Here is a 57671-nt window from a genome sequence, read left to right on the forward strand (position 1 = left end):
GAGGACCGGCAACGTGGCCGCGAGCTCATGGAGAAGCTGATCACCGACCTCAGCGCCGGCGTCCCCAAGGTGCTCACCGAGCTCACCACCCTGGGCCGGACCCTGAAGAAGCGAGCCGCTGACATGCTCGCCTACTTCGAACGACCCGGCACCAGCAACGGGCCGACCGAGGCGCTCAACGGACGGCTCGAACACCTGCGCGGCTCCGCACTCGGGTTCCGCAACCTGACCAACTACATCGCCCGAAGCCTGCTCGAGACCGGCGGCTTCAGACCCCAACTCCTACACCCCCGATTGGGATGAGCCCCTTTGATGTGCGGCGGCTCGGCGACGGTGGTCACTTCAGTGACTTTCGTGGTTGGCACGACCACTCACCTCGTGCCGCGGTCGAGTCGCTCCGAGACTGGGTCTACTCGTCGGACTCGAACCACGAGTTCGCGCTAGCAACATCTGCGAGGGTGCTCTGCGCTCGAAGTATTCGATTCTCGACATGCTCCACCGCCCGATGCACGAGGTCGGACGGCCAGTCGGCGGGAGCACTCAGGACTTCTTCCGGCAGTTTGCCCGTCATCGCCCCGATCTTGACGTCGCTCGCCCAACCGCCCGGCGGAAACCCAGACCGATGTCCCTTGAAGGTGGCAAATGGAATTTTCTTATCCCGTCCTAGCACGCGGGCCAGCTCACGTAGATCGCCGAATCCGGAGCCGACCAGCTCTCCGAACGTTCCGCTCAGGCGCCTGTCGATTTGCTCGACGCCGCCTTCGTTGGCCATCACTCGCAGTAACCAGAGGCTCCGTGCCGAGAACGTCACCTGTTTCAGGCGCAGTGCCTCGTTCAGCACAAGTGGCCGGCTCTGGGCGAGCTTGCGGAAGTGCCGCAGTGACTCCCTAATTGCCGTGAAATGCTTTGGCGGCAACGTGTTCACAACGCTGTCGACTTCAGACGCAAGGTCGATGACTAGCTGCGAGTAGGCGCACGTGGTCACGCTGAACAGCCACTCTGCCTTGGCGACATCGGTAGTCGCCACGGCGAGTCGCGTACGCCACCAGTCGGCGTTCCTCCGGTTCGCGCGAGCCTCGGTTTCGATGGTAAGCCTTGCGGATAGCGAGGGTTGTTGTCCCCGAACCGTGGTGCTCAACGTGCCGATATCCAAGTCGGTGGGAAGGCACGCGACTGCTTGGAACAGCACCCAACCGTCGCCCCATGCCTTAGCAATCTCGATCAACCGCTCCTGCCAGACCGAGGGGGCTGCATCTGCCCCCGGGCGAGTCGCGAGGTTGGCCGTCGCGACCACGACCGCAGGAAGCACCTTGGCCGGGGAATTGCCCCGCCGGCGATTGCGAGGGGTGCTGGTCTGATTGCGTGCTGGCACGCGCATCAACGCCACGGAGGCGCCGAGGAGAAGCTGACCAGCGGGAGTTGATCGGGTAGCTCCGTGTATCACTTCCACGACACCCGCGTTGATCTCGTCGTGAACCAACCTCAAGATGGTGCTGCTTGATCCGTCGTAACCACTGGCGAGGAGTCGACCAGTTATCCAGTGTGTCGTCGACGTCGACGCGATGGTGACGAGAAGGTCGGCTAAGTCAGACTCTCGCTTCCGGGTGAGGTCGGCGAGGATGCCCAAGTCTGTCGCAACGGTGAACCACTCCCACGTCTGGTCGAACTCGCCCCACCACCAGTCCGCCAAGTCGTGGTCTGAGTCGGCATGCCGCTTCAAGGTGGTAAGCAGCGCCGTCCGCACGTTCTCGTCCGCCTCCTCGGCCAGCCTCCGCTTGACGTGGTCAACCACCTGCCCACGGCCAGCGCCTGTCGACAGCAACAGTGCCGATCCGGCCGAAACGTCCAACAGGCCGTCTTCGGCGAGTACTACACCCGGACCGTCCAGGACGAAGTCCACGACCGCCTGAAGCACAACGTCCTTCTGGCGCTCATAGGCGCGATCGTTCAGGAACTGAGTTGCAGTTGAGCGCAACATCGGGTGCATGCCCAGATCTGATTCCTTGCTCAGATCTTGGAGCAGATGGCGAATGTCTCGCACTTCGGCTGGCGAGTATTTGCCGACGTAGAACCTGCATACATTGGACCAGTACGGACGTCGGAGCATGGCTGTGAAGTATTCGTCGCGACGGTCCCGTTTGCCCTCGTCGAAGATGTAGGCGGCAGCGAAGTACTCGCGTAACGACTGAACATCGAACTGGAACAGGTCCTTCTCTCGCTCGACCAAGCAGAGTACCCGCGAGGTGAAAGCGGTGAAGATCTGGTCAGCTAGCTTCTGATCGTTCTGGTTGCCGGCCAAGTGCCGCCGTAGAACCTTCTGCAGTTCCGAGCGGTGGATCGACCCAGAGCTCTTCCCTTGCTCTGTCTGAGTCTGGATATACCAGCCCAGGTAGGCGAGGCACGCCTCGATCACTTCCCGCTCGGTGGCGAGTAGTGGCTCCTTGTCCTCGTTTTGTTCTCGATCCAAGAAGGTCTTCAGATATTCGCTATACAGTTCCGTTCGCCGCTGAGGGAGCAACCCGCGACGGTGCAGCAGATGGAGCAGGATTGCGAGCTGCATTGGATACGAGGCGAGTTCGCGGACGTGGGGCACATTCTCGTTTTCAATGAATGTACGCTCCAGTTTTCCTGCTGCTTCGTCGGTCAACGAAGCCACCGATGCCCAACGGCGCAGGTACAAAAGACGGAGGCCGTGGGTGAGACGTCGCAAGTTGAAACGCGGGAAGGCAGTAGACGACCAAAGGGCAGAGGTCGTGGCCCCGGGGCGGGTTGCTACCAAGATCACCAGGTCCGCTGAGTCGGTCGAGACTCGCCCCTCGAAGTCCACAATTTCGTTGCTGACCTGCTCGCGGTGCTTCAGGTTGGCAACCTCGTCTAGCCCGTCGAGCGCAACGATTACTGGCTGCGTCGCGATCAGTACAGCGACGTCTGTGGCCTTGAACTCCTGACCGGTGACGCGCACAACCTCGGAGGCGACGTACTGCTCCAGCAGGGGCCACTGCGGCGCCTCCTTGGGGGTCTTGCGACCCTTGCGCGACCCAGTGTGGGCCTTGGCCTTTTTCTTGTCATGGCCGATGTGGCGGGTCGCCCAACGGGCGTAGTCTCGGAGATCAAGTCGGATCGGCCAGCGCACTACTTCGGACAGGCTCGCGAGCGACTGCGCCTCGCCCGTGTACTCGGCCTTGCCCAGTTGCCGGGCTCGATGGAACTGGCAGATGTACTGAAGCAGGGTGGACTTGCCCTGCCCCGGCCCGCCTATTAGAAGCGCGTTGCCCTCCCAATCAGGGTGCAAGAGCGCCTGCGCAGAACCGGTCACAACCTGACCCTCGGAAGACTCCAACGCCTCTGGTTCCGGTGGATGCCCTTCGGCGATCTCTTGCATGACCTCAGCGATGGCAACGTCCGTCCGGCAAGCGAAGGGAACGTCAACGAACATCGAGTCGACGCTGGGGCCCCTCAGGTCGACCTGCTCGAAGAGCACGTGGTCGTCCTTGTTGTACTGCTGCCCGACGTAGGCACGGAAAGTTTTTTCAATATCCTCCCGACGTGCCTGTTGCTTCTCGTGCTTGGCTCGCATCTGCAAGAGCCCCTCAACCGTGTGACCCGCACCGTCGTTGGCGTCGATCATGGTGTGATGGGTTGGGCAGAGCAATATCAAGTTCTCGTAGCTGTTCAGCTTGGACTCGTCGTACGCAGGATCGTGCCGAGGGCCGTCGGCCTTGGGCGACCGAATGTGAGCTTGTTCCCCAACGATCGTCACGTAGCCGGCGCCCGTGGTGGCATCCACGGAGTCCTCAGTGAGCAACTGAGTACACGAAGGGAAGGCACAGCAGTTGTGTGCACGAGTCCATAACGCCTTGACGTTCGGCATCGTGATCGACATGTGGCACCTTCGACTCAGTGGACTGCGGACTTCAGATTCTTCCAGAGCGCGCGGACAGTCTCGACGCCTGACAAGCCAGACGGGAACGATGCATGCGGCTGTCACACCTGAGTCGCACCACCGAGGTGTGCCATGCGGGCCTCCGGCCCACAATCGGAACCTCAGTAGACGGAGGATCGACGATGACTCAGCTCAGGCAGCCCAGCACCGGCAGCAGCAGGTGGGTCTCCAAGCAAAAGGCCAACGGATCGCGGCAGCCAAGTTCTACGTCGCTGCCAGCAAGAAGACCGGCTTAAGGGTTCCCGACTCGGTCAAGCAGCTTGCTGACCGAGCCTGCTAGGACTCCCTGGTGACCGCCGGACCAGTTGCGCGGACGGGCTACAGGTCCTGACCGTCCCGCTGTTCGCCTTCGGCGCTGTTGGCTTTCTCCCGATGCGCACACCACGAATAGCTCCGACCTACGGTTACGTCCATGACCGGAATGTCCACGAGGGCCGAAGGGATCGCAGCACACTTGGTCGGCTCCGCGACGGGAGCCATGATCGTTCCATACGACACGGACGGTAGGCAATCCGCTGTGGACTTCCTCCTCGAATGGCCCGACGGCCGCACCGAGGCACTCGAGATAACACGGGTCACAGAGCCGGAGTCGATCGTCTGGCAGGGGATGGCCATGCGCGAAAGCTGGCGTTGGCCGGCAGCGACGTCGTGGGACTTCCGCCCGGCCGAGGTCAGCTTCCCCTACAAGCACACCCGCCGTGCCGTGCTGAAGGCGGTTGAGCTCTGCGACGAGTGGTCAGTGGATGACCCTGCGGACCTGCCGTCCGCGGTCGTGCAGGCCGAGCCGGATATCGCCGTGTATCTCGCCGAGGGCGTGGGGAGTCTTTGCCGTGCGGCCTCCGGGACCGGAGTGAATCTCTACCCCAAGTACCCACGCCGAGTTCGTCGAGGCCGCACCGCACGACTTCTCCCGGTTGGTGGAAACCGGGCTCAAGCAGCCCCCTTGGACGCCCATTTTGACAAGCTCATCCAAGTCCCGCCTGGTCGCGAGAAGCACCTGTTTCTCGTGCCGACTGACGACGTCCTACCTGCGCGCTTCTTCACCGATGACTTTGAGGCTCCCGTTACGTCGCCTCAGGGATTCGAGGCGCTTGATGGCCTGTGGGTGTGGTCGAATTTCTGGCACCGATATCTCGTCTTCCGCGACCAGACCTGGTCGTGGGTGACTTTTCCAGCCCGACAATGAGCACCGTCTTTTCGCCCGGCCGACTCGGGGAGCCCACTTGACGCGAGGCGCCCCGTGAGATCAGGGCCAGCGACCACACCGCGGATCGCGATGCTACGGACGCGCCTTCATGGTCTGTGAACTCCAGAGGACCCGGTCGTCGACCGGTCGCTGTCATACGTCGCTCTTACCCTTGGGCCATGGACGTCCCGTACATCGAGACCGTGATCGTGCAGAAGGAAGAAGACATGAAGCCGTGGTGCTCTTCCAGTGGTGAGAACGTCGGTCGGATGATCCCCATGACCGGAGACGACTGGTGGATTGAGTGCCCGACGTGTGGCAGACGGTGGGCCGGCGGCAGCACTGTCCTCAGCGACCACGACCGGTTCCGGCCGCCGGTCGGGGTCGGTCGATAACGCACCACCTGAAGATCACAATCGCCCTAGTTCTCTGCCCATGACGGTCTTACTCCGCGATTGTTGCGGCTCCTCGCCACGGAGCTGACCAACACCCCGTTGCGGCAGATCGACGCACCGTTCGACGATCGCGGCGTGCGGTTCGGTCCGCCGCAGCCGAGCGAAACCAACGAAAGCCAGCGACGCGAGCGGCTGCGTCGCTATCGAGTGACTCTCAACTTGGACGACCCGGCGGACGCGATGAAGTTGACCGCATCGCTCGGTAACGTTCTGCAGCAGATCATGCGTGACGCTGGATCGGGGTGGGCCGCCACTGACGAGAGCCTGCAGGACAAGTGGGTCCAGATTCTGTTCGAGGACGGCTTCGACGTCGACAAGACCACCGGTTCCGTGCGGATCCGGTTCGCCACCGGAGCCGGAATAACCGAGCACGCGCTCAATGCCCTCCCCGATCCGCAGGCAATCCATGATCATCTACGGCGGCTGAGCGACAGTGTCGATACCGACCCCCGGCTTGCGGTGAGCACGGCAAAAGCCTTGATCGAGTCGACTGCCAAGTGTGTCCTCACCGCGCGCGGGCAGACCTATACCCGCGCCGCGAAGGTGCCGGCGCTTGTCAGCGCCGCGCAGGAGTCGCTCGGGCTGTGCCGCCGGCGCCGTGGCCCGATCTGCATGACCCGCAGCGATCCCTTGGCCGGCGGACGAGACAGCGAGTATCAACTTCGCCGATCGGCGACCGCAGACCACTCGTTCTTGTTCGGCGAGCCGCGGTGAGGCCGCGCGCCGCCGTTATCTGCGGGGGGGCGCGAGGGTGGGTACATCGCCCGGGGTCGCCGGCCGGCGCCGACTTGCGCACCGGCTGCCGGTGGCCTCTCGTGCCGCGGCGGCTGCACCAGTACCGTGCTGCCGGCCGGCGAGCTCCCGCACGGCGTGCTGGATGCTGGCGACGTCCGGGGCGCACTGCAGCGCTGCGGCTACTGCGACGACCACCTCGGATCCCTGGCTGGGCAGTCGGCTCAGCCGTCGCAGCGTCGGCCGAAGTTGCGTGGCGTCGGCGGCCGCGGCCGTCACAGCCTGGCCGATCGAGGCGAGAGTGGACCTGACCTTCTCCTCGGTGGTCGGCGCCGGTGGCCCAGGTTCGGGAAGGTGGGTCCGGATGAAGAACTGCGGCCGCAGCTGATCGAGGCGCACCTTCATGAATCGCTCGCCAGAGAGGTAGACCGCGTCCTCGTGAGCGAGCTCTACCGGGACGCGCACCTCCACCGCGGTCGTCCCGTACCCGTTGTCGCCGGCGGCGATCCCGTGCCGGCGTGTGGAGAAGAACGCGTAGGGCATGTCGACTGGCGCGGACGACTCCATCCGCCACGAGGTCAGGATCGCGCGGGCCGCCTCCTCACTGGTGTGGTGGTAGAGGGTGAGCCAGTGTTCACCGGCGCCGTCCGGGTTCATCGGGTGGCGACCGGCGCGGCCAGCACGACCAGGTTGTCCAGGTGCGCGTAGCCCCCTTGCTTCGGGACCAGGCCGATGTTGCCGGTGCAGGTGACCAGCGCGAGTCGCCGCGGGCCGGTGGAACTCCAGACCGAGGCGGGCAACTTTCCCTTGGGGTAGATGTTGGCCGATTGCACCCTCCATGCCTGCACGGTGCCGGCACCGTTGGCGGTGTAGACGACGGCGCCGGGTTTGATGTTCGGCAGCCGATAGAAGGACCCGGGCACGTTGTTGAAGGTGACGTGGCCGGCGATGACGACCGTCCCGGCTGGCGCGCCCAGCGGCGGTGTCCAGTCCATCCAGCCGACACGGCCCGGGGTGGAGGGTATGGCGGCCAGGCCGCCCGACTGGCCTTCGGCAACGATGGCGACCCTTGTGCTCACTGACGGGATCCACACCTGGTTCGGGGCCATTGCCGCCGCCGGCGGCGACCCCTTGCTCGGCGAGCTCCGTTGCTGCGGCGCTGTCGACGAGGTTGCCGCGCTGGCGGCGGCCTGCGTGGTGGACGGTTTCCCGGCGGCCGGTGTCTGCCCGGACGAATGCCGCCGGGGTGCGTTCGCACTGCTCGTGCTGGTTGCCGTGCCCTGGGGGCTCAAGGAGCGGCTGGCGGCCGAACTCGACCGCCCGATGGTTGGCGCGGGCTGGCTGTCGGCGGTTTGGAATGACGACGCCACCGGTGCCGCGAGAGCAGGTGGTCCCGCCCGGCTGGTCAACATCAGCCCGGCTGCGGCCACGGCCATGGTCATCATGCCGGCGGCTACCAGTGCCAACGGTGAGCGTAGGGGCTTGCTCTCTTTCATCGCTCGACGACCCTTTCGACTTCGGCCCAGATCAGGCGGAGCCCGTGTGTTTCGTGTGCCTCGGCAGAGATTCCCAGCTGAGCGAGTGGCCTCAGGATTCCCGCTCGTTGAAGCGATGCTGTTCGATGAGGTCATCGAGGGCGTCGCGCTGTTCGGGAGTCAACTTCATCCGGTACCGCGAATAGCGATCGGCGTCTCGCCCGGTGACAGGTGAGCCGTGGCGGTCGAGAGTGCAGCCGTCGACGATGAGTAAGTGACCGATCAGCCCCAGGCCGGCCAGCGCGGGGCTCCACAGGACGAGCCACCATGACCATGCGGTCACCGCTGTCGCCACCACGAGCGCGCCGAGCACAATCTCCAGGGCGACGAATGCGCGTCGCATCCTTCTGTCCGCCGATGGCTCGACGCAGGGCACCTGGTTGCTCACGGTGGTCGTCCTCACCGGTTGCGGCGACGGAGCGTGCGAGCCAGTGCGCCGCCCGTCAGCAACGCGAACACGCCGAAGCTGGCGCCCGCGGCCATGCCGACGCCGTTCACGCCGCGCGTCGCCTGGTCGGTCGGAATGACCGGCTGGGTGCTGCTGGTCGTGGGTGCCGGGGTCGAGCTGGAGCTCGGAGTCGGGGTCGCTGTGGGGGTCGGCTTAGCGGAGACCGCCATCGAGCCCCACTCGTGCGGGTCGCCGAGCTCGGTGGCGATAAGGGGCGTCTCGGCCGACGGCGCTTGTCCGTTGCTCATCGGCATGACGTGAACGCCGTTCGCGAACACCTTCTCGTCGATCGACCCACACCATGCGCCGGCCGGTATGTCCTTGCTGAGGGAGAGGGACACCTTGATGTCGGCGTTGGCAGGCTGCCCTGTCACCTTCGCCGTCGCGACCACCTTGGACGTGCCGTCCTTGACCGCGGCCGCCCACTGGCTCGCCCCGAACTGCGCGCAGGATCCCAGGTCGGCCGGTTTCGGTGCAATGAGAGCCCGGGCGGTGACGTCGACGGTGGACGCGTTGAGGCCTTCGGTGGTGAGGACGTCGACGATCTTCGCTCCGGCGGTCCATTCCTGGGTGGACACCACGGTGGAGGCCTTCGGCGTGGTGACCTTGAGCTTCACGGTGGGGGATGTCCCGGCCGCCGTCCCGGTAGGTGCTGCTCCGATCACGCGCTGCTCGCCGGCGTGCGGTGAGTCGTATTCGTAGTAGGCGGACGCCGGCACTCCGGTGAAGGCCCCGCTGATGGTGACGGGATCTCCGTTCTTTGCCTGCGGGGTGCCAACCCACGGCAGCACGTTGGCGGCCGACTTGGTCTGGCCGAAGACGGTCTGGTTGACCCCGGTGCGCGCGGCTGCTGAACCCACGTGCTTCAGGCCGAGGGTGAACTGTGCGTTGCCGGTGATGCGTGCCTTGAACGTCACCCCGGGAACGAGTGCGCCGCCGGCGGCGGCCAGGCCCAGCGAGGCTGTTCCGGAGCGGACGGCCCCGGATGCGTCCGGGGTGCCCAACGTGTTGGTGACGACCGGCTTGTAGGAACCGGAGAATGCCGTGGCCTCGGCGTTGAGTTGCCGCACGCGGGCCTTGATCGCCGCCTGGTCGCCGGGCCTGAGCGTCGCAAATGCCTTCTGGTCGAACGACCATCCAGGATCGAGCAATTGGCGGGAGATGTAGGACAGTGCCCCGATGGTGACCCGGTCGGTGCTGTTCAGGTAGCGCGACAGCAGCCCCGCCAGCCGCACTTGGGAGGCGCGGCTGATCGGTTTGGAGGGGGACGACGACGGCGCTAGCAGCTCCCCGTCGATGCACAGCACGAGCATGCCTCCGTAGTTCATCCGCCCGAACCAGATGCTGTGGGATCCGCCCTTGGGCGAGCGAACGGTCTGGGTCTTGTAACCGAAGTAGGCGGGTGTCGCCGGCGCGAGCATGCGGGCCTGTGCAGCACTCGGACCGCGCAACGCGCCAACGTGCTGGCTGCCAGACCCTCCGGTGTCGGCACGAGCTGCGGCCGTCGGGCCGGCGCACACGACGGTGGCGAGGCCGGCCGCGGTCAGTAGTCGAGCCCAAGTAGATGTCTTCAACGCGCCCTCCTGGATATCCGGGTCCGTGGGTCGGTCCCTGACTGCCCGAAGGGAGCTCCGGCGGCCACACGCTCACTGGCGGCCGCCGTATTTGCGGAGACGTGCGGGCAGGACCGGGCGGGGGCGTCGCGTCCGTCCAGGGGAAGACGAGTCGCGCACCACCAGGGGTGTGGTGTCGCTCGACCGCCCGGTCCTGCCCTTTGAGCTTGGTGGCCTTGCCGGCGCCGGCGCAAGCCGAACCGCCTGGCTCGAGCACTCAGTCGCGCCGCTTGCGGCGCGGGTTGTTCAGCAGCCGCCCCGGCGCCGGCGGAAGGTCACGTCCCAAACGTTGCTCGGCCGCGTCAGCAGCGGCTCTGGCTGCTTCACGGCAGAACTGGGACACGCTCACCATCTGCCCCAAGTCGCGGCGATCACGCACGATCGCACCGTCGATCCGGTCAAGCAGATCCGTGCGCAGTGTGTGCATCCGGCTGAAGCCCTGCCCCGTCCCCCGAGCGGGGTCCGGGTGCCGCCGACGAATCTGGTCTCTCGATGCGGGCGAAAGGTCGGAGTACACCCCCAGGCAGCGGTGCAGCCACCACAAGAACGCCGTCGGCGACGACTCCAGCGTGTCCAGGTCGGCCATGTACGCCGCCCGGGCCCGATCCCAGGTGGGGCGATCCCAGTACACGGTCGTGGGCACGAGCTCTAGGTCCTCGGCCAAACCCCTCCCTTTCGCCTAACACCCTCCTGGTGCATCGCCGGGTGGGCGTGTGCTGCCTTGACGGTACGTCGTCGCCGCCAGCGACATCGACCGGGCGCGCCGACGATCCCGTGCACAGGCTGCTCACCCGGGCGCGGATATCCACAGTGCCCAAACCGACGACCCGCAGCAGCGCCGATCCGACGAGGATACAGGTATCCACTTTTTCTACTTTACGGAGGTTCGCATGAGCACCAAAACCACCACCGAAGAAGCTGCTGCTGCCGCTCGCCCGGCGGGGGCGTCGGCAACCACTCCCACGACCGTCGACATCGACCCGCACATGGTGAAGATCGGCGCGAATGTGCGCGCGGACGTCAAACTCACCAAGGACTTCGTTGCCAGCATCCGAGAGCGTGGCGTCATCGTTCCAGTGGTCGGCTACTTCGACGAAGACGGCGAGTACGTCGTGGTCGACGGACAACTGCGAACCCTGGCCGCGATCGAGGCCAAGACGCCGACGATCCCCGCTTACGCGGCCCACCGACGCGAGGACGCAGACCGGATCATCGACCAGATGTCGGCCAACTATCACCGCACGGACATGACTGCCGCTGATCGCGCCAAGGGGTTCGAGCAGCTCGCCGGGTTCGGCCTGTCCCCGGCGCAGATCGCCAAGAAGACCGGCTACAAGCGCCCCGAGATTGACGCCGGTCTCAAGGTCGCCGACTCCGAGCTGGCCACCAAGGCGGCGGCACGCTGGGACTTCCTCACCTTGGAGCAGGCCGCAGGGTTGGCGGAGTTCGAGCAGGACAAGGACGCGCTCAAAGCCCTGACCGTTGCCGCCGAAGAAGGCACCGGTTTCGAGCACGAATTGCAGCGCCAACGTGACAAGCGCACCGAACGGGCGGCCATCGCCGCCCTGGCCGAGCAGCTAAGGGCCGAAGGCGTGACTGTGATCGAGCCCCCAGCGTGGGACGACAAGACGATCCAGCGACTCACCCGGCTCGCTGACGGCAAAGGCAAGCAGCTCACCGCTGAGGCGCACCGTGACTGCCCTGGGCACGCCGCCTACGTCGAGTACGGCTGGCAGTGGGGCGCGTCCAGCGGGGACACCGACGACGGTGACGAGCGCGGCGCGTACGTGACGAGCGCAACCTATGTCTGCACCGCCGCGAAGGCCAACGGTCATGCCGACCGCTTCGGCAGCAGCAGCAGCGCGAGCGACAAGAAGAAGCTCGCGGACATGACCGACAAGGAGCGTGAAGCGGCCCGCGCGCAACGCCGGGATGTCATCGAGTCGAACAAAGCGTGGAAGTCGGCGCAGACCGTCCGCGCCGCGTGGGTGAGCAAGTTCCTCGCGCGCAAGACGGCACCGAAGGGCAGTGCAGTGTTCGTCGCCGCCACCCTCGCCGATCACGCCAGTGCGCTGACCGACTACCGCACACCCGGCAAGGTGGACGAACTCATGCACGGGGGCAAGACGCGCATGCGCAGCGACCGCGCCAAGTTGGAGGAGAACATCACCGACGGCCGCGCGCTGATGATCGCAGTCGGACATTGCTGCGCGGCATACGAGGCGCAGATGAGCGAGCACACCTGGCGCAGCGTCCAATCCGGGCCTGCCCGATACCTGGCGTTCTTGGCGGCGAACGGCTACGAGTTGGCCGCCGTCGAGAAGCGCGCCGCCGGCCTCGACAAGCCCACCGCCAAGAAGCGGGCCAGGCCCGCACGTAAGACCGCCGCCCCGACAGCATCCGGCACCCCCGCCGCCTGACAACGACCAAGGATCACGCCGAGGTGGCGCGGAGCGCAACGCCGCGCCGCCTCGGCACTTCCGAAGGAGGTACCTGAGGTACCCACCCATGGACCAACCGTTCACCTTGCCGCCCAGGCCGCCCCGATCACTGACCCCGGTCGAAACGGCCAAGCTGATCAGGCGCGCCCTGCGCGCTGCACACCCGCACACCAGGTTCCACCTGGTCTGTGATCGTGGCACCGGCTACGGCTACATGAGCCTGCAATGGGTCGCCGGGCCGTCCACCACCGCCGTCAGAGCAACCGTTGAGCCCTTCCTCAGCGAGATAGCCAGCGATGAGCCCGACGACACCATGCGACGCCTACCCGTGCCCTACACGTGCAAGGGAATCGCCCTGATCCGACTTGAGAAGGAGCTCAACTCATGACCGCACCCGACCTCACCGCGCACCCCGACGGCATCCTCGTCCTCGGCGAATCCGTGATGTTTCACGACGGCGCCGGCACGCTCATCACCGCAGCAGTGGACCGCCACACCCCACCGGCTCACGTCGTGCTCCGGATCGAGGGAGACCAGCTGACCGTCACCCCGCGCACCGCCCGCGCCCTCAGCGCAGCCCTCACCGGAATCGCTAACACCGCCGAGATCGTCGCCTGCCTGCGCACCTGAGCCTCCAGCGCGCACACCTACGCGGCAGGGAGCGGGCAACTCGCCGGACCCTGCCGCGTAGTGCGTCCTCAGCCCAGCGGCAACTGCATCTGCTCGCCATACAACCGTCGCAGCCGATCAAGCTCTGCCGCGACCTCGCGCGGATCCCGCCGCGCCATGTCACGCAACGCCCGCGCCCGTCGCCGCGCGCCACGCGGATCGCCCAACGGCGACCCGGCCAATTCCTTGCGTTGTGCCCACTCGCGCCGGTTCTCCTGAGCCGAGGAGACCACCACATGCCCCGGTGCGACCCACTGGCACAACGGGTTGTCACACCGATGCCCCAGCACCCTGGCGTCCTCGAGCTCCTGGACGCCGTGCTGTAGGCCGAACGCGAATCGGTGCGCGACGATGCACCGACCGGGCGCGTACCAGAACCGCCCGTGACCCCGGCCACTGATCGCACCCGTCCATTACAGGCAGTCACTCCCGGGCACCCGCACGACCTTCGTCGCATACCGCCGCACCACCTCCACGTCACCCAGCGCCGCTGCCAGGCCCGCCAGTCCTGCCGGGTCAATCCGTCGCCCGGCCATCGCGCCACCTCACGTCATGACCCATCCTCGTCACGTGCCGGTGCAACCCCGGCATCACCGTCCGCATCGTCACCGGACGCACTGACACTGGCCGCGTCGGTCGCCAACGCCTTCAGCCGCGACCCCTGGCTGACGGTCAGCTCCCCACCGCACCACTGGATCGCCTCCTTCATCGTCAGCTTCTCGTCCTCGACCAACCTGCGCAGCGCACGCGCCGCGTCCAACTCGCAGGCGTCACGCTCCTTCAGCCCGATCATCACCTTGACCGCCAGGTCACGGCGACGACGATCCCGCGCCTCGACCTCCTTCTTGCGTTTCGTCTGCGCCGCCATCGCCGCGCGACGCGCCTGCTGACGCACCGACTGACCGCCACTCATCACCGACCACCTTCATCTCTCGATTCCGATCACCTTTCAACCGCACACAAGCCCCACCACCGCCCCCCACGCTCACCTCGACCTTGTCAATCCCGCCCCACACCCGCCTCGTCCACCGTCACCCGATCACGCCGACCACGCCCGTTCCCCCTCCTTCTCCCCCGATCTCAAGTCCCACACACCTCTTGCATTCCCGGTTCTTGATTTTTCAACGACTGAGCGCCAAGCCGTCGCCCCCGACTTGCGGCGGACATGGCAAACGTGATTCTTCGATCCCAACAGGACCCGCGAGGGGTCAATGTCACCTTTTTCGCCGATCCGATCGTCAGCGTCCTGTGGTCGCAGGTCGACCAGTCCGTGCGGTCCCAGGTCCTCGATGCCCACCGCATGGCGGCCAACGACGCCCTCGACGCAGTCGGCATACCCGCCTACGACCGGATACCTTGCGGATGCTCGCCCGATCGCCCATCCCGCCAGCCGCTGCACGTCCACGTTCTGATCGCCATTCACCCTGCCCGCGTGCACGGCCGGTGTGACGCGGGACGCCGGGCATTCGTCAGCGCGGCCGCCGTTCGCGAGGTCTACGCAGCTGCGGTCGGCCAGCGACTGCGGGAGCTCGTCACGGCATGACCGCCAGTGTCCACAAGCTGACTGCCGGGTCCGGGTATGACTACCTGACCCGGCAAGTCGCTGCGATGGACAGCACCGAGAAGGGCTACACGGGTCTGGCGAGCTACTACACCGAGCGGGGCGAGACGCCGGGTAAGTGGGTCGGCTCCGGCATGAGCGGGATCGATGGGCTGTCCGCCGGCGACACGGTGACGGCCGAACAGATGCAGGCGCTCTTCGGCTCCGGGCATCACCCGCTGGCCGCGCAACGGAAGGCGACCCTCGCCGGCCCCGACTTGAAGAAGCAGGACTATGAGGCGATCACCCGGCTGGGGTCGCCATTCAAGGTCTACGACAACGACATCAGCGACTTCCGCAAAGAAGTCGCCGAGCGGATGGGCGACCTCAACGAGCGGGAGGGGCTCAAGCGGGATGCGCCGCTGACCCCGCAGCAGCGCGCGACCATCCGCACCGAAGTTGCCCGCGAGTTCTTCCAGCGCGAGCATGGCCGCCAGCCCCAAGATGCCCGCGAACTGGCTGCTACTGTCGCCAAGCATTCCCGCCCGCAGACCCGCGCCGTCGCCGGGTATGACGTCACCTTCTCCCCCGTGAAGTCCGTGTCGACGCTGTGGGCCGTGGCCGATACCCCCGTCGCCGCAGCCATCGAACAAGCCCACCACGACGCGGTCACCGACGCACTGCGTTTCCTGGAGACGCACGCCTTGTACAGCCGCACCGGCACCAACGGCGTCCGCCAGGTCGACGTGCAAGGGATGGTGGCCACAGCGTTCACGCACCGCGACAGCCGCGCCGGCGACCCAGACCTGCACAGCCACATCGCCATCGCCAACAAGGTCCAGACCGACGACGGCCGCTGGCTCAGCATCGATGGCCGGGTGCTGTTCAAGGCAATGGTCAGCATCTCCGAGACGTACAACACCGCACTGGAGAAGTACCTACGGCAACGCCTCGGCGTCCAATTCGAGGAGCGAGCGGGCACCGACACCCGCAAGCGACCCATCCGCGAGATCGTCGGCGTCGACGCACAGCTCAACAATGCGTGGTCCACCCGCCGAGCCCGCATCGACGTACGCCGCAACGAGTTGGCCTCCCAGTTCCAACGCACCCACAACCGGCCCCCGTCGCCGGTCGAAGCCTTGCAGCTGGCGCAGCAGGCAACCCTTGAAACACGTGAAGCCAAACATGAGCCGCGCAGCATCGGCGAGCAGCGACGAGCCTGGCGGGCGGACGCCATCGCGGTCCTCGGCGGCGAGAAGAAGCTGACCCAGATGATCCGGACCACGCTTTCGCCTTCAGCCAAGGAGGCCGAACAGATCACCCCGGCATGGGTGGCGACCACCGCCGATCGGATCATCGACAACCTTCAGAATCGCCGTGCCCACTGGCAGACATGGCATGTACGCGCCGAGGCGCAGCGCCAGGTGCGCGCCGCCAACCTGCCCGGTGAACTGATCGAGCCGACCGTCGACGCCCTGGTCGCGACGGTCCTCACGGAGCGGTCGATCGGCCTTGCCCGCCCGGTCGACGACCTCACCGAACCCGCCAAGTTGTGTCGGCGAGACGGCTCCAGCGTGTACGACGTGGCGGGTTCGACGATGTTCACCTCGCGCGATGTCCTCAACGCCGAAGAGCGCCTCGTCAGTGCAGCCGGCCGCGTCGACGGCATGCGGGTCGCGGCCAACGACGTCGGCCTTGCCCTGCTCGAGCAGTCCGCCAACGGCCCGGACCTGAACGCTGGGCAAGTGACGCTCGTGCGCGAAATGGCAATGTCCGGCCGTCGAGTTCAGTTGGCGATCGCCCCCGCCGGCAGCGGCAAGACCACCGCGATGAAGGCCCTCACCACCGCCTGGACCAACGGTGGAGGCACCGTCGTCGGACTGGCCCCGCGGGCCGGTGCCGCGAAGATCCTGCACGGCGAGATCGGTGTGCAGACCGACACGCTGGCGAAACTGACCGACTCCCTGCAGAAGGGGATCCTGCCCGACTGGGTCAAGCACATCGACAACACCACGCTCGTGGTCATCGACGAAGCAGGCACCGCCGACACCCTCTCCCTCGACCGCGCCGTCAGCTACATCCTCGGCAAAGGCGGCAGCGTCCGGCTCATCGGCGACGACCAGCAGCTGTCTGCGATCGGCGCCGGTGGCGTGCTGCGCGACATCCAAGCCAGCCACGGCGCCCTCCAGCTCAGCGAACTGCACCGTTTTGTCAACGCCGACGGCACGGTCAACGTCGACGAGGGCGCAGCCAGCCTCGCCCTGCGTGCCGGCAAACCCGAGGGCCTGGGGTATTACCTGGACCACGGACGGGTCCACGTCGGCGACATGGCCACCATGACCGAAGCTGTCTTCCAGGCCTGGGCCACCGACCGCGCGGCCGGCCTAGACGCGATCATGCTCGCCCCCACCCGCGACCTGGTCAGCCAACTCAACCAGCGAGCCCGCGCCCACCGGCTGGCCGACGAGAACGGCACGAATCCACGAGCCCGGGCACGCACCGTCCACCTGGCCGACGGCAACGACGCCAGCATCGGCGACGTGCTGATCACACGGTCCAATCGTCGCGACCTGCGGGTCAGCGCCAGCGACTGGGTCAAGAACGGCGACCGGTGGACGCTGGAGAAGATCACCCGCACCGGCAGCCTGAAGCTGCGCCGGCTCGACGCCAACCTGCACGTGACAGTGCCGGCTGACTACGTGGCCGCATCCGTCGAGCTGGGCTACGCCACCACCACCAACGCCGCCCAGGGTGCCACCTCGGACACCTGCCACGGGCTGTTCTCTGGAGAGGAGACCCGCCAGGAGCTGTACACCGCACTATCGCGCGCCCGCCGCGCCAACCACCTGTACCTGCAGGTCGCATCCGACGGCGACCCGCACTCGGTGGTGCACCCAGACCTGGTGTTGCCGCCCACGGCCACCGACGAACTCGAGGCGATGGTCGCCAACGACGGCTCCGCACGCTCGGCGACCACGATGCTGCGCGACGCCGCGGACCCGGCCGAGCTACTGGGTGCCGCCGCCTCCCGATACCAGGACGCGCTCTACTTCGCGGCCGAGGACCTGCTCGGTGAGCCCGCCGTCTCCGCGCTGGAGGCAGGCGCCGAACGAGCCGTTCCCGGAGTGACCAACGAGCCGGCCTGGCCGGCGCTGCGCGCACACCTGATCCTGATCGGCGCATCGGGCAAGGACCCGATCGACACCCTTCAGGCTGCCGCCGCCCGCCGCGAGCTCACGACCGCCGACGATGTGGCCGCCGTGCTGGACTGGCGCCTGGACCCGTCCGGGCTGCGTGACGCCGGGCAAGGCCCGCTGCCCTGGATTCCGGCGGTCCCGAACGCCCTGGTCACGCACAAAGAGTGGGGTCCCTATCTGACTGCCCGTGACCAGCTGGTCCGCGATCGCGCAGCCGTCGTCGGCGAGGCGGCCGCGCACGATCCCACGGCACCCAGCTGGGTACCCGCCGGCGCCGCCCGCCCGAACGACGCGGTCGTGGCAGAGGTTGCGGTATGGCGCGCCGCCATGCACGTCGACCCGGACGCCTGTCGTCCCACCGGTCCGCAGCAACTCCAAAAGGCTGTCGCCCGATGGCAATCCGGATTGCACCAACGTGCGCTCGGTGGCCGCTCCCCCGCCACCGATGAGTGGGCGCCATTGCTGCGCCAGATCGCACCGCAGGTGATGCGCGACAGCTACGCACCCGTACTGGCCGAACACCTGGCCTCCATGTCCCGCGCGGGCGTCCCCGCCCGGGCGGTGCTACACCGCGCCGCCGAGGAAGGCGTGCTGCCCGACGACCACGCGGCCGCGGCCCTGTGGTGGCGCATCTCGGCACATCTCGGGGCTGCCGCCACCACTGGTGTCGACGAGTCGCTGACAACGGACTGGTCGGACAAATTGCCCGATCTGCTCGGCCCCGATCGAGCAGCGCAAGTGCGCGCGAGCACCTCCTGGCCGGCCCTTGTCGCCGCGGTCGACCACGCCATCCAACGCGGCTGGACGGTGGAGGCGCTGCTGTCCGGAGTACCCGACCAACTGCACGACGTCGACGTCGACTGTTGCCAGGCGCTGCTGTGGCGGGTGCAGGTGGCCATGGACCCCATCCCCGACGAGGACCACTACGACGAGCGCGACTACGAGCAGCCCCCCGAAGATGCCTGGACGGGCGAGCAGCCCGTCGCCGATGGACAGACCACCGAAAGCGCCGACCCGGTGCCGGAGTATGTCGTCGACGCGCCGCCGCCCGGCGACGACGACATGCCGTGGGACCTCGACCTGGGCGACACCGGACCGATCGAACGCGACTCGGGGGGTCCCGCCCCCGATGCAGAACCCGCCAAGGGTTTGACGTTTGCCGCGCTCCGTCGCGACGCCATGAGTCCTCTTGAGCCGTCCGAGCGTCAACTCGAGCAGGCATCCGAGCGGGCCAACCGCATCCTGGAAAGCCAGGTCACTCCCGATCGCATCGCGCAGATCAACGAGCTCACCCTGCAGTTCTATGAGAAGTCGTTGCCCGACTCGTGGGCTGCACAACACCTGCGGGACAGGTTCGGCGTCAACCTGGTCGGCGACCTCGAGCTCCGGCCCGGATTCGCACCGCCCGGTTGGGACACCCTCATCACGCACCTGCGCGGCCAAGGCGTGACCGACCAGGAGATGGTCGCCGCGAACGTCGCCATCTACAACCAGCAGGGTCGACTACGTGACCGTTTCGTCAACCGCTTGATGATGCCAATCATCCACCGGCGCGACGGATGGAGGGACTTCCAGCCCGTCCCGTTCGGGGGACATGACGTCGTCCTCGGTTTCGTCGGGCGCCGGCACCCAGATCTGACCGACGAGGACAAGGCTGGACCGAAGTACCTGAACACGGCCGAAACGGCCCTATTCGTCAAGGGCGAGCAGTTGTATGTCGCCGGCACGTGCCGTCTCGCCGCTGGGGCCACGCCCGTCCTGGTTGAAGGGCCCATGGACGCGGTCGCCGTCACCGTCTCGACGGACGACTGCGTGGGCGTCGCACCGTTGGGCACTTCCCTGACCGAAGAACAAGCCGACCAGTTGGCACGCCTCGGCCGCAACCCAGTCGTCGCCACGGACGCCGACGCCGGCGGCCAGGTTGCCGCCGAGCGTGACTTCTGGCTCCTCGCCCAGCACGGGATGGATTCCGAACAAGCCTTGTTCCCAGCAGGGTTCGACCCTGCCGAACTCGCCGGAGCATTCGGCCCCGAGCGACTGCACGGAGTCCTGTTCGACCGCGTCCCGTTGGCCGAAACAATGCTGCAGGAGCGTCTGGCTAACCTGCCTGCCGCCAAGGCACTGTCCGCCGCCGCGAAGATCATCGCTGCCCGGCCGGCTCAGTTCTGGGAGTCGGGCATCGAACAGCTGAGCAACCGGCTCAAGGTCAGCACCCGCCGCGCCCAGCAAGAGGTCCTCTCTGCCGCTCGAGCATTCACCGACGACCCCCGCAAGGCTGCCCAGGACGGCAGGGACCAGGCGCAAGACACCAAGAAGCGCATCCAGACCAGGTCCAAGGACGCGCAGATCCGGTGGGCAGAGTTCGCCGACAGCGTGGACCCCCGCCTGGTCGAACAGGGCGATTGGAAGGCGCTGGCGATGATGCTCGACGAGGCCACCGCCCAGGGCCACGATGTCGCGGCCGCGGTGCGGGAACTCGTTGGTGCACAGCCGCTCGGCGAGTTGCCCGCCCAGGACCTGCGCTACCGCCTGGTCGCCAAGCTCAACCTATTGCAGCCGCAGGGATCACCGGTCGTCGCCGACACCGGGAACCTTTCCGGCGCCGAGCAGCAGCGACGCCAGCCCGCCACGCCACTCGACCGCGGCCGCGGCGCCCCCCGTCGATGAGCTGATGTGAGGGCTGTGGATGGTCCGGACAGGATTACCCATCGGTGGGTAGCGTCGATCTCGTGCCCGACGCCACCGTCACACCGCCTACACCGTCGCCGCTGCGTCGCTCGGCGTGCTGACCCGCCGCAAGCTGGCCTCCCTGCACTACCGCCGACCCTCAGAGGCGGATCGGCCGCCGCGCTCGGGCAACGTGGTGGGTGCCGCCGGTTAGCGTGCTCGTGGCGACACTACTGGTGGCGGCGGGACTGTGGCTGGTGGCGGTCGACATCGACGTTCGAAGGCTTCCCGACAGGGGTGCTGCTGCCGGTCGCCGGGTTCGCCTTCTTTGCAATAGTTGCTCTGGCCGCCACCGATCCACCAGTCCTTGTACGGGCCTTAGCGTGCGAATTCGCCGGATTCGCAATCTATTTCGCGCTGCGATGTCAAACTCGCCGGCGTTGTCGGTCTCGTCGCCGGGTTCCATGGCCTGGCACGGTGTGGTGGTGGTTCCTGGCCGGCCGACTCCTGTGCCTGACGCGGGCTGCGGGGCCAGGGTCGCGTTCGGGCCGTGGCTGGTCGCCGAGCTACTCGTCGGGCTGGCCCTGACTTGACCGTTCGGCGTCACCTCTGGGTGCAGGCGACCTCGATGAGCCGGCCGGATACGCCCGCCTCACTCACCGCTCGACCGACGAGCCCTCGCGCCAAATTGGTCGCGCCGTACTCCGGCCATCGGGTGACACGCACTGTGAACCGCGCCGTATCGCCGACGATCCGGACGTCCTCATACAGCGGTCCGGTGTCGAAGATGTTCCTGATCGATTCCGCAACCGCGACGAGGTGCTCCATGTCAGCGTGTCCGACGACCGCATTGCCGGTCTCGGCCGCGGGTGCATAGGTCAGGGTGACGGCAGTCGGATTCACACGGGGATTATCTCCTCCGGCCCTGACACCCATCCCGGTACAGACATCCGGCCCGGCGCCCCGGTGGTGGTCGCAGAGCCGTGGGACTCGGGTCACTCGTCGTCGAGAACCTCGCCGGTGTCGAGATTCACCGACGCCAGATGGGGTGGCGGCATGGTTGGCATAGGCCGGCGCCGGCCGGCGCCGGTTGTTGCCGCGTGCTCGATGTCCTCGGCGAATGCCACGCGCCGCCCATCACCGGCCGCGTCGCTGAGGTAGCGGGTATACGCGCCCCGGGCCGGCCACTGCCGGTGGCCCTCCCCGCAGTGGTCCTTGCACCGGATCTTCATCCGGTCGACGAACGCTGGCAGGCAGTACCGGTGCCAGTCCTCCAGTGCATCGGAAGTAAGGGCGATGCCCGCCCGGCGCCGCTGATCGGCCACGACGGCGATCTCGTGCACCAGGTGCGGGTGCTTCGGCCAGCACTGCGGGATGAATCCGTGCTCGTCCCAGATGTATTCGTGGTTCAACCAGTCGACGACTTCCTCCAGCCACACCCACAGCTCCTCGCGTAGGTCGGGGCGCATGCAGCTCGCCGGATCCCACGGTCGGGGCAGCGCCGAGATGTCGCCGAGGGCCTCCACCTGTTCGTCATCGCCCTTGTCGGCGATCGTCAGCTCCCGGTATGCCAGCTGCAGCTGCGGACCCACCATGGGGAACCGTCGTGTCATCGGTAATGGTTCACTTCGTGCCTCGTCTGTGCCGGTCATCACGCACTCCGCTCGTCTTCGTCGTCGATGGTCAGCCCGCGTCGACGGGCTTCCACCAGGGCGCGCGTCGCCTGCGCCTCGGGCGTCACCACCATCTCCCGTTGCTGATCCATCACTAGCCGCAGCTTGTCCTTGCGGGCCAGCAGCTGAGCGCCGGCCTTGCCGTCGATGCACCGGTGCAGTTTGGCGATCATCGGTTTGCCGTTCTCGGCGATGACCAGCGCCCGACGCTCTTTCAGTTGCCGGATCTCCTCGCCTCGCAGGATCGGGATGTCCTCACCGGACACGGTGCGTCCGCCCATCTGACCGCTTTGATAGCTGGTGCGGGCGACGCGGGTGACCCCGAGCAGGTCGGAGATCTCCTGGTTGAATGCGGCGTCCTTGGACCCCCCGAAGACCATGAGGTTGTTCGTCAGTCCCAGCAAGGCGCGCGCTTCCTGCTCCCCGAAGATCGCCGCCAACTGCCGCCACGTCTGGGTGGCGTAGATGATGCTGATACCCAACGCCCGCTCGTTCGCCATACGGGTCCGCAGCGTCGGCAGCGGGGCTGTGGACGGCAGTTCATCCAGGCAGGCAAGGAACGGCGGGCACAGCCTGCCCCACCGGGACCGGTTGGCGGCGGCGAGAGCAGTGTCCAGGACGTGCTCAGCTACGGCCGTCATCAGTGGTGACGCGGACGCGTACGGGTCCTCGCGACCCAGCAGGTAAATGGTTCCGCCCTGCCGGACCACCTCCGCGATGTCGGTGGCTGGGCGTCCCTTACTGGGCACGCAGCGCCGACGGATGTCCGCCTGGAAGAACAGCGACATCGTCTGCTGCACCGTGGTGATGGTGTTTCCGGCCGTCCGATCGTCGCCATGCAAGGCGCCGTGCAGCAGCCCGTGCCAGAACGGGGCCGCCTGCGGATGCTCCCTCAAGATCTCGGTAGGCTCGTTGGTCCGCAACGGCTGCGCCACCCATTCCAGCACGTGCTCGAGGGATCGGCCGGTCAACGCGGCCGCGTGGTAGTAGGCCTGCAACACCTTCGCGGCCTCCGCGGCGTAGAACCGTGCCGCGTCGTCGCCGTGGCCCTGCGTCATCGACCCCTTCACCGACCCGGCGGTGAACGCTTTGGCGCGCCGTTCAGCAACCATGGGGTCGACGCATCCGTCGATGATGTCGACCACCAGCTCGGGTAGGCCGGGCGCGAGCCCGAACGGGTCGAGCACCAGGCATGGCTTGCCACCGGCCTGGCGGTCGCTGAAGCTCAGGAGCAGGTCGTCGACTTTCGTCAACGTCACCAGCGCCGCGCCGGGCGCCCCCAGCAGCGCAGGAATGAGCAGGTCGAGCGTCTTGCCGCTGCCCTGTGGGCCGATCACCCCGGCTGTGCGGTCCCACGGGATCCACAACTCCCCGCCTCTTGGCTCGACCGCCTTGCCCAGGCGCCATCCCACGTCGTGCGGATCCATGACCAGCTTCCTCATCCGCGTACCCTTCCCTTCTTGCCGTACAAGTCAGGTCGTACGACGCCGGACACTTTCCGCAGCCGGGTGCGGCCGAGGAGGTCTTCGGCCTCATCCCGGCTCGCCATACCTTGCACGCGGTTCGGTCCCCAGCGGTCGAACGCCATCTTGAGCGCGACCGACAAGGCCACCACAACCAGCAGTTCGACCAGCACGATGCATGACCACAGCAGCAGAGAGCTGGCGGGGTGATGCAGGCCGCTGATGCCGGCCGCGGCGTTGCCATGCACCACGCCGGGGATGGCGGTGAACAGGTTCGCGTCGGGGGTGAAGGACCATCCCGCGCCGGCGACACAGTTCGCCAGTGCCCGGCCCGTGTGGAACCCATACAAGATCCCCAGGAAGTAGGCCACCATCACCCCGACCGGCCGCTCCCAGGTCCATGGATAGGGGTCCGTCCGTCTGCTTCGCTGCATTCCGCCTCTCCTTTGCTCCTACTCCCCCGAAGGTTCGAAGGGCCGGGCTGGCGCTCACTGGCCGATCTGCGGATCGGTCCGCGATGGCGCCACCGGCACCGCCGTCGTCGTCGTCGCATCGGTCGGCCGGCCTCAGTCGGGGGTGGTAGTGGTCAGCTGGTCTTGCTGGGGTGATCCGACACCTGTCCTACGCGCCAAATTTCGAAGATGTGCTTATGAGTGATGTCGTATCCGTAGTCGCTCACGGTGACCCCGTCTTTCGGGTTCTGCGCGCCGATGGCCTGGTGGTCGGCCGGGTTGAAGACCATCTCGACGTGGCCGATCTTGTTCGGGCCGAGGTAGCTGTCGAAGAAGATGAGATCGCCGGGCTTGGCCTTGTCTGCCGGCACTTTGAACCCGTTGCCGGCGGCGAGCCAGTCGCGTTGCGCACCGGCTGTCCGTGGCATGGTGATATCGACCTGTGCGTATGCCGCCATCGCGAACGAGGAGCAATCCCACGTGTTCGGGCCGTTGGCTCCCATGACGTAGCCGTCGCCGAGGTGGTCCTTGGCCCAGCCGAGGACCTTCTTGATCCGCTTGTCGCTGATCGGAGGAAGGTCGGGGTTGCCGTCGCCGCCGCTTCCGCAATCGGTGGGGTCGCCCAGCACCGTGCCGCCGCCGTACGCATGGGCGTAGTACAGGACGTCGTTGACATACCAGTCCGCGTGGTTGTATCCGAAGATCGCCTTCTTGACGCCCGCCGGGCCGCTGGTGACGCCAAGCTTGGTCAGGTACTTCGCGGCCGTCATGATGCTGTCGGCGTTGTCGTTGATGTCGGCGATACCATCGCCGTCGCCATCGACTCCGTATACCGACCATGTCGCCGGCATGAACTGCATCAACCCCCGGGCGCCTGCGCTGCTGACACCGAGATCCATCCCGTGGGCTGTCTCCTCCATGCCGACGCCGGCCAGCAGGGTCCAGGGCAGTCGGTAGCGGTTCGCCGCTTTGACGTAGAAACCCTTGATGGCGCTGGGTATGACGATCGGCGGGTTGGTAAGGGACTGCCGCCGGTCCTTGCCCGGCAGCGGTAGCGGGAACCCGATGCCACCTTCGCCGCCAGGAGGCGTCGGCGGCGCTGGCGGCCCGGTGTGACGGGGTGGGCTGGGCGCGACCGCCTGCCCGTTGAGCGGTGCCTTGTGTTGCTGCATGAAGGGGATCGGGTTGATGTACTTGTTGTTGACCGCAACCCCGAAGTGCAGATGATTGCCGGTGCTGTTCCCGGTCGAACCTTCCAGGCCCAGGCGTTGGCCGATCGTCACCGTGGCACCGACGTGCATCGCCGGGTCGAGCTTGGCCATGTGCCCGTAGGTGGTGCTGATGCCGCCTCCGTTGTCGAGCACCACCGCGTTCCCCAGGCCGCCATACGGCCCGGCGACCTTGACCTTTCCGGCGGCCGCGGCCAGTACCGACCCGGGGGCGGGCAGCATCGCGATGTCGACGCCTTCGTGGTAGGTGGATCCGATGCCGCCGGGTGAGGGCCGCGGGCCGAAGCCGGAGGTGATCACATACCGTTGCGACGTCGGGACGCGCCAGGCGCCGGTGGGCTGAACCTGTGCGCCTCCCTGGTCGCATTGGGTGATCGCCAGCTCTTCACCGGCCGCCGGTGAAGTGACGGGAGCCACAATAAGTGCCGCCACCAGCGGGACGGCCGCGATGAACGCGACCGGTATGGCACCCGTCAGGTATTTGTTCATCGGTCACGCCGCCGCGGCGATCGCGTCGTTGGTGTAGGTGAGGTCCTTTTCGATCGGGTGCAAGACGGTTTGCACCTTGTACATCTGCTCGCCGACGCACCACACCGCGCGGCCTTTCCCCTGCATGCCCCAGCCGGTGACCAGCCTGCGTGCGATCGGTCCGAGCTCAAGGAGGCGTTCCAGTTCGTCTGCGACGCCGGCGTCCTGGCCGAGCAGGATCTTGATGTCGGCCAGGTGCAGCAGGTCCTTGGCGATCGCCACCGCCTGCGAGCCGGCGTCACCGGCAGACAGCAGGTCGGACGGCTTGTGCCCGACCGCGAACTGGATGTCCCCATGGGTGCGACTCAGCCGCAGGTCCGCGTCGAACGACTTCACGGCTTCGGTTCCCAGGCGCAGCTGCTTCCACGACTCGTCGCGGACCACGATCCGCAGGTCGCCGGGACTGGACATTTCGCGCATGCCACGTGCCCAGCTGTTCACGCAGGTGAGTGCGATCCCGACCGCTTCGTCTCCGAGGGGCTCCAGCCGGGACAGGCTCAATGACTGGATCGGCGCCTTCCAGTCGACCTGGATGGTGGTGTGGTCGTCGAAGAGGCCTGCGAGGGCGCCGGACACCAACTGACCCAATGCGTCACGCAGCAAACGGGTTTCGTCCCAGAAGTGTCGTTCAGAGGAGTACCGGCAGTCCTCGATCAGTTGGGCCGTGGGGTTGTTGAGCAGCTCCCACAACTCGGGGATGGTGACCTCGACGAGCTGGCTCTGTCCCGAGCTGTACCCGGTGAGGATCTGCAGTGCCGCCTTCACGACGGTCTCGTCGGTGGGCCCGAACGGCACGTGCTTGTCACCGATCTTCTGCGAGCCGACCAGCCCACGGACCAGTGTCAGCCACCGGCCGAACACGATCGAGGCGCGTCGCTGTGCCTCCTGCGGTGTGAGGTCGGCCCATCCCTCGCCCAACGGACCGAATGAGATCGGGTTGATCCGGGTCGGCATACCGTGACCGACGGCGAACGGTTCGACGTTCAGGGCACGGCACAGCGGCTCGTACTCGTCCTTCGGGTCACCGCACACCAGTGTTCGGTAGTTGAAGTCCATCATTCTCAGGCAGAACGCCTTGGTGGTGCCGCTCTTGCCGCGGCCGGGTTTGCCGAAGGAGAAGATGTTGCCGTTGGTGACCGGGACGCTGTCGTCGAGGGTCCAGCCCAGGGGGTCGGCGAAGAAGCTGCCGCCGGACAGTTCGTCGATGCCCATCTGGGCACCGGTCGGGGGAAGGCCGGGGGCGGCGATGAACGGCCAGAAGACCGGCGCCTGCTCGCTGGTCATCCGCCAAGAGGCCACCGGAGCAGTGACCGGACCGTGGCCGCGGCCGGCGCGCAGTGCACCGCCTCGAGGCGTGTGCCGGAACAGTCGCGGCTCCTTGGGGGCGGGAGCCTCCTGCGGCAGCCGGGGGACCTCGTGCCCGAAGTCAGACAGCAAAGTCGCCACGTCACGGCCGGCGCCGGCCTTCACTCGTCGTCGCATCCGCGGGTCTCCTGGTCTGTGGTCGTGATCGCTGCCCAGGGAGCTGCCGCGAAAGCGGCTCCCACCCCACAGAGGGCAGGAGCCGCCGCTTCACGCTCACGGGCGGGGCCTCACCCGCCGCCGCGGCGGGTGAGGCTGATACCCATCGGCACAGTGGCCGCGATGAACGCTGTGTCCTGCGCCAGGTCCAGTCGCAGCGGGGCGAACCCGGCGCGCCGGATCGAGGCGTCCAACCTGCGGCCGTACTCCGCCACCCGTTGGGTCTTCGCCACGGTGACCGTGGCGATCGCGTAGGGGTGGATGAGCGCGTTGCCCTGCGCCAGCTTGCCGTCGAGACCGCGCACCTTCCCGGTCTCCGCCTGCTGCTTGGCCCGCACCTTCACGCCCAGCTTCTGCTTCAAGGATCCGCCGACGTCCGCGGCCCACTCGGCGTTGTTGCTTTGCCGTTCAGCCTTGCCCTGCTTGGCGATCGGGTACACCACCACAAAGGAGCGCCGCTCCCCCGGTTCGCCCGGGGTGAGCACCGGCGCGAGGGCGCCCATGACCGCGCCTTTCGCCGGCAACTTGATCGTCGAACTGATCGAGTTCCAGGCGTCGTGCGAGTAGTGGCGGAACGCGGGATCTGCACCGGACGGGCCGGCCATCGCCCACGGGATATCGGCGTTCACCTTCGGGTCTCGTTCCCGTTCGCCCAACGCGTCGATGATGGCGGCACGGTCCCCGGGCGCGAAGCCGGTGCGACAGGCCAAAGCGAGCTCGGGTGAGGTGAGCCAGTTGACCGTCGTCATACCCATCGCACCGCGCAGCTGCGCCTCCATCTCGCCCATCAGCCCGTAGAGCGCTCGGGCGCGCCCTTCGACCCCGCCACCGGATTCCTTGGCAACCTTGGCGATCCGAGACTCTGGTACCACGAGCGTGCAGTACGCCTCGGTGCGCACCGACGCCATACCCAGCCCTTGCTTCAAACCGTCGTTGACAGTCCGCGCCAGCTGCGGCCCGTCCAGGTTCCGGTGCCGTTCGACCCATTGGTCGCGCTCGGCGCCGTCCTCGGGCACCGACCGGACCATGAATATGACCTCGTCGACGAGCTCGGTGCGTTCGGCCGCTTCGAGCATCTCGCTCAGGCCGCGACCGGTCTGGTTGCGTGCCAGCGCCTCCATCATCCCGATGCCGGGGTGGACGACGGTAGCGGTGACGGCCCAAGTGCGTGTGGCGTGATTCTGGATCACGGCGACGCGTGCCATTGCGGCGCCGTGCGGCGGGCCGTCGTGGATCTGGGCCGGTTGCAGCACCCCCGGCAGATCCGGCTCGGCAAGGTCCTCAATCTTGCCTTCAGCGCCCTTGCTCGTGAAGAGGCTGAACTTGAGCACGGCGCCGAGCGAGAACCCGGTGACCCGCAACGCCCACCCGGTCGCGGAGCGGCCAAGGACCGGTGTGACGGTAATGACCGCCAACACCGCCCAGATGACCACGAAGAGCGCCGCCGCCAACCACGCAGCGTTCCCGAGGGACCAGAAGAACGGGAGTATCCCGACGGCCAGCACCGTCACCTGCCAGCCGTGCAGGCCGAAGAACCAGCCGATCTTCGCTCTGGTGTAGTCGTTGTAGATCTGCGACGTCATCGGCGTCTCCTTTCAGTTGCCGTGGTTGTGTGTCAGGCCACCGGGACCGCGGCGGCACCACCGCTGCCGCCGGCGGCCGCTCCACCCTCGCCCGCACCGGCACCACCGCCGGGGCTGTTGCCGCCGGATGAGCCATCCGCGGGGGCGCCGTCCTTGGTGATCGGCGTGTTGCCGGTGGGCGGAAGGGTGTTCTGTCCGCTGATCCCTTCGCTGATCGGGTCGCGGCTGCCCTGGTCGTTGCCCTGGTCGTTGGTTCCGGTCGGGGGCTGCGGCGTGCTGTCATCGCCGCCGTTGCCTTGCGAGCCGGTGCTGGGTGGCGGCGTCGGCCCGGTCGGTGGCTGGGTGTTGTCGTCCTGTCCGCCGTCATTGCCGGGTCCGGTCTTGGACGAGGTCTTGGATGAGTCTGAGCCGTTGTTCGACTTTCCGTCGCCGCCCTTGTTCTTCTTCGCGGTGGAAAAGTCAGGCTGGTAGGTGTTGTGCCCGACACCCATCTGGTTGGTCAGGTCGGTGCCGATGGACGCGCCCTTGGTCCCCAGGTTCTGCATCCCGCCCAGTGTTTTCGAGGCAGCCTGGCCAAGTCCGGGTCCGAGCCCGCTGAGCATCTTCTGGAATCGGCCTGACGCTTGTTCCTCGCTCGAACTCTCGCCTTGAGATTTGCCGTCCTCGTCGCTGGTCGATGCCGCGGATCCGGCGTTTGCCCCGCCGTTGCTGGAGCCACTTGCTTTTCCGCCGAGAAGGCCAGAGACCCCGCCCATCGCGCCGAGGCCGGCTCGCATTCCGGCGCCGGAAGACGTGCCCGGGTCCACGAACGCCAGCAATTTGAACAACGCCAGCGGGCTGAACACCCCGATGCAGATCAGCACCACGCTCGGCAGGGCCGTGCCGATCGACTTCTGCGTCGAGTCGGTCAGCCCAGTGGCGACCCCGCCGGCCATCTTCACGCCGATACCGAGCACCAGGATCATCAGCACGGGGCTGAGTGCGGCGGCGTGGAACCAGCGCAGCGATTTCCAGAACCAGGCCTTGCCAGCGTCTGCTACCAGGCCCGCAGCGGAGATCGGCGTGGTCGCGGCGAGCACAATGAGCGCGCCCGCACGGGCCAGCATGACCATGAAGTGCCCGAAAGCCGCGAGGATCACGAACAAGCCCATCACCCCGAGCACGGTGGCGACAGTGCCGTCGGTGATGTTCTTAGTGGAGATCTCCTTCCAGGGGTGCCACAGCGACCAGGAGTTGACGTGCAGCAGGCCGCTCATCAGGGCCCGGGTGAGACCGCCGCATGCTGCGACGACGGCGACGCCGTAGGTGATCCCGGCGCCCCAAACACCGACGAACTGGGCGGTACCGATAGCGACAGTCGCCAGACTGCGGCCGTCGCGGCGGATCGCGGCGGTGCCGAGCTGGACCAATGTCATGAGGCCCACCAGGGCACCGGCGATCCAGAAGGTGGTTTGGTACACCTGCGAGCCGGGGCCGTTTTCGCTTAGATCCGGCACCAGGAACGCGTCCATGAAGTTCAGCACGAGCTGCAGCAGCCACAACCCGGCGTTCCACAGGCCGAGCATGGCTGCGGTCCAGCCGCCGGCGACTACCTTTCCGGCCTCGCCGGCCAAGTAGCTGAAGGGGTTCAGTTTGGAGACCCAGCCCCAGGCGTCGGTCTGGATGGCGATGCCCGTGTGCAGCATCAGTTGTCAGCTCCCGCACCGGACCAGGTGAGCCACCCGGCCTTCTTGCTCACCTCGGTGCCGGGCCACGTCGACGGCGCTTGCCCGGCCGGAGTCCCCGGCGCAATCATCCAGCGCCCGTTTGACGGTGACCATTGCATGCGTTCGCAGTAGCCGTAGCCGATCTGTGCGTCCTTGGAGATTGACGCGCGCACCTGCATCAGGACGCAGGCCACCGTCCAATCCGGGCCGTCGGTTCCTTTGATCTGGGCTCCTTGCGGCGTGGCGACGACGGCGCTGGTGGGATCGATCTGTGAGCCCATCTGCGCACTGCCGAGGAAGGCCTGCACGTTCTGCATCAGCGGCCACTTGGCGACCCCGTCACCGCCCGGTAGCGCCCACGCGTCGTAGATCTGATTGGTGGTGGCGATGTTCATGTTCTGCAGCACCGCGGTCTCGATCGCCGCCAGCTGCCCGACCGCACCGTGCGGGGTGTGTGGGAATCCGGTGTTGATCCCGGCCGGCCCGGACCGTGGGCCGGCCGAAATGGTGATGGCCGGGGCCGGCACGGCGGCTGGTGTGCCCGGGTCCGCGGCGCTCTGGTCGACCGCGAGCATGGGCGCCGCGGCGACTTCGTTGCGGTGGGCCGACCCGAGAGCGCTCGTCGGATGCGGCGACGGGACGGACTTCGGTCGGGGGTTGATGGAGCTTGTGGGCGATGAGGATGCGAAGGCGTAGTAGACGGCGAAGCCGAGCCCGGCCACCAGGGCGACGCAGACCGCGGCGACGCCGGCGACGACCGTCAGCAGTCGCGTACGCCCCCATGCCTCGCCGCTGATGTCGCTGGACATCAGATGCACCCGCTCCCCATGATGCCGTTCAACATGGCGGGCAGCACCTTGTAGCCGATGGCGGCGACGAAGACCACAACCAGCCCGACCAGGGCAACCTTGGACGCGTGCGGCATCGAGAACACCCGACCGGCGACGACGCCTCCGATCCCGGCGACGATGCCGAGGAAGAACAGGACGATCACGCCCCACATGACGTAACCCTTGATGTCGTTCACCGGCGCGGATGCCCCTTTCGGTGCCTTTGGGCAGACGGCGGCGGCAAGCGTGCTGGCCTTCGCGGCGATGTGATTCATCATGAGAGTTCCCTTTCGAAGTTGTGGCTGGTGACCAGTTGCAGGAGGTCTTCAGCGGCCGCTGTCAGCGATGTGGGCAGCGGCCGCGAACACAGGCCGCGGATGGCCAGGTCCGAATCGGTGGGCAGATCCAGGAGCCGGCCGCTGGCGTCGAGGGCGCGGGTGAGCGGGCCCTGACTGTGTGCGACGGCCTTGTCCCACTTGCGCCGTCGCGATCCAAGGACCGCCGCGACCGGTTGGCCGGCGTCCAACAGGTCGAGTGCCGTTTCCAGACGGCGCAGACCGGGCACGGTTGCGGTCGTGGCCAGCACGACGTGCTCGGCGCCGCGGACCGCTTCGCCGAGCCATCCAGACGAGGCGGCGGCGTGGCCGAATTCCCATCCGGCGGCCAGCACGGTCAGCTGCAGCACCCGGTCGGGGTCTGCGGGCACGGGCACTTCTGCGGCCGTCCCGAGCATGGTGCTGACCCGGTCGATGAGGACGGTGCCGCGCGTGCCCCGGATCCATGGACCGTGCCGACCGAGTTCTGCTGTGCTCGCCCCCGCCAGGTCGGACCCGGTCGACGACCCGCACTCGATGACCCTTGCCGGCGTGCCCGAGGCGGTGGCGATCGCCAGCGCGACGGCTGCCGCAGTGAGGGAGTCGGTGCACGGCAGCACCGGCAGGATCGTTTCCCCGGGGGGCGCCTCCCATGTCGAGCAGGACCCTTGAAGGGTGCTCGCGGCCGTCGGCGTGGGCTTGGTGTTAGGCCCAGGCCCCGGCCCCTGAGGTTCGCTTCGGACGAGGTGGCCGCGGCGGAACTCGCCGGCCGCGACGGCCTGCCACGCCCGTTTCAGCTCATCGACCGATACGGCGCTTCGGCGTCGTTGCGTGATGGTCGTCATGCGCCCTCACCGCCGAGTACGGCCCGCCGGGACGCCAGCGCCGCCCGCAGTTCGTCGGCCGTCAAGTCCCTCAAGGCGACCTTGGCCGCTTGGACCTCGTGCAGCCGCGCCACGCAGCCATCGAGTTCACGGATGGCGGCGGCTTCGCTTCCCGCGAGGTCGAACAGCCGTGCAATGTCAGCTGGTGTGCGAGCGGCCCTTCCTTGGCCCCGGTCGTGCTGCGGCATCGTGATCACCTCCGACCTGCACGAGCGGTCGGATCGGACTTGGCGCTCACTGTTCATGCCGGGATCTGCCCTCGGGAGCAGGCCGCGCTCAAGGCATCAATGCTGTTGCGCACGCGCCGGCGGACGGTCTGTTCGGAGGTCCCGAAACTGCGCGCGATCTGCCGGCTGGCGCGGTTGCTCAGCAGTCCACCGCTGCGGCCGGTTCGGGTGGGAGGTTCGCGGTCTGCTGCTTCGACCAGGCTCAGCATCAGATCGCGGTCGTATGTCGAAAGTGTTCCGTTCTTGCACGCCCAGGAAAGAATCCTGACTACTTCTTCTGCGGGGTCCTCATCGGCGGGTAGTTCCTCCCGTTCCGGCCGCATTCTTTCGGTGACGTCCGTTGGCGTGGTCCGCGCCCACGTGATGTCGTCCCGCTCGACGTGCGAGCGGACTCCGAGTTCAGCCAGGACGTGGTGCCTGACGTTCATGTAAATGTTCCCGGAGACCTTTTCGAGCCGGCGCCAGGGGAATGAGCGGATTTCCAGCCACAACTGCGACGCGATGACCTGATCGACGTATTGAGATCCGATGCCTCGCTGCAGTTGCTGGGCGAGTGTGATCATTCCCGGGATCAGTTGCAGTGCGAGAGCGGCGGCGGCTGCGGTGTCATTGCCCCCGTCGACCGCGCCGAGGGTTGCCAGGGCGTGCAGGCCGGCTTGGGTGTCGGGCGCGTCGAGTTGAGACCCGACGCGGAGCTCGAAGAATGATGCGGCGTCGGTCGCCTCGGCGAGCACCGGGTACTGCTCGGCCCAGGTCGACCAGCGTCGCGCCGCATCTCGCAGCAACTCGCTGCTCTCGCCAATGCCCAGTAGGTTCGCGATCCCGCTCTGGGGGAAGTCCGCATGGGTCATAGCCCGCTCCTTCAGTCGTGTGTCGAACACGGCAGAAGATGGCCTGCGGACGTTTCCTGTTTCGTTCCCCCTGACGGGGGGAACGAACCCGCGACCCAGGGGGAACGGTCCGCTGACCTGCAGCGATGCACGTTCCCCAAGTCATTTGCGCGAAGGGGTTGCAACGGGGGCGAACGAAGCGCTTTTCCGGGTGCTTCGTCGTGCACTGCGAGCAACTAACCGAGCAGTGGACTGGTTGCGCGCGGCCGAGGAAGTTGATCTCGCTGCGTCGGCGCGAGGGTCGCCAACCCGGGGCTGAGCCGCGGCCGGGCCGACATCCCGGGTGGGATCCACACGGCGCGCGGTCCAGGTCACGTGACGTGCGGAGTACCGGACGCCGCCCGTGTCGCCTGCGCTTCAGTCAGCGAGCCCGACCTTCTCGCAGAGCACTGGGGTCACGGGCTCGTGGACTCGCGCTGCTGTTCGATCTCCCAGGTCTGGTACTTCCCGTTGCATGCCGGCCAGGTGACGCACCCGTAGAAGTCGCCGTTTGACCCGGATTTCAGCACCACCGGGTTGACCCGGCAATCCGGGCATGGAATCGGGTCGTCGGTTTCTCCGTCCCGATTGTGGATCGTCACCTTCTTATCGTTGAACAGTTCCATCAAGAATGTGGATTCCCGGAACTTTGTGGTCAACAGCAGTACGGCTTTACGCGCGCGGGTCAGCGCAACATAGAAGAGGCGTCGTTCTTCGGCGTCGGGAAATCGGTCCGCGCCGGGTTGGGCCAGGCGCAGCAGCGGGTCGTCCTCGATGGTGCTGGGGAAGGAGTACGCGGCACCGGAAATGAGATCTAGTACGACGACATAGTCAGCTTCTTTGCCTTTTGACTTATGAATGGTGTCGGCGCTTACGGTCAGGTGCGGCCGGCTACGGTCACACAAGTCGGCAACGCGCTCGAGCGTGTGTCTATAGCGCCCGAGCACGAAGACGCTGGCAGGTTTCGCGTCGCCTGCATGCTGCTGACTGAGCCCGGTCAGGTAATCCTCCAGGGCCGCGGGATACTCATCGCCCGTGTTGACCGCGATCGCTTGCAGCGTGGGCGGGTCTTCCCGTTGGACCGAGGAGACTTGCTTCTCCAGCTGCGCAGGGTTCTTGGCGACGAACTCCCCGGCCACATCGCACAACGATTGGGGCGAGCGGAACGTCCGGCTCAGGTGGACTGTCGGGCCTTGCCCGAACCAGGTGGCGAAGTCGGTCATCACGGACAGGTCGGCGCCTGCGAATCTGTTGATCGCCTGCCAGTCGTCGCCGACCCCCAGAAGGTGTCGATCCGGCCCGGCCGTCAGAGCACGGACGAGCCACGCCCTCGCGCAGCTGCTGTCCTGCAGTTCGTCGACCAGGACCATGGTGTAGGGGTTGGCCCATCGGCCGGCTTCGATGATCTCGGATGCCTGTTTGAGCATGTCGTCGAAGTCGACCTGATTGGCGGCCGCGAGCTGGCGCTGCCATTCCTGGTGGATCGCTCGATAGAGCTGCAGGAACAGTTCGGTGCGGATCGGGATGCGCCCGGTGGCCGACGCCGCCCGCTGGCGTAGGTCCACGCTGGACAGCTGGTTGCTCTTGGCGTGGGCGAGCACGGTCCGGAACAACCGGATGATGCTCGCGTCCTCCACCGGTTCACGTCCAGGGATGTGCTGAATTTCGTGGTAGCTGTCGTCGATCACGAGACCGCGTGCTCGTAACTGGGTGGCGAGGTAGTCGAATCCGCTGCCGTCGCGCACGGATGCGGAGGTGGTCTCCAGCAGGGTGGTCCCGTGCGCTTGGTGCATCTGCCGTTTCCAGCGCATGCCCTCGCGGTAACCCTCGAAGGTCGGAGGTGGGTTGCCATCGCGGTCGATGGCCCAATGCTCGTGGTAGGCGTCGATGTCCGGGTAGTAGAAGTCCGGGTGGTACTGGCCGTGCCGGGCTGTCGCAGTGCCCACTTCGTACGGGCGTTCATACTCGTACCGGACGCCGTGGTAGAAGAGCCAGTTCGCGATGAGGCGTTCTTCTTGGCTTTTGACCACTTCGTCGTTCAGTGTGCGGTACCCGCGTATGCCGGTGATCTTGTCGTGGTCCTCCGGGCGGCCGGGTACACCGAAATCACTCAGCGGTTGGCCGAACACGAGCCGGAACAGATCCCACGTCCGCCGAAACGTCTCGTCGCGGTCCCTCAGCCGGTCGACGACACGTTCCATCCGCTTGGCCCCGTTCAGATCCACCAGGTCGCCGGGGACCCTTGGCTTGCGGCCGGTGGCCTGGCCGATGACCTCGAGCCCGAACGAGTGGAAGGTGGTGGCTTTGATCTGTTCGCCATCGAGCCTGTGGGTGTGGAGGCGTTCCACCACACGTTGGTGCAGCTCGTCAGCGGCTGCCTTGTTGAACGCCAACATCAGGATTTGTCCGGGTTCGGCGATGCCCCGCGCGAGGGTGTACCCGGCGCGAGCAACCATTGTCGAGGTTTTGCCGGATCCGGCTGCGGCGATCACTCGCACGCTGTTGTCGCACATCGCGACGGAACTGATCTGCTCCTCGGTCAGTGGCGACTTCTCGATCGTGTCGAAGAAGTTCTTCATGTGCACCCGCTCAACGGCCAGGAATTCCTGGTTGCGCTCGGCTACCCAGATCGGGATATCGGTGTGCTCCCAGGTGTGGATCGCTTGCAGTAGCGATGCCGGTTGCGTGGCCAGGAAACCAGCCAGTTCGGGCTCGCTGCGGACTTGGTCGAACACCGGGCTGGCCAGGTCCGGGCGGTCCGCCAGCCAGCGTGCGGCCAGCTCACGGGGGATCCACCGGTTGCGCAGCGTGTCCAGGTCGCGCAATACGCCCTCTCGCCACTGCTGCACCTGGTGGCCATCCGCGATGAACGTTGCGCTGAGCCGCTCGAGTCGATCAGCCTCGGCGATCACCTGCCCGATCACATCGTCGAGTGCGCGCCGTGTCTCCCGGTTCAAGCCACCCAGCGCGGTATATGCCTCTGCTGGGACGGCTACGACCGACCATGGCCATGCTCGGTCGATGGTGCGCTCCCGTAGCGCCGCGCCGGCGAGGATGTGCCACCCCATGGTCGGCCAGCTGACTCGCAGCCGCGGGCCGTCGGGGGTAGCGACCCAGTCGTGCCCGAACATCCGAGCCCAGAACGACGGCTGTACCTGCATGGTGGTCCTCCCCGATTCACCCGACGATGCACCATCGTGCACAGCCGCCCTGACAGCCGGGCCTGTAGCGGGCCGGTCAGAGGTGATCAAACGCGTCGTCGTGCTCGACGACGAGGACGTCGATCGGGTGTCCGTGGGTGTAGTTGCCGAGTGCTTTTTGGATGCAGTGCAGGGATGACGCACGGTCCAGGCCGCCGGACCCGGACCCGATCAGCGGCATCGCGATGCGGTGCATCTGGTGGGCGACCGCTGCCCGTATGACGGTGTGCACCGACGCATCGACCGTCGCCTCGGTGGCTCTCCAGACCAGATTCAGTCCGGCGACGTGGATGAGTTTGGTGTGTTCGCTCAGGTGCCCCGCATCCGTGATCACGCACCCGCCCACGGGGAGAACCCCGGCGCGGGCGAGCTGTTTCCACGGCCCGGGTCCGGTGCGGCGTTTCAATGCCCTGCTCACCCCGCCGGGGAACAGCAGCCAGCGCGGCATGTAGTTGCGGTTCCAGGGGTTGACCAGGGCGTCGACGTTGTCCATCTGCGCCAGGTCGCCAGAGATCTTGTGCACCCTCACCGCGGCCGGAACTTGTTCCGGGGTGGGGTCGCATCGTTGGCCCGGCATCAGCTGGCGGCTTTGTCAGGGTTCAGCCAGTTGCGGTTGCGGATGATCGTTTCCGTGCGCTCTGATAGCTCCGTGGGTGCCAGTCCGTCGTCCGAACGGTTGACCACGCCGGCGCGCAGGATGCGTTCCGCCTCCGCGTTGTGTCCCTCTGCGGCGGCGACGGCCGCGAGGTCAAGGCGCGGGATCTCCTCGCGAGGGGCCGCAAGGGCGGCGGTTTCGGCGGCTGCTCGCGCGGTGGTGACATCGCCGTTGCGTAGCGCCTCGGTGGTGACCATGTGTGCGACGTCGACGATGCCGCACACCATGTGATGGTCGAGCCGGTCTCCCTCGGTCAGCCAGGCTCCACCACCGGTGCGCAGTTGGTCGAACGGGATGCCGGAGACGAGTGTCAGGGCACGGCGCAGGTCTTGCATGCCGTCAGCGCCTCTGGCCTCGCCGCGTGCCCGCAACCGGCGGAACAGGTCGCCGTCGAAGAGAACACCACTGACCTGATAGACGCCCATCCCACGCTCCCTGGCCGCCGCGGACTCCTTGGCTCCGGGAAGGTATTTCTGTCCGGTCACGGGATCGGTGCCCAGCCATTCCCGCAGCGTATTGACGTCACGCCTGACGGTGCCGTCGGCGATGTTGAAGACCTCCCCCAGCTGGGCCGGAGTCACGCCAGCAGGGCGTGTCACGAGGTAGGCGAGTAGTTCGGTGTAGTACGCCTTGCGTTTAGCCACTGCGACGGCATCGCCGCGGGTGCGAGCCGAGACCGGGCCGAGCACGCTGAGCCGTGGTCTCGCACAGTCATCGCTGAACCATGCCTCGACGTCGGCGTCCAGGTCCGGGTCGGTCTCGTGCAGCTGATCCCGGACGGCGTCCGGGATCTTGGGCGCCAGGACGGCCAGATCCTCCGGTGTCGTTGCGGCCAGTGTGACGTACTCCTGGTCATCCCCGGCGAGCACGCTGTGGGCATCGTCGGCATCGGCGGTCCGCTCAAGGGTGTACTCCTCGCGCAACGCTCCGGCTTCGTTCACGAACGCGTGCCAGCCGGCCGCGTTTTCGGCGACCGGTATGTCGGTGTCGGGCTCGTCGGCCTGCCCGAACACCTGCGCGCATCCTTGCGCCTCCTCCCGCGTGAGGGTGACCGCAGCGAGTTCCAGGCCGACCGCCGGCATGGAGACCCTGCCGTCGGTATCGATGTGCAGTTCGACCTCGACGAGGTGATCATCGCTAGCTCCGCTGCGGTTGAGTAGAACGGCGGTGCCGGTCAGCCCCGGGTGGCTTTCGATGAGCTCGAGAACCTGACGTAGTTCTTTGCTGGGTTGCCGGCCGGCGAGGTCGACGATCATCACGCGCGCCTGCCAGGCGTCATCGCCGTGCCGGTGTGCGCGGGCCGTGGTGACGTCGACTCCTCCGGCCTGTTCGAGAGTGCCGATCGCGTCGGCCAGCAGTTCGGCGGCGATGTCCCTCCGTTCAGTGTCTGGGTGCAGCCGGATCCTGGCGGGGTCGAGCTGGTCGAGGCCGTCGGCGATGCCGACGCAGTCGACACGCACACCTTCGGACCAGTCATTCACGGCGAGTTCGGCCACCAAGTAGCGGACGAATTCGCGTCCGCGTTCGACATCGCCGCTGATGTTCAGTGCACCGAAGTCCTCCAGGTTGATCAGCCAAACGTCGCCCTCGTCGCCGCTGCCGATGGCGACCAGCATGGGCAATGGGGCGGCCCGGTCGTCATACTCGTCGTCGCTGCCCGTGACCAGGCCATCGGCCGCTTCGGCGGTCATCGTCCAGTGCAACCCGTCGTCGGTCCCTGTCCACGGGACGGGCAGGGTGGCCGCGTCGCTCAGGTGCAGCACGGTCTGCTCCGGGGTCCACTGCAGGGCAGCGATGGACGGCATCGTGTCGTCCTGGGTCTGCACAGCGAGATGACGCAGGATGGCGTCGATCTGGACCACCATCGGCACTGCCTGCGCGCTCACGGTGACGATCGTCTTCTCCACCGCGGCGAGTTCCGGCGGCGGGACGGCGATCGTCTTTCCGGGGCGCCGGGCGCGGAACTGTGCTGCGCGGCGGCGGCGCAGGGCCATCCACAGTCCCCCGGCCAGGACCATCCCAGCGCCAGTCAGGCCAGTCAGCATCCAGGGCGCCGTGGATTCCTGGTGGACTCCTGCGGCTGCGGCCTGGTGTACGTCATTTCCCCGTGGTGTGCTGTCGCCTGACGGGACGTGCGCCGGTGGCGTCGGTGTCACCGGAAGGGGCTGCGCCGGCTGCGTGGCCGGCGGCTGAACGCTCGGTGCTGCGGGCGCAGATGACGCGGGCGGAGTATGACGCCGCGGCGAGTTGCGCGGGGTGGCGTGGCCTGTCGGGCGCGACAACTTGGGGTGGTTGGTTGCACCGGTCCTACCGGGTATGACGATTTTCCATCCCGGCTCGATGAGGTTCGGGTTGGTCAGGTGCGCCCCGCCCGGCTGGATCGTCTGAGCTGTGGCGGCGACGATCTCGGGAACCTGGTCGGCATCGCCGAGCTCGTGTTCGGCGATGCCGCTGAGGGTGTCGCCCGGCTTGACGGTCACGACATGCTCGTGGGCAGGCGGCCCGCTCTCGTCCGGGACCAGCAGCACCCACCCGGGCTTCAGGAAGCCCGGGTTGTCGCCGAGTGTCTGGTGGTTGACCGCTGCGATCTCGGTGTACCTCTGTCCCGAGCCCAGGTACTCCCGGGCGATCGACCACAGGCTGTCGCCGCGTTGCACGGTGTATTTCACCGTCGGCGCGCTCGGTGAGCGTGCCTCCGGGGCTGCTGCTGCGCGCTCCGATCGCTTGTGCTCCGCTTTGGCGGTGTGCGTGTCGACGGTGGCATGGGTGGATGCAGTCGCGACCTGGTGCGCCGGCAAGGGTGCCGCGTTCGCGGCCTGCGCCACAACCGGGGATGCCGCGAAGAGCATGATCGCGGCGCCGACCAGGCCGCGGGCCGCGGACTGCGGCATGCGCAAGCCCGGTAAGGTGGGAGCGTGGATGCCGCGGATCCGCGACACCACTTCCACCAGAATCGACAGGCTGAGGAATGCCCAGCTTGCCCAGGCAATGATCTTGATGACGCTGAGCGCCAGCGTGCCATCGTCCGGGCTAATCAGCGTGGTGCGAATCGTCTCCCAGGACGGGACGGTGTGCGGCAACGGGTCGGCACCGACAGCCAGAAGAACCAGCGGCAGCGCGACGACGATCCCGACGATCGCCAAGAGGGCCATGAGCCCTGCGGCACGTTGGCGAATGTTGTTCATCGTTCGTCTGTTCCTCTCTCGGCGAGCCCGTTCATACGCCAGATGTCGGCTGCTGCCGCTTGGCGCCCATGTTGTGCGCCTAACCTCGGGCACCGTTCTGCACCCGCTCCAGGTGCGCGGTGCTGTGTCCGGTCACCGGAAAGCTGTTCAGGCCGATGACCGACAGGAACTTCGTCGCGTACTGGTCATGCGTGGTCACGGTCAGCGTGCTTCCATGCACGGTGACGCTGCCGTGTACCCCCGCCGCCGCGAGATACTGCTCGGCGGCCGCGGCTGCCTGCGTGGTGTTGACGCTGAGGGTGTCGCCACGGATCGCCGAGTTGGCTGTCACCTGTTCGCCGGCGGCGCGCGCGGCCTGCGCGGCGACGTCGCGGGCGCGCTGCTCGGCGTGCACTTGCCCGGTGAGATCGACCGCGAGGCCGACCAGGATCACCATCATCACACTGGCGGTCATGATCAGCACGCTGATCGAGCCGCGCTCTGGGTCGGTACGAAGTAACCGCCTCATCACCGCTCCCTGAAGGTGTCGATGGGGCTAGTCGCCGACTCAGTGACTGTCAAGGATCCTGGTACCCCGGGTATGGACAGATCCGACAGATTCACCCGGCATGTGACGGTTGCCGTCACCCGTGCCGGGGTGCCAACGGGCGCGCTGAAGCCAGCAGTGTCGACCGTCACACTCTGCGTAATGCACTGCACTTGTTGGTTTTTCAGACTTGCGGCCCCGGCAGCCGTCGCTGTACCGCTCGCGTCGCCCGCACTGCGGGCGATGGATGCCGTGCGGGCCGCGTCTGCGGCCGCGGACTCCACGGCTTGATGCGCCATGATCGTCCGTCCGCCGAAGATGATGAGCCCGACGAACAACATGAACGCGGGTACGCCGATCACCGCCTCGATGACTGCCGAGCCCTCGTCTTCGTGCCGATGTGTTGCCTTGGCCAACACTCGTCCCATGGGCATCATCCGGTGATCCGTTCCACGGGCACAGTCGCGCTCTGGTGCACGGCGATCGTCCAGCCGGGTATGACGCTCATGCTGCTGCCCGAGACGGTCACCGTCGCGGTGGTCGCACTGCGCGAACTGTGTACCGAGGTAGCAGAAATGACGCCTGGTCCCGCATCGGCGAGGAGTCCGGCGGCTTCCACGGTTCCTGCACCGGCGGTTCCGTACTGTGCTCCGGCCGCACGTGCGCCCTCCTGCGCGGCTGCGATGGCGACCGCCCTGGCGTGATACCAGAGTGCGGCCTGCATCCCGGCGAACAGGACGGCGAGCACGGCGGGCAGCAGGAGCACCATCTGAATGGTGGCCATACCGCGGTCACCCGACCCGTGGGCGGGCAGAACCCGGCGGCGCAGCCGCCCGCAGATGCTGGTCACGGTCATCCTGGGTCGCCTCTTGCCTACTTCAGGGTCCCGGCCTTCGACTTGACGTATGCCGTGATGGCGCCGACGGCGATCCCGACGATGATGATGATGGCGACGGCCCACAGGACGTTCTCCATCGTCAGGGAGCCGGCTTCGTTGTCATGCTCACGCAAGGTCGTCTTGGCACGGTCCGACAGCTCATTGCCTTTGTCGGTCAGGCGCATTCCCAGGGTGTGGAGTGTTGCGATCAGGTAGGTCATGATGTCGCCCTTTCTGGTGGTTCGGTGATCGTTGGTCAAAGGTGTCGGTTGGGGATGGCTGGGCGGTTCGGTGTGCGATGTCAGACCCCGCCTCCCATGACTCGCAGCAAGGCCGGCGCGACAAGTAACGCCATGAAGATGACCCCGAGAAGCGACATCGGGATGCTCATCCGTTCACCGATCTCGTTCGCCTTGGCGAGCTCGGTGTTGAGCATGGCGGCTCGCAGCGACGCAGAGCGTGCCCGCAGCTGGTTGTAGGTCTGGGCGTCTTCCTCGCCGGAGAGCCGAAGGATGCTGGCCAGGTCCTCCAGCTCCGGCAAGCCGAGTTCGTCGGCCAGGCCTTTGAGGGCGTCCCACGGAGCGACGCCGTTCCACCGGGACCGTGCGAGTTCTTCGCTGAGACGTCTGAACACCCAGCTATCTCCTACTGCTGCGGCTACTTCCATCGCTTGGCGTGACCCGCTGCTGCTGTTGCGCTCGAGCGCGACCAGATCGATGTAGGCGCCTAGCGCGCGAGAGAACTCCGCTCGCGACTTTTTCGCTTCGTCGCGTGCGTTCAGATCTGGGATGAAGAACATCACGGCAGCCAGGGCGATCGTGGCGATGACCGGGAGAACGATCGGCGGCTGGAATCCGAATACACCCAGCAGAAAGGTGAAGAACGGCGGGATGACCAGGCCGACCGCGGCAAACATCAGCTTCTCGCCGTAGAACCTGGCCACCGGAATCCGCAGGATCGCCAGTTCTTTGGTGGGGGTGCGCGCCCACGCTGCGGCCGGAAAGGTCTTCATGGCCCACCTGCCCAGGCGCTCCGTGCGGTCCGCGGGTTCGGCCAGTAGTGCGGTTGTGGTTCGGCGTCCGTGTTCGGGCGAGAGCCTGTCCAGGGCATCAGCAAGGTCTGGCTCTGCTGGGATGAACCGCCAGACGAGACATACCACGCCGAGCGCGATCAGCGCTCCACCGAGCAACGCCAGCTGGAATCCGGTAGTGATCATGCGGCGTTCTCTTTCACTTCGGTCCCGATGAACCGGGGGATCTCTTCGCCCTCGGCCATCCGGCGCATCCAGATCAAAGTCGCGACGTATGCACACAGGAGCAGCCCGGCGATCGCTTCGCCGATCGGTGTTCTGTACGGGGCGACGTACTGCCCGGTCATCGCGAGGAAGACCAGGACGCCTGCAGTGATGGTCGTCACCCACCGCGCGGTAGAGCGTGGCTTGGCACGGTCCGCCTCAATCTGCCGGCGGGCACGGACGTCAGCGGCGACGGATGCGGCGAGGGCCTCCAGCACACTGGCCAGGCCGCGGCCGCGGCGTCGTGCGCCGAGGATCAGGTTCGCCGCGACCAGGTCACCGGTGGGGTCATCGAGGTCGTCGGCGAACGCCCGCAATGCGTCCTCGGTGTTCCAGCGGGCTTGCAGTCGCCGGACGAGAAGATTCACCTCGGGTGCGATCGGTTCGGGCACGGACCGGCCCGTGGCGATCAGCCCCTGCTCGAGGCCGACTCCCACGGTCAGGACGCCGGCCAGGGAGCGGATCCAGTCCTCGAGTGCTTCGAGGCGATCGATCTTCGCAGCCGCACCTTTCGATGACAGCAGCGCGGGCAGACCGACGACGGCCGCTGGGACGGCGGCGATCGCGATGATCCATCCGGTCAGGAGGGCGATGATGAGGCCTGCGCCGGCCCCGCCGAGTAGCAAGGCTCGCGTCTGGGGAGACGTTTGTGCGAGCCTGGCCACGAGCGGCAATCGGGTCCGGGCCGGCGCAGGCGGCTTCTCGGGGGTGCGGCGGAAGCCGAGGATGGTGCCAAGCACGCCACCCAGGATCAGCGCGCCAGCCATTGCCGGGATGAACGGCGTCATCATGCTCGCCCCTGGCTCTCGATCTCGAAGGCTCGAGTATCGAAACCGAAGGCCTCCAGGTCGCGCAGATGGTCGGGGAGCACCGCCGCGGTCCCGGGCCCACGGGGGCTCGGGCGGAACACGTGCGTAATGGCGTAACCGATCTCCTTCTCGCCAGGTTCGACGGCCACGATCTCGGAGACCCACCGCTTGCGCTTTGTCTGGCCGTCTTGTGCGTTGCCCGTTTCCAAATTCACGTAGACGACCAGATCGATGTGTTCAGCGATGGCGCGGGTCGCGTACTCCGGTGTCACGTGTGCGCCGGCTTCCATCGCGCACGTGATCAGCTTGCGGATCGCGCCCGAGGCGCTGCCAGCGTGCGTGGTGCTGATCGAGCCTGTGCCGGACTGCATCGCCTTGATCATGGCGATGACTTCCTTGCCGCGAACCTCACCGACGATCTGTCGTGACAGGTTGAACCGAAACGAGTCGTACAGCAGCTCGTCGAGGGTGACCTCACCGGCGGGGCGGCCGTCTGGACCGATCTCCCCCGAGCCCGGGCGCGCCTCGAACGGCACGATCCGCCGGTGCTTCTTACCGAACTCGTGCAGGTGCAGCTCATACTCGGTCTCGAACGTCCCGATCCGCTCGTATGGGTCGAACTCGGCGCACAGCGCACGCACCAGCGTGGTCTTGCCAGCACCTTGGTCGCCTGCCACCACGATGGACTTCTTCGCCTTCACCGCCGCACGCAGGAAAGTGACCTGCAAGTCGCTGAGCGTGCCGTTGTCGCGCAGTTGATCCAAGTCGACCTGTTGCAGCCGGTGTCGCCGGATCACCACTGCCGGACGCGGCGTGTTCCAGGCAACCGCAGCCATGCGGGCTCCGCCGTCCAATCGCATATGCAGCCTCGGCTGCGCCTCGGAAAACGGTCGTGTGTTGCCTTCACTGCGCGATGCCAAGAAGGTCAGGAACTCCAACAGCTCTTCGTCGGAGTCGGCTACCGGGGGACCTGCGCGAAGGCTGCCGTCGGCGTACTCCAACATCACGTCCTCGGCGCCGTAGATTTCGACGTTCTCGACCTCGTCGTCATCGACAATCGGTTGCAGACGCCCCAGCCCGAACAATGCGTTATAGATGGCTTCCGCGAGCCGCTGCTGCTCGTCGAGAGTCCACGCGTTGTCTCCGTCCGCAACGGCGTCCTGCGCGGAGTCCTCCAGGAGTTCGAGGATGATCGTGCGGCCAAGCTCCCGCCGCGACCGCTCGTCCAGGCCAACTCGCTCGTCACCCAGAGCGGTCAGGAGCTTGTCCGAGGCCTGCTTGCGGAACGCGGCCACCAACGACCAATCAATGTCGGCGTGGGCGGTCGCACCGCGTCGCCGTGGAGTAACGAATGGGTTTTCGCCCGAGCGAATCCGTTCCGGCCGGGAGCTGAGCCGGGAGCGAGCATGGTCGATCGACTCGACCTGCCCGCCAGCTTCAGGCTCGGCAAACAGTGGAAGCGCGGTCGGGTCTGGGATGGCGGTCGGGTCAGTCGGGTCGCTCGGCCCCTCATGGGGGTTTGCGGTCATGCGCGTGCTCCCGTCTCCGCGGTGCCCAACTCAGCGCGATTGGCTGCGATAGCTCCTTCCGCGGCCGCGCAGGTCGCACGTATGCCGCGAACCAGTGAGGCGCTGTCGAATTTGCGGGGCTTGTGCGCGCCGTTGGAGAACACTTCAGCCATCTCCGGTTCCCACGGAACGGTTGCGGCCACGGGGATCTGCAGCACTTTCGCGACCTCCGCCGGGCCATACGGGCGGCCTTTGCCGATCAGCAGTGTTCGCAGTTGTTGCAGCGCGCCCCGCCGCTCGAAGGCATCGTGCAAAGTGTTCGCCCAGGATCGGGCTCCGGCCAAGGACGGCAAATTTGTCCTCGTCGTGAACAGGGTCAGGTCGGATCCGTAAATCAGCGCATCGGGTGAGTTGGTCATCCCCAGCCGGCCCGCGTCAACGATCACGTCCTGGCCCGTTCGTTCGAGCCCACGCAACACGGCCAGCAAGGGCTCCCACACGTCGACCAAGCTGCGGGACTGAGCGTGATTGCGCACACCAGCCAGGAGCATCACCGTCGATCCCTGAATCGGGATTACATTCGTCGCGACCGCGTCAGCAAGGGCGCCGCTGCGGTGCGCCAACGCCAAGTCGATGAGTCCGCGGGAGCTCGCAACTTCACCGCGGAAGAATCCGGCCAGCACACTGCTCCCACCCGTGGGGTCGGCTTCGACAAGAACGACCGGTCGAGGCCAGCACACCGCCATGCCGAGGGCCGTGCTGGTGACTCCGGGTGAGCCCGAGGCCGACATCAACGTCACAACGGCCATCAGTGCTCCCGAGAATCCAGCACGATCGCGACCTTGCCCGTTGAGGCCTGCACGGCCAGTTCGGCGGCCTGCGAGTCGGGAACGGCGACGTCGACGACCTGCTGACCCGCACTGCCCCCGGCTTGCACATCGACGACCGTCGCGGTTGTCGAAGCCCGTGTAGTTGCCGCTGTGGAGCCGCCTTGGCCGCCTGGCGTTGTGATCACGCGAATGTTGTCTCCCGGCTGCAGGGCGATAGCTGGCAGCTGCCCCGGAGTGACACCGACGCCAACGACGGACTGCCCACTTGCCGGCACAAGGGTGCTGGTCACCGCGCTCCAGGTGAGCAACCCGCCTGCGGCCATGTCGTATGCGGCACGTTTGCCGACGACCTGGCTGATGTCATTGCCGGACACTGGCGTCACACCGCTGTCTGCCCTCAGCCGGACGGTCATGAGGTCGTTGCGCTGGATGACGTCACCGCGATGGACGATCGTCCGAAGCGCAATAACCTCCTTCGCCGAGCTCGCCGAGGTGTACGCCATCATGCCGAGCAGTGCGCCCAGGCATACCGCTGCCACCGAGGCGGCGATCAGGACCGGCCTTCTGCGGAGCTTGGTCGGCGCGGCGACCACCTGCTCGTGGCTGTTCGGTTCCTCCGTCGGGCTCTTCGCGTTCCGGCGTCTCGACTGCTGCTGTTCCTCGGTCGCGATGACCATGATGTCTCCCCAGTTACTTCTTCATTGAGTGAGGACTTGCGCCTCGCCGATGCGAATAGTCGTCGTCCTCGTAGTGGTGACCGGGATCGTTCCCGATTGGCCGATGCCCGACCAGTTGATGACCCAGTAGCTCGTCGCGGTCACCGTGTAAGTGCCCTGCTTGGTGTACATGTCGTGCCCGCAGGTCGGGGACTTCGACTTGCCCGCCGCGTCGTAGTACGGGGTGCCCTTGTTGGCGCAGCTGATCTGCTGGCCATCGCCCATATTCCAGACGATGTGATCGACCTTGCCGGTCGCCGTCACGGTGTAGCCGGCTGCTGAGGCGGATTTGGTGATCGGGCCCCAGGTGTTCGGAGCCGGGCTCTTGACCCACATCCACTGCGGCATCCCGACCAGGCCGACCGACCCCCGAGCGTTGCGCGGCACGATCCCGATCGTGATCGCTTTGAGGTCCATCGCCGCGGTGGCCTCGCGCGCCAGCGCCACCGGGTCAGGTGGTGCCTTCGGCCCACCCGGCTGGGTCTGTGACCAGAAGAAGAACCGCGAGGTGATCATGTCGCACTGGTAGACCGTGCCGGCGGTGTGACCGCCCCAGATCGCGTCCGACTTCGGCGGCTGCGGCTTCGCCACGCTGACGTAGCACTGCTTGTCCGGCGACCACCAGGCCCCACCGTAGGTGCATGGGATCGTCTTGCCCGTGGCGTTGTTGACACACTTCTCCTTGCTGTTCGGGGGCGGTTTCTTTCCCGGGGGTCCCGGCGTCGGCGGCGGCGTGGGTGTCGGCCCTGGCGGGCCGGGCACCACAATGGTGATCACGCACCGGTGCTGCGTCGGGTCCCACGACGAGCCGGGCGGGCAGCTGACTCCACCTGCAGCGTGCGCAGACGGTGCCGCGGCAACTCCGACGAAGGCCAGCGCCGCCCCGGCCGCGAGAGCACCCGCCCCAGTCCGTCTTCGGGTCAGCATGTCCCGGTCTGTCTCTGAGTCGTGACGTACCACTTCAGGGTCTTCGGATCCTGGGTAACCCCGTAAGCCCAGCCGCTGCGTGAAGTGCCCGGCGGCACCGAGCGCGGCTTGCCGTTCTTGTACGGCGTTACCTCGCTCACGTCGACGCACGCGGCCACCTTGTAGGTCAGCGGGTCCACCGCCGATGTCGCGGAAGGACTCTCGACCATCGTCGAGCCCTTCGCCGTCTCGCCGCGCTGGCGCGCCGCGCCGATGTTGTACTGGTACTGCGCGAGCACCTGGCCGCGCGCCACCAGGTCGAGCGACGTCAGGTCACCCTTGGGTAGGGCATCTAACTGGTCGACCTTCTTCCAGAACGCGATGACGGCCGCGATCGCAGCGGCCTTGTTCTTGGCAAGTGGGTCCGTGCTCGTCGACGTGGACGGGCTCGCGGAGGTCGGCATGCTTGAGGGCGTCGACGAGACCGCGGACGTCGATGTGCTCGACGACGGCGCGCTGCCGCCACTGTTTGAGCAGCCACCTGTCGCGGCGATGGCCACAGCTGCGGCCACCCCGACCAGCGACCGGCCGCAGCGAGTGTTCAACTTCGTCCCTGTCATGTGCTTGTCCTCATTCATGGCTCCAGTCTCTTGAAGCTGTGGTCTCCCCCGTCGTGCGCGGCAACCTCGAATTATGATGTTTTTACACTAGTGGTTTTTCATCACTGGTCAACCACTTCGCGGACGGGATCAGCGCCTCTCGCCCAGACGGAAGTCCAACTCGCTGCGAGCAGACCAGCTGCCCGCGATGCACGCCGGAGCGGCTCCGAGGACGTTGGCTTGCGGCTCTGCCAGAACGAGGTAGTGCTTGTCACAGTCGACACCGAGTGCCCGCCCTCTTCGACCGCGTTCGTTCGATGCGGCCTTCTGGCACGACACGGGATCCGATCGGCGGCCGGCGGTGTGGGCGCGAGTCATTTGGACCTGGCCATCCCTGTGGCCAGGGCGCGCATCTGGCCATTTCGCGCGTGTCACAACAGCGGCGACCTCTGGTTGAGGCCGACGCGGGCGGGAACGCGGATCGCGCGTGGATTGACTGCCGCTATCCCGGCACGCGCTCCAGCTCATGGACGACATACGAAGTCACCTCTGGTGAGCGCCAGGGGCACACACCGTGCTATGCAATGCCTCGTGAGGCACCGCATCCTTAGCTCAGGACTCCGACCGAGACGACAGGCGCAGAGCCGAACTCACGTGCGTGAGCGGCAGCGGGATAATACCTCGCACACCTTCAATCAGAAGTCGCCAGCGGAGCCTAGAAGTGCCCTCATCACCGGGGCAGCCGACGGGATCGGGATCGCCCTCGCGAGACACCTCGCAGGCACCTATCAAGAGCTAATTCTTGTTGATACGGCTGCGGATTCGCTCGTCAGCCTAGCTGCCGACTTGCCGTGCCAAACGAAGATAGCGGCACTGGATGTCACGGCCGAGGCATACCGATTCGACCTCGCAAGCCTGGTCGAAAAATCACCACTTCTTGACGGTGTCTTTACCTTCGCCGGTGTTATGCACACAGGAGAAGTGCGCAGGAGCACCTTCGAAGACTTGGTACGAGTCATTAACATCAACCTGATCGGCACGATCGCAACCGTGCATGCGTGTCTGCCATACCTCACTCCTGGTTCAAGCATCGTCACCGCGTCGAGCGCCATCGAAAGCGTCGCGATGCCCCGCCACTCGTCGTATGTTGCCAGTAAGGCCGGCGTCTACGGGTTCACGCGGACCCTGGCAAACGAGCTGGATCAAGAAGGCACCGGGATCCGTGTCAGCACCGCCCTGATCGGTGGCGTTCGCACTGACATTCTGCGCAACGGCAGCTTCGCCGAGAACGAGGACCGAGCCGACCGGTCGGCTAGCTTCGACCGTCGTGTCGGCCGGTCATCAGCCGACCAAATTGCTCGCGCCATCGTGCGCGGCCAGCAGCATGGGTCGCGGGTGATATACGCCGGCCTCGATTCCCGGATCGCGGCACTGCTCGCGCGGACCATCGGTCGTTACACTCGACTTCCGCGCGTCTGACCTTTGGGGGGGTGCAGGTATGTCTGAGCACGAGTGGTGTCTAGTCGAGACTTTTGGTCTTAAACCACCTACATTGATTGGTCTCGGCTCCAGGCCACGGAGCATGGTGCCGCTGGACCGGTTCTTTGCCCGCAGCCGGACCTCCCTCGGCATGGCACGCACGGCCCTGGAGCACGTCGCGGAAGCCAATGAGCCCTGTGACATGGTTGACACTGCTGGACGCCGATGCATTGCTCACCCGCTCAGTGCCTATGACGGCCAGGTCAACGGCGCTTGGCTCTGGCTGGGACACAAGGACGAGCCAGAACCTGCTACGCCTCATGACCCCGCTGGTGCCTGGTACTTCAACCTCACCAACTTCGAAGTGGGCGGATCCGACGAGCTACTCGACCTGTACCGCCAGCCCAATGACCAGCGGCGCACCAAGCGAGCAATGGGCGAAGCCTTCACCCGCCTCACTGCCGGCCCGGACGCTTCCGAGGCGCTTGCCAAGATCGTGCAGTCAAGACCTGGGAGCGAACACCAGGCAGTTTGGACAGTCGTCTGCGATGACGGTGACCGGCGTGCGGCTCACTTCTCCTGCCGGGCTGTACTGCACAGCACGGAGGACGGCCCGCAGATCATCATGCATGGCATCACCCACGACATCGGCCCTGCAGACGACGTACCCCAAGCTCCTCACCTCGCGGTCCTCGAGCGTCGCGTCCTGGACGCAGCAGCTCAACCCGGCACCCACCGCGCGATCGTCGACGTACGCACCGGCCACATCATTCAATGGATCGACGCACCACCCTCGTCCATTGACTGGGCCGTACCCGGCATCGACATTTTTCATCCGGACGACGCCGCAGTGGTCCACCATCTGAACCGCCTAGGCGAGAACGCAGTCACCGCATCCCTCCGCCTACGTTGCACCGATGTGACGTGGATATCCGTGATCGTGACAAGCCAACCGATGCTGCTCAACAACTCGACGACGGCCGCGCTCTGGACCATCGATGTGAACAGCTCGTTAAATGGATAGGGTAATTGTCTCGGACGACCATGCGGCTTTCCATGATTCTACAGGCCGTCATCAGGGAACCTTCAAATTCGCCTGGCTTGACCACGGCTTGACGGCTTCACGGCTTGACGGCTTCTCCTCACACCGAACAACCGGTCGCGCGCCGACGGACGCTCGCGTGTGACTAATGGCGGGAGCCTGCGTCGAAATATTGGACGACCGACAGACAGTTGGAAGGATCGAAACACCACGCTCGTCGCTCGGCGCGCGGGCAATCTCGTCACTCAAGCATGTCTTGCGTTCTTGACCGCGAGTTGGAAGGCACGCCGCACTGCGAGCTGATCGACAGCGAGTTTCGCAGCCATGCCCCTCAGAGAGTCAACGCCTGGCATGCGGCTGCTGACACCTCGCTCCCAGCGCTCATACGTCGACGTCGAGACAAACGCACTCTCTGCGACTTCCGCCGTGCTCAGCGCGACCCGTCTACGCAGAGCACGCAAATCAGGTGCCTCAGAAGCGATACCAAGTAGTTCCTCAACTGAAACATTCAAAGCGATCGCCAGCGCACTGACTGTCCGTGCCCTCGGGGCCATCTCCCCACGCTCCCACACCGAGACGCGTTCACCGCCCGAAACCCCTACAAGCCGCGCCAACTCGTGCTGCGTCAGACCAGCGCGTACACGGGCGGACCGCAACGCAGATGGGCTGAAGTCTGGCACGCAGCAACCATAGGGCCTTCGCCCCAATGCGATACCGATCACGTCGCATCCTTGACCTGTGAACATCGGCGACGCGGACTGCCACGGCGAGGTCGACCGCAGCCTGCTCAGCCACGAGCGTGGCCGGCGGTTTCGCACACCCCCATCTGCGAGGACATGAGATGACCGCCACTGCATACCCCGGGTCGCATATCCTGGCCGTCAGAGCGGGCCGGTCGCGACAGCTACCAGGAAGCATTCACCGGGAGCGCTGAGCCCAACTTGGCAGCCATGACTGGACTCTCCCCGCACGTAATCCGGCTGTTGCCACCTCAGTGCGACCGCACGGAAGAACTGCCATGTCACCGGCAGGGCTGGCCCCGAGCCGTTCCTTCCCTGGCGGCACACCTGGCCGCGGGTACCGGCAAGCTCACGCGTCCGCTGGTACCGCGGTTCGCGCGGGTAATCGCCTTCGAGCCCGACGACGGCATGCGACGTGTGCTCGCGGCCGCCTGCGCCGAAACAGAAGCGCTCGACGGGAGCGCGGAACATCTTCCGGTCGCTGTCGATTCGATCGACGCGGTCATCGTGACACAGGCCTTCCACTGGTTCGGACACCGACACGTCTAGGAGGGAGTTTGCGCGCGTGCCGCGGCCCGGCGGGGCCGTCATCGTGACCTGGAACGTCGCGCACTGGGCAGGTGGCACCGGAGATCTCGGCCGTCGAACAGTTGCACGCGACGATCTGGCCGAAGGATTTCGGGCTGCCACTGGACATGATGAGCGGCGACTGGAGTCCGGCCTGTTGGCAGAGTTCCTTTGCCCGAGCGACGTTCGGCGAGGTCCATAAAGCGAAGCTGCCGAACCCGCAGAGCGTCGACCGCGAGGGCCTGGTCGCATTCTTCGGCTCGATGGCGAGGATGCATGCGTGCGACGCACGACGTCGACCGCCTCGCGGCCTTGCTGTCGGACCTGTCAGGGGCGAGGGCCGGATACTGGACGATGTCCGTGGATACATCCCATCGCCGGGCGGATTGCTCGGATCCGCAAAAGGCGGACCGCGATTTACGATCTCTTGCGTTGTCGTGCCGGCGAGTCCCATGGCACGTTCTTGTCACGCGATGTGACCGCACCGCGAGAATGAGAGGACCTAGTTTATGAGTTCACATCTGGTCACTGGTGCCAGGGGCAAGAGTGGCCAACATGTGGTGGCCTGCCTACTTGCGCGCGGAGCGTCCGTGCGGGCAGGTTCTCGCCACGCGGAACAAATCGACACCCCCGACGTCGAGGCGGTCCGCTTCGACTGGCACGACGAATCAACGTGGATGCCAGCGCTTGAGGATATGGACGGCGTCTATCTGGTCAAGCCCGAGTCCGAGGATGTCGCCGAGGTGGTCGGCCGATTCATGGTTCAGATGGCGAGTAGCGGCGTCAACCGGCTCGTGTTGCTGTCTGAGTGTGCCGCCGATACGCGCGCAGAAGACCTTCCCGAGCGACGCGTGGAACTCCTCGTTCAGGCTAGTGAGTTGAACTGGACCATCCTGCGGCCCAACTGGATGATGCAGGACCTCGTTGACGAGGGCTTTTTTGGTGCTGACGTCCGAGACCGTCGGGTTATCGCGATGACCACTGGCGGTCAAGCGATGGCATGGATCGACCCACACGACATCGGCGAGGTTGCGGCAGCGGCGCTAGTCAACGGCGTCGGCATCCGCGAGGCGGTCTATCTCACCGGCCCCGAGGCGCTCACGCTGGATCAGCTCGCCGAGCGGATCAGTGCGCACGCAGGCGGCCCAATCGAGGCCGTGGAGGAGCCGATCCCAGCCGCCGAGGCCCGCATGCGAGCCGACGGCTTGGACGAGGAATTCATCACGTACATCACACGCATCTCCCAGACCATCGTCGCAGGCGACGTCGCCCGGACGAACGACGAGGTCGAGCGGCTCACGGGTCGTGCACCGGGCAGGATCGACGCCTTCCTCGCCGCGAACGCGACGCAGCTCGCTGCGAGCGGAGGCATCGGTCCGAGTCCGGGCCTCGAGGATGCGCCCAAGCTCGCGCGCGACAACGAAGCGCTCTTCCGCCGTGTGGTGGCCGCCTGGTCATGCAACGAGATCGACAACCTCCTCGGCTGCTATGCCGATGACCTCGTCTACACGGACATGCCGCTCCCCGACCAGCCAGTGAGTGGAAAGGCAGCCTTCCGAGCGCACATGGAGGCCTACAACGGCCTCTTCGCCGGTGGCCAGGTAGAGGTCGACATCGTAGCCACTGTCACGAGCAGCACCCATGTCGCGGGCGAGCTGTTCAACCGAGCGAAGTACATCGGTCCCGGCGCCCCCGCCGGCGGGGTGCCGGTCTCCTGGTACGCCACGCTCGTCGTGACCATCGTCGGTGGCAAAGTCGTAGCCGAGCATGCCTACTACGACCCAACTACGTTCGAAAAGGCGGTCGCACAGGCGATTGTTTAAGCCTGGACACTGCGCCGCGTACGTGCTGAGACGACCCGCGCTCCCAGGTGAGCGCGGGTCGGTCACACCCGGAACTATCACAACGTGTCATTCCGCCAACCAGCGACAGTTTCTCGGTCCCGTTTTCACCACGGGTGGTCGAGCAGTCCCGGCGTGTACTTTCCGCCCGCGGTACGCCGATTTTGCGGCGTGAGACTTCGAAAAGAGCTGCCTGAACCGTTCGAACCACGAATGGTCACAGCCGCTAAACGAACGATCTCCTTCATGCGTGTATTCGGCCGGTCGTCTCGCCCAACCGGCCGCCGCTACCGCCCCATTGTCGCGCGATGATCTCCGCAGCGATACTGATCGCGGTTTCCTCCGGGGTGCGGGCCCCTAGGTCCAGCCCGAGCGGGCTGGACAACCGTTGCAGCTGCTCTTCAGTCACCCCGATATCGCGCAGTTTGGCCAACCGGTCCTCGTGCGTACGCCGCGAACCCATCGCACCGATATAGGCGACCTCGGGTGCCTGTAGGGCGACCTCTAGCAACGGCACGTCGAACTTGTGATCATGCGTCAACACCGTGATGACGGTGCGCGCGTCGATTCGTTCGGCCTTGAACTCGCGGGCCAGGTAGCGGTGCGGCCAGTCCACAATCACCTCATCAGCATCCGGGAACCGCGAATGCGTGGCGAACACCGGCCGCGCGTCGCACACGGTCACCCGGTAGCCCAGAAACGACCCAACCCTGGCGACCGCCGCCGCGAAGTCGATCGCCCCGAAGACCAGCATTCGCGGCGGCGGGGCGAACGCGGACACGAAGACACGCATGCCCTCATCAAGCCGCTGCCCGTCCGGTCCATAGGTCAACGTTGCACTGCGCCCGCTGGCTAGCAGGCCCAGCGCATCGTCGGTCACTGCGGCGTTGGCCCGGTCGCTGCCGATGTCACCGACCGATTCCTGATCGGGTCTCAGCACCATGCGTCGGCCGACCCACGACGGGTCGGAGTGGTCCACGACAGTGGCGACCGCGACTGGTCGATCATGTTCGATGTCATCGGCCACCGCGGCCAACTCGGGAAAGCTGGTCCGGTCGATACGCTCGACGAATATGTCCAGGATCCCGCCGCAGGTGAGCCCGACCGCAAAAGCGTCATCGTCGGACACCCCGTACCGTTGCAGCACCGCCGCCCCGGAGGCGACCACTTCACCAGCCAGGTCGTAGACCGCGCCCTCGATACAGCCGCCCGACACCGAACCGACCGCCTCACCACCAGGCCCGACCAGGATTGACGCACCGGGCGGCCGCGGCGCAGACCGGAACGTCGCCACGACCGTGCCCACACCGACCGTCTCGCCGGCGTCGTACCACCTCATCAAGTCCGCAAGCACTTCACGCACGCCGTACCGCCCCTCGCTGCGACCTATTCGCTCGAGCCATCAGCTCCGTCAGCGCTTGACGCACCGGTGATTGCGTCCAACAGGTGCCCGACCTGCGCACCGAGTGGCCGCTGACGGAGTAGTCACATTCCGCCGCCTGTTTACCCAGCACCCGACTCTCGCGGCGGTGGTCGGCATCTCGACATTTACCGATGGGTCATCTCCCCATCCTGGCCTCGGCCGCCTCGCACAATCTCGTCAACCGCAGCTTCCGCGGTTTCGAGTGCGCCCTCGATGTAACCGGGGAAGCGAAGCGAGACGTCCGATCCAATGAAGTAGATCTCGCCATGCCGCTCACCGAGGCCCTTGTGGATCCGGCTGAACTGCCCGATGTACGGGGAAACCCACGGACCTCCGAAGAGCGGGTCGGCCGACCAGTCGTAGTACTCAAAGCCATGTACGACAGCCTCCGGTATGTAATGGTGAACTGCGGCGGTCACTGCTTCTGAGTCGGTTGGGTCGAACGAATCGGAGTCGGTGAACGCAACGAGCAGCCTCCCACCGTCATCCGGGGTCTGCATGTAGTCGTACAACGTAGGAAAGACCCCGTCCCCCGTGCACGAAAGACCTGCAGGCACCCCCGTGACATGGATCATCAGTTTGAGGCCCTTGCAGGCATGTCCTTTTGTCAGCGCCCCAGCCCGCTCAGCGGTGAGCGGAGGGTCGAATTCAATGTTGCGCCACGTGTTGAAGGGCGTCGCGATAACGACGCGCGACCCTCGTTGGCGCTCGGAACGCCCGTCCCGGTCGAACGCCACGTCGTAACTGCCGTCTTGCTGTAGCTCGACGGATGTCACCCGCGCACCGAGGACGCTGTCGGGGACATCAGCGGCCATCGCGCTCACCAGTTGCTGCATGCCACCGCAGACGACTTCATCCAGCGCGAGGACAACGCCCAGCACGCTGTAGCCATGTGCGGCGACGAGCTGCAGCGCCCACAACGCCGAAGACTCTGCAGGATGCTGTCCCAACATGTTCCACGCCCAGGAGAGGACAAGCTGCCGTGTGACCGGTCCCAGTAGCAGGGCGTCGACGTACTCCAACAGCGGGATGTCGAGGTCATCGAGACCCTGGTTCTCAAGCCCAGCGGTCACGTCAATGCGGTGGGCGTCGCGCAGCAGCCGGTACAGTCCTGCCTCGGCCTGTGCCCCTTCCCCCAGTGGGATGGGGAACGCCTTGTTGTTGTCACCCTTCCCGAGGCGGTTCCGGAACACCGTGAACTCCGGTGCCGGCGCAGTCTCGATTCCGTAGCGCTCGATCTCGTCGACCAGCCGGGGGTGGTGGTGCCGGTGAAAATATGTGCCCCCTAGCTCGATCTGGATCGAGGGGAACAACTCTGAAGCACGGGTGTAAGCGCGTCCGCCGAGGCGAGCACCGCCTTCCAGGAGGAGCACGGAGCGGCCAGCCGTGGCGAAATCGCGTGCCGCGCGCAGGCCGGCGAAACCACCTCCGACGACAATGACGTCGTATGACATTCAGGTCTCCTTCGACCAAATGAGCGTCCAGTTGTCCTGCGAACAAGAATGCTCGCCATCGACTCTCGTAGGCGCCGACCTCGGCCGGCCCTTGCACGACAGGTTTACGACCATCGCAGTTCTCACCTTCCTGAGATGCGGTCGGCCAAACGCGCGATTGCGGCAGTGTGCGGCGAGCCGCCGAACTCCCGGCGGTCTGCAGCCCGATACGCGACATACAGGCTCCGCACCGCCATCCAGCGCACAGGCTCGGGTTCCCAGTTGCGAACCGTGTGGTCGACCCAGGGCAACCGGGTCAGGCCGGTGTCACGTCCG

52 protein-coding genes (1 of these 52 running past the window's edge) are annotated in these 57671 nt (G+C 66.4%); 12 read left to right on the top strand and 40 right to left on the bottom strand.

The window, feature by feature from the left end; translation table 11 throughout:
- Window positions 1-303, top strand: a 303-nt coding sequence (locus ACN8HC_RS06090; protein WP_490073995.1) for a transposase, incomplete at its 5' end; no start/stop codon positions are given.
- 106 nt (window positions 304-409) lie between these two features.
- Here ACN8HC_RS06090 and ACN8HC_RS06095 read toward each other — a convergent pair.
- Window positions 410-3883, bottom strand: a complete 3474-nt coding sequence (locus ACN8HC_RS06095; protein ID WP_490073996.1) for an HNH endonuclease — start codon at window positions 3881-3883, stop codon at window positions 410-412.
- 577 nt (window positions 3884-4460) lie between these two features.
- Between ACN8HC_RS06095 and ACN8HC_RS06100 the strand changes: the two genes are divergently transcribed.
- Both ACN8HC_RS06100 and ACN8HC_RS06105 read left to right on the top strand, forming a co-directional pair.
- Window positions 4461-5129 (top strand): hypothetical protein, encoded by a 669-nt coding sequence (locus ACN8HC_RS06100; RefSeq protein ID WP_490073997.1) that lies wholly within the window; start codon window positions 4461-4463, stop codon window positions 5127-5129.
- Between the two features lie 494 nt (window positions 5130-5623).
- The gene (locus ACN8HC_RS06105; RefSeq protein ID WP_188835784.1) at window positions 5624-6298 is read left to right on the top strand and encodes an abortive infection family protein; all 675 of its coding nucleotides are present in this window, start codon (window positions 5624-5626) and stop codon (window positions 6296-6298) included.
- A 15-nt stretch (window positions 6299-6313) separates the two neighbouring features.
- Here ACN8HC_RS06105 and ACN8HC_RS06110 read toward each other — a convergent pair whose 3' ends face one another.
- The 5 genes from ACN8HC_RS06110 to ACN8HC_RS06130 form a co-directional block, all read right to left on the bottom strand.
- Window positions 6314-6973 (bottom strand): hypothetical protein, encoded by a 660-nt coding sequence (locus ACN8HC_RS06110; RefSeq protein ID WP_188835783.1) that lies wholly within the window; start codon window positions 6971-6973, stop codon window positions 6314-6316.
- Entirely contained in the window at window positions 6970-7395 is a 426-nt protein-coding gene (locus ACN8HC_RS06115; protein ID WP_490073998.1) for a class F sortase, read from the bottom strand. Before ACN8HC_RS06115 ends, ACN8HC_RS06110 begins: the two co-directional genes overlap by 4 nt.
- A 508-nt stretch (window positions 7396-7903) precedes the next feature.
- Window positions 7904-8239: a hypothetical protein gene (locus ACN8HC_RS06120; protein WP_188835781.1), complete on the bottom strand. Its 336-nt coding sequence runs from the start codon at window positions 8237-8239 to the stop codon at window positions 7904-7906.
- A gap of 11 nt (window positions 8240-8250) precedes the next feature.
- Complete coding sequence (locus ACN8HC_RS06125; RefSeq protein WP_188835780.1) at window positions 8251-9873, bottom strand: hypothetical protein; 1623 nt, start codon at window positions 9871-9873, stop codon at window positions 8251-8253.
- A gap of 256 nt (window positions 9874-10129) precedes the next feature.
- On the bottom strand, window positions 10130-10555 hold the full coding sequence (locus ACN8HC_RS06130; protein ID WP_490073999.1) for a hypothetical protein: 426 nt from the start codon (window positions 10553-10555) through the stop codon (window positions 10130-10132).
- Window positions 10556-10802: 247 nt separating this feature from the next.
- Between ACN8HC_RS06130 and ACN8HC_RS06135 the strand changes: the two genes are divergently transcribed.
- The 3 genes from ACN8HC_RS06135 (at window position 10803) to ACN8HC_RS06145 (ending at window position 12983) form a co-directional block, all read left to right on the top strand.
- Window positions 10803-12332, top strand: a complete 1530-nt coding sequence (locus tag ACN8HC_RS06135) for a ParB/RepB/Spo0J family partition protein (protein WP_188835778.1) — start codon at window positions 10803-10805, stop codon at window positions 12330-12332.
- Between the two features lie 88 nt (window positions 12333-12420).
- Window positions 12421-12741 (top strand): LPD29 domain-containing protein, encoded by a 321-nt coding sequence (locus ACN8HC_RS06140; protein ID WP_188835777.1) that lies wholly within the window; start codon window positions 12421-12423, stop codon window positions 12739-12741.
- Window positions 12738-12983, top strand: coding sequence for a hypothetical protein (locus tag ACN8HC_RS06145; RefSeq protein ID WP_188835776.1), 246 nt, complete (start codon window positions 12738-12740; stop codon window positions 12981-12983). Before ACN8HC_RS06140 ends, ACN8HC_RS06145 begins: the two co-directional genes overlap by 4 nt.
- Window positions 12984-13051: 68 nt before the next feature.
- On the opposite strand, the gene ACN8HC_RS06150 is transcribed toward ACN8HC_RS06145, so the two are convergent.
- The 3 genes from ACN8HC_RS06150 to ACN8HC_RS06160 form a co-directional block, all read right to left on the bottom strand.
- A complete protein-coding gene (locus ACN8HC_RS06150) occupies window positions 13052-13312 on the bottom strand; it encodes a hypothetical protein (RefSeq protein WP_229749466.1) in 261 nt (86 codons plus the stop codon).
- Window positions 13313-13435: 123 nt separating this feature from the next.
- Window positions 13436-13558: a hypothetical protein gene (locus ACN8HC_RS06155; RefSeq protein WP_268235918.1), complete on the bottom strand. Its 123-nt coding sequence runs from the start codon at window positions 13556-13558 to the stop codon at window positions 13436-13438.
- 14 nt (window positions 13559-13572) lie between these two features.
- Window positions 13573-13935 carry a hypothetical protein gene (locus ACN8HC_RS06160; RefSeq protein WP_188835775.1) on the bottom strand — a complete coding sequence of 121 codons (363 nt, stop codon included), beginning with the start codon at window positions 13933-13935 and terminating at the stop codon, window positions 13573-13575.
- A gap of 261 nt (window positions 13936-14196) precedes the next feature.
- On the opposite strand from ACN8HC_RS06160, the gene ACN8HC_RS06165 reads away from it, so the two are divergent.
- Window positions 14197-14565: a hypothetical protein gene (locus ACN8HC_RS06165; protein ID WP_188835774.1), complete on the top strand. Its 369-nt coding sequence runs from the start codon at window positions 14197-14199 to the stop codon at window positions 14563-14565.
- On the top strand, window positions 14562-20426 hold the full coding sequence (mobF, locus tag ACN8HC_RS06170) for a MobF family relaxase (RefSeq protein ID WP_188835773.1): 5865 nt from the start codon (window positions 14562-14564) through the stop codon (window positions 20424-20426). Before ACN8HC_RS06165 ends, mobF begins: the two co-directional genes overlap by 4 nt.
- Before the next feature lie 603 nt (window positions 20427-21029).
- On the opposite strand, the gene ACN8HC_RS06175 is transcribed toward mobF, so the two are convergent.
- From ACN8HC_RS06175 to ACN8HC_RS06305, 27 genes are all read right to left on the bottom strand, one after another.
- Window positions 21030-21329 carry a hypothetical protein gene (locus ACN8HC_RS06175; RefSeq protein WP_188835772.1) on the bottom strand — a complete coding sequence of 100 codons (300 nt, stop codon included), beginning with the start codon at window positions 21327-21329 and terminating at the stop codon, window positions 21030-21032.
- A 92-nt stretch (window positions 21330-21421) separates the two neighbouring features.
- Window positions 21422-22039, bottom strand: a complete 618-nt coding sequence (locus ACN8HC_RS06180; RefSeq protein ID WP_490074000.1) for a hypothetical protein — start codon at window positions 22037-22039, stop codon at window positions 21422-21424.
- A 38-nt stretch (window positions 22040-22077) separates the two neighbouring features.
- Window positions 22078-23541 carry a type IV secretory system conjugative DNA transfer family protein gene (locus ACN8HC_RS06185; RefSeq protein ID WP_188835770.1) on the bottom strand — a complete coding sequence of 488 codons (1464 nt, stop codon included), beginning with the start codon at window positions 23539-23541 and terminating at the stop codon, window positions 22078-22080.
- Window positions 23538-23996: a hypothetical protein gene (locus tag ACN8HC_RS06190; RefSeq protein WP_188835769.1), complete on the bottom strand. Its 459-nt coding sequence runs from the start codon at window positions 23994-23996 to the stop codon at window positions 23538-23540. Before ACN8HC_RS06190 ends, ACN8HC_RS06185 begins: the two co-directional genes overlap by 4 nt.
- 152 nt (window positions 23997-24148) lie before the next feature.
- Window positions 24149-25732: a peptidoglycan DD-metalloendopeptidase family protein gene (locus tag ACN8HC_RS06195; RefSeq protein WP_188835768.1), complete on the bottom strand. Its 1584-nt coding sequence runs from the start codon at window positions 25730-25732 to the stop codon at window positions 24149-24151.
- Between the two features lie 3 nt (window positions 25733-25735).
- Window positions 25736-27253 (bottom strand): ATP-binding protein, encoded by a 1518-nt coding sequence (locus tag ACN8HC_RS06200; RefSeq protein ID WP_188835767.1) that lies wholly within the window; start codon window positions 27251-27253, stop codon window positions 25736-25738.
- A gap of 110 nt (window positions 27254-27363) precedes the next feature.
- The gene (locus tag ACN8HC_RS06205; protein ID WP_188835766.1) at window positions 27364-28875 is read right to left on the bottom strand and encodes an SCO6880 family protein; all 1512 of its coding nucleotides are present in this window, start codon (window positions 28873-28875) and stop codon (window positions 27364-27366) included.
- Window positions 28876-28907: 32 nt separating this feature from the next.
- The gene (locus tag ACN8HC_RS06210) at window positions 28908-30560 is read right to left on the bottom strand and encodes a TrbL/VirB6 family protein (RefSeq protein ID WP_188835765.1); all 1653 of its coding nucleotides are present in this window, start codon (window positions 30558-30560) and stop codon (window positions 28908-28910) included.
- A complete protein-coding gene (locus ACN8HC_RS06215) occupies window positions 30560-31390 on the bottom strand; it encodes a hypothetical protein (protein WP_188835764.1) in 831 nt (276 codons plus the stop codon). The genes ACN8HC_RS06210 and ACN8HC_RS06215 overlap by 1 nt, the downstream gene beginning before the upstream one ends.
- Window positions 31390-31689 (bottom strand): hypothetical protein, encoded by a 300-nt coding sequence (locus ACN8HC_RS06220; protein ID WP_229749464.1) that lies wholly within the window; start codon window positions 31687-31689, stop codon window positions 31390-31392. Before ACN8HC_RS06220 ends, ACN8HC_RS06215 begins: the two co-directional genes overlap by 1 nt.
- A complete protein-coding gene (locus tag ACN8HC_RS06225; RefSeq protein ID WP_188835763.1) occupies window positions 31686-32345 on the bottom strand; it encodes a hypothetical protein in 660 nt (219 codons plus the stop codon). The genes ACN8HC_RS06220 and ACN8HC_RS06225 overlap by 4 nt, the downstream gene beginning before the upstream one ends.
- Window positions 32346-32566: 221 nt before the next feature.
- Window positions 32567-32797 (bottom strand): hypothetical protein, encoded by a 231-nt coding sequence (locus ACN8HC_RS06230; protein ID WP_148043232.1) that lies wholly within the window; start codon window positions 32795-32797, stop codon window positions 32567-32569.
- Between the two features lie 53 nt (window positions 32798-32850).
- Window positions 32851-33687 (bottom strand): hypothetical protein, encoded by an 837-nt coding sequence (locus ACN8HC_RS06235; RefSeq protein WP_188835762.1) that lies wholly within the window; start codon window positions 33685-33687, stop codon window positions 32851-32853.
- Between the two features lie 434 nt (window positions 33688-34121).
- On the bottom strand, window positions 34122-36866 hold the full coding sequence (locus ACN8HC_RS06240; RefSeq protein ID WP_490074001.1) for a UvrD-helicase domain-containing protein: 2745 nt from the start codon (window positions 36864-36866) through the stop codon (window positions 34122-34124).
- 76 nt (window positions 36867-36942) lie between these two features.
- Complete coding sequence (locus ACN8HC_RS06245) at window positions 36943-37428, bottom strand: macro domain-containing protein (protein ID WP_490074002.1); 486 nt, start codon at window positions 37426-37428, stop codon at window positions 36943-36945.
- 53 nt (window positions 37429-37481) lie between these two features.
- On the bottom strand, window positions 37482-40745 hold the full coding sequence (locus tag ACN8HC_RS06250) for a LysM peptidoglycan-binding domain-containing protein (protein ID WP_188835760.1): 3264 nt from the start codon (window positions 40743-40745) through the stop codon (window positions 37482-37484).
- A 79-nt stretch (window positions 40746-40824) separates the two neighbouring features.
- Window positions 40825-41253 carry a pilus assembly protein TadG-related protein gene (locus ACN8HC_RS06255; RefSeq protein ID WP_188835759.1) on the bottom strand — a complete coding sequence of 143 codons (429 nt, stop codon included), beginning with the start codon at window positions 41251-41253 and terminating at the stop codon, window positions 40825-40827.
- Complete coding sequence (locus tag ACN8HC_RS06260) at window positions 41253-41708, bottom strand: TadE family protein (RefSeq protein WP_229749461.1); 456 nt, start codon at window positions 41706-41708, stop codon at window positions 41253-41255. The genes ACN8HC_RS06255 and ACN8HC_RS06260 overlap by 1 nt, the downstream gene beginning before the upstream one ends.
- Window positions 41705-42127, bottom strand: coding sequence for a TadE/TadG family type IV pilus assembly protein (locus ACN8HC_RS06265; protein ID WP_188835758.1), 423 nt, complete (start codon window positions 42125-42127; stop codon window positions 41705-41707). Before ACN8HC_RS06265 ends, ACN8HC_RS06260 begins: the two co-directional genes overlap by 4 nt.
- Window positions 42128-42144: 17 nt before the next feature.
- Window positions 42145-42369, bottom strand: a complete 225-nt coding sequence (locus ACN8HC_RS06270; RefSeq protein WP_188835757.1) for a hypothetical protein — start codon at window positions 42367-42369, stop codon at window positions 42145-42147.
- Between the two features lie 80 nt (window positions 42370-42449).
- On the bottom strand, window positions 42450-43364 hold the full coding sequence (locus ACN8HC_RS06275; RefSeq protein WP_229749460.1) for a hypothetical protein: 915 nt from the start codon (window positions 43362-43364) through the stop codon (window positions 42450-42452).
- A complete protein-coding gene (locus ACN8HC_RS06280; RefSeq protein WP_229749459.1) occupies window positions 43361-44233 on the bottom strand; it encodes a type II secretion system F family protein in 873 nt (290 codons plus the stop codon). The genes ACN8HC_RS06275 and ACN8HC_RS06280 overlap by 4 nt, the downstream gene beginning before the upstream one ends.
- Entirely contained in the window at window positions 44230-45780 is a 1551-nt protein-coding gene (locus ACN8HC_RS06285) for a TadA family conjugal transfer-associated ATPase (protein WP_188835756.1), read from the bottom strand. Before ACN8HC_RS06285 ends, ACN8HC_RS06280 begins: the two co-directional genes overlap by 4 nt.
- On the bottom strand, window positions 45777-46442 hold the full coding sequence (locus tag ACN8HC_RS06290; RefSeq protein ID WP_490074003.1) for a hypothetical protein: 666 nt from the start codon (window positions 46440-46442) through the stop codon (window positions 45777-45779). Before ACN8HC_RS06290 ends, ACN8HC_RS06285 begins: the two co-directional genes overlap by 4 nt.
- Window positions 46443-46567: 125 nt before the next feature.
- The gene (locus ACN8HC_RS06295) at window positions 46568-47266 is read right to left on the bottom strand and encodes an SAF domain-containing protein (RefSeq protein ID WP_188835754.1); all 699 of its coding nucleotides are present in this window, start codon (window positions 47264-47266) and stop codon (window positions 46568-46570) included.
- 21 nt (window positions 47267-47287) lie between these two features.
- Window positions 47288-48082 (bottom strand): hypothetical protein, encoded by a 795-nt coding sequence (locus ACN8HC_RS06300; protein WP_188835753.1) that lies wholly within the window; start codon window positions 48080-48082, stop codon window positions 47288-47290.
- Window positions 48083-48225: 143 nt separating this feature from the next.
- Complete coding sequence (locus ACN8HC_RS06305; RefSeq protein ID WP_490074004.1) at window positions 48226-48849, bottom strand: hypothetical protein; 624 nt, start codon at window positions 48847-48849, stop codon at window positions 48226-48228.
- A 615-nt stretch (window positions 48850-49464) separates the two neighbouring features.
- Between ACN8HC_RS06305 and ACN8HC_RS06310 the strand changes: the two genes are divergently transcribed.
- Both ACN8HC_RS06310 and ACN8HC_RS06315 read left to right on the top strand, forming a co-directional pair.
- On the top strand, window positions 49465-50289 hold the full coding sequence (locus ACN8HC_RS06310) for an SDR family NAD(P)-dependent oxidoreductase (RefSeq protein WP_188835751.1): 825 nt from the start codon (window positions 49465-49467) through the stop codon (window positions 50287-50289).
- Window positions 50290-50308: 19 nt separating this feature from the next.
- Window positions 50309-51313: a GAF domain-containing protein gene (locus ACN8HC_RS06315; protein WP_188835750.1), complete on the top strand. Its 1005-nt coding sequence runs from the start codon at window positions 50309-50311 to the stop codon at window positions 51311-51313.
- 263 nt (window positions 51314-51576) lie between these two features.
- On the opposite strand, the gene ACN8HC_RS06320 is transcribed toward ACN8HC_RS06315, so the two are convergent.
- Window positions 51577-52188 (bottom strand): helix-turn-helix domain-containing protein, encoded by a 612-nt coding sequence (locus tag ACN8HC_RS06320; RefSeq protein ID WP_490074005.1) that lies wholly within the window; start codon window positions 52186-52188, stop codon window positions 51577-51579.
- Window positions 52189-52281: 93 nt separating this feature from the next.
- On the opposite strand from ACN8HC_RS06320, the gene ACN8HC_RS06325 reads away from it, so the two are divergent.
- Both ACN8HC_RS06325 and ACN8HC_RS06330 read left to right on the top strand, forming a co-directional pair.
- Complete coding sequence (locus ACN8HC_RS06325) at window positions 52282-52620, top strand: class I SAM-dependent methyltransferase (RefSeq protein WP_188835748.1); 339 nt, start codon at window positions 52282-52284, stop codon at window positions 52618-52620.
- Between the two features lie 527 nt (window positions 52621-53147).
- Window positions 53148-54461, top strand: a complete 1314-nt coding sequence (locus ACN8HC_RS06330) for an NAD(P)H-binding protein (protein WP_188835747.1) — start codon at window positions 53148-53150, stop codon at window positions 54459-54461.
- A gap of 262 nt (window positions 54462-54723) precedes the next feature.
- Here ACN8HC_RS06330 and ACN8HC_RS06335 read toward each other — a convergent pair whose 3' ends face one another.
- The 3 genes from ACN8HC_RS06335 to ACN8HC_RS06345 form a co-directional block, all read right to left on the bottom strand.
- Complete coding sequence (locus ACN8HC_RS06335; protein ID WP_188835746.1) at window positions 54724-55842, bottom strand: XdhC family protein; 1119 nt, start codon at window positions 55840-55842, stop codon at window positions 54724-54726.
- A gap of 185 nt (window positions 55843-56027) precedes the next feature.
- The gene (locus tag ACN8HC_RS06340) at window positions 56028-57356 is read right to left on the bottom strand and encodes a flavin monoamine oxidase family protein (RefSeq protein WP_188835745.1); all 1329 of its coding nucleotides are present in this window, start codon (window positions 57354-57356) and stop codon (window positions 56028-56030) included.
- A gap of 122 nt (window positions 57357-57478) precedes the next feature.
- A protein-coding gene (locus tag ACN8HC_RS06345; RefSeq protein ID WP_490074006.1) for an NAD(P)/FAD-dependent oxidoreductase crosses the window boundary here: on the bottom strand, window positions 57479-57671 show its 3' end. The gene runs 1229 nt beyond the window's last position; only the last 193 of its 1422 coding nucleotides appear in the window; its start codon lies beyond the right edge, outside the window; its stop codon occupies window positions 57479-57481.

Source organism: Flexivirga sp. YIM B11880 (assembly GCF_058148645.1).

What these genes read in the sequence shown, in the direction of transcription:
- ACN8HC_RS06220 (WP_229749464.1), bottom strand. Translation starts at nt 31,689, where the DNA reads ATGATGAATCACATCGCCGCGAAGGCCAGCACGCTTGCCGCCGCCGTC.
- ACN8HC_RS06230 (WP_148043232.1), bottom strand. Translation starts at nt 32,797, where the DNA reads ATGCCGCAGCACGACCGGGGCCAAGGAAGGGCCGCTCGCACACCAGCT.
- ACN8HC_RS06260 (WP_229749461.1), bottom strand. Translation starts at nt 41,708, where the DNA reads ATGATGCCCATGGGACGAGTGTTGGCCAAGGCAACACATCGGCACGAA.
- ACN8HC_RS06320 (WP_490074005.1), bottom strand. Translation starts at nt 52,188, where the DNA reads ATGCAGTGGCGGTCATCTCATGTCCTCGCAGATGGGGGTGTGCGAAAC.
- ACN8HC_RS06190 (WP_188835769.1), bottom strand. Translation starts at nt 23,996, where the DNA reads ATGCAGCGAAGCAGACGGACGGACCCCTATCCATGGACCTGGGAGCGG.
- ACN8HC_RS06160 (WP_188835775.1), bottom strand. Translation starts at nt 13,935, where the DNA reads ATGAGTGGCGGTCAGTCGGTGCGTCAGCAGGCGCGTCGCGCGGCGATG.
- ACN8HC_RS06330 (WP_188835747.1), top strand. Translation starts at nt 53,148, where the DNA reads ATGAGTTCACATCTGGTCACTGGTGCCAGGGGCAAGAGTGGCCAACAT.
- ACN8HC_RS06110 (WP_188835783.1), bottom strand. Translation starts at nt 6,973, where the DNA reads ATGAACCCGGACGGCGCCGGTGAACACTGGCTCACCCTCTACCACCAC.
- ACN8HC_RS06200 (WP_188835767.1), bottom strand. Translation starts at nt 27,253, where the DNA reads ATGCGACGACGAGTGAAGGCCGGCGCCGGCCGTGACGTGGCGACTTTG.
- ACN8HC_RS06275 (WP_229749460.1), bottom strand. Translation starts at nt 43,364, where the DNA reads ATGATCACTACCGGATTCCAGCTGGCGTTGCTCGGTGGAGCGCTGATC.
- ACN8HC_RS06140 (WP_188835777.1), top strand. Translation starts at nt 12,421, where the DNA reads ATGGACCAACCGTTCACCTTGCCGCCCAGGCCGCCCCGATCACTGACC.
- ACN8HC_RS06135 (WP_188835778.1), top strand. Translation starts at nt 10,803, where the DNA reads ATGAGCACCAAAACCACCACCGAAGAAGCTGCTGCTGCCGCTCGCCCG.
- mobF (WP_188835773.1), top strand. Translation starts at nt 14,562, where the DNA reads ATGACCGCCAGTGTCCACAAGCTGACTGCCGGGTCCGGGTATGACTAC.
- ACN8HC_RS06185 (WP_188835770.1), bottom strand. Translation starts at nt 23,541, where the DNA reads ATGAGGAAGCTGGTCATGGATCCGCACGACGTGGGATGGCGCCTGGGC.
- ACN8HC_RS06255 (WP_188835759.1), bottom strand. Translation starts at nt 41,253, where the DNA reads ATGAGGCGGTTACTTCGTACCGACCCAGAGCGCGGCTCGATCAGCGTG.
- ACN8HC_RS06250 (WP_188835760.1), bottom strand. Translation starts at nt 40,745, where the DNA reads ATGAACAACATTCGCCAACGTGCCGCAGGGCTCATGGCCCTCTTGGCG.
- ACN8HC_RS06305 (WP_490074004.1), bottom strand. Translation starts at nt 48,849, where the DNA reads ATGAATGAGGACAAGCACATGACAGGGACGAAGTTGAACACTCGCTGC.
- ACN8HC_RS06210 (WP_188835765.1), bottom strand. Translation starts at nt 30,560, where the DNA reads ATGCTGCACACGGGCATCGCCATCCAGACCGACGCCTGGGGCTGGGTC.
- ACN8HC_RS06285 (WP_188835756.1), bottom strand. Translation starts at nt 45,780, where the DNA reads ATGACCGCAAACCCCCATGAGGGGCCGAGCGACCCGACTGACCCGACC.
- ACN8HC_RS06280 (WP_229749459.1), bottom strand. Translation starts at nt 44,233, where the DNA reads ATGATGACGCCGTTCATCCCGGCAATGGCTGGCGCGCTGATCCTGGGT.
- ACN8HC_RS06235 (WP_188835762.1), bottom strand. Translation starts at nt 33,687, where the DNA reads ATGACCCATGCGGACTTCCCCCAGAGCGGGATCGCGAACCTACTGGGC.
- ACN8HC_RS06295 (WP_188835754.1), bottom strand. Translation starts at nt 47,266, where the DNA reads ATGGTCATCGCGACCGAGGAACAGCAGCAGTCGAGACGCCGGAACGCG.
- ACN8HC_RS06095 (WP_490073996.1), bottom strand. Translation starts at nt 3,883, where the DNA reads ATGTCGATCACGATGCCGAACGTCAAGGCGTTATGGACTCGTGCACAC.
- ACN8HC_RS06155 (WP_268235918.1), bottom strand. Translation starts at nt 13,558, where the DNA reads ATGGCCGGGCGACGGATTGACCCGGCAGGACTGGCGGGCCTGGCAGCG.
- ACN8HC_RS06315 (WP_188835750.1), top strand. Translation starts at nt 50,309, where the DNA reads ATGTCTGAGCACGAGTGGTGTCTAGTCGAGACTTTTGGTCTTAAACCA.
- ACN8HC_RS06195 (WP_188835768.1), bottom strand. Translation starts at nt 25,732, where the DNA reads ATGAACAAATACCTGACGGGTGCCATACCGGTCGCGTTCATCGCGGCC.
- ACN8HC_RS06265 (WP_188835758.1), bottom strand. Translation starts at nt 42,127, where the DNA reads ATGACCGTGACCAGCATCTGCGGGCGGCTGCGCCGCCGGGTTCTGCCC.
- ACN8HC_RS06340 (WP_188835745.1), bottom strand. Translation starts at nt 57,356, where the DNA reads ATGTCATACGACGTCATTGTCGTCGGAGGTGGTTTCGCCGGCCTGCGC.
- ACN8HC_RS06270 (WP_188835757.1), bottom strand. Translation starts at nt 42,369, where the DNA reads ATGACCTACCTGATCGCAACACTCCACACCCTGGGAATGCGCCTGACC.
- ACN8HC_RS06205 (WP_188835766.1), bottom strand. Translation starts at nt 28,875, where the DNA reads ATGACGTCGCAGATCTACAACGACTACACCAGAGCGAAGATCGGCTGG.
- ACN8HC_RS06180 (WP_490074000.1), bottom strand. Translation starts at nt 22,039, where the DNA reads ATGACACGACGGTTCCCCATGGTGGGTCCGCAGCTGCAGCTGGCATAC.
- ACN8HC_RS06325 (WP_188835748.1), top strand. Translation starts at nt 52,282, where the DNA reads ATGACTGGACTCTCCCCGCACGTAATCCGGCTGTTGCCACCTCAGTGC.
- ACN8HC_RS06145 (WP_188835776.1), top strand. Translation starts at nt 12,738, where the DNA reads ATGACCGCACCCGACCTCACCGCGCACCCCGACGGCATCCTCGTCCTC.
- ACN8HC_RS06240 (WP_490074001.1), bottom strand. Translation starts at nt 36,866, where the DNA reads ATGCAGGTACAGCCGTCGTTCTGGGCTCGGATGTTCGGGCACGACTGG.
- ACN8HC_RS06215 (WP_188835764.1), bottom strand. Translation starts at nt 31,390, where the DNA reads ATGTCCAGCGACATCAGCGGCGAGGCATGGGGGCGTACGCGACTGCTG.